The sequence below is a fragment of the Peribacillus sp. NPDC046944 genome, assembly GCF_050272735.1.
GTDB lineage: Bacteria > Bacillota > Bacilli > Bacillales > DSM-1321 > Peribacillus.
The window spans coordinates 57,672-115,342 of sequence record NZ_JBNNML010000007.1 but is presented as its reverse complement, the minus strand read 5'-3'; the positions used below and the strand labels follow the sequence as shown (position 1 = coordinate 115,342).

The following is a 57,671-nucleotide window of genomic DNA, read 5'->3' as shown; positions in this document are numbered from 1 at the left end:
TCTTCTTTTTAGGAAAGAGCTTTTTCCATTATTTTTGGAATTCGCCAGTCGAACGGAGCCGACCGGATCGAGGTTTGATTATGAACAGTACAGAAAGATACCCAGGCTACATGAAACGCCGATGCTGCGTATGGTTTATCCAATCATCAATCATCATCCCATTCTCCCGGAGAAATGGTGTATAAAGAAAAGATTAAAAAAAGAATGGTTTTTCGAACCGCAGTGGAAAGAAAATCCTCTTTTGACCGATTGGTTCGATCGTAAACAAAAACAATTGCATACGGTCATCTTGCTCAAAAAGCTGGTCTTGAAAAAGAAGTAGGGAAGGCGATGTTTCCGCCTTCCCTGATGTGTGGTCATACCCCTATTCGTTTAGGTAGAGGGTTTGTTTTCACCACTAAGTTTTGGATTACCTTTTCCTGCCTTTTCTGCCGGCGGCTTTTGTCGTTTTTCGTTTTTTTGCTGTCTGCTTTCATTCGACTGCAAATAAATCACCTCCTGCTTGTATTCTTGTTTAAAATGGCCAGCTTCATTCGCTCCATATTGTCGAAGGCCCCTATAAATTAAGAAAATTACACTTTCTTTGCCGATTCCCTTCTAGTTTTGTCAACCTAGAAGGGCTTTTTATTTAAAAAAAGAATAGTAACAGGTATAGAATGGGAGGGGTCAGCATGATCAATAAAAGTGTAGCAACAGAAGAAATTTTAAGTATGATAGCTGAAATCAGTACCAGTCTGGATCAATTGGAAAATGCTTATGGTGAGACCATGAATACGGCTCGTTGTAAGCTATGGGCGGAGCAGCACAATTTAGTGGATGACGCACAGGAAGCGATGGAGAAAGCCGGGGATTTCTTGGTTGAGACAGAAGAAATAAGCCGACCTTATCCCGTTAAATCAATAAAATCAATGATGGTACCCAAAATTTTAGCAGAAGTTTAAGTGTATAAGTATGAGTCGCTAGAATTTCATTTTTTCGTCAATTCGATTATACTGTTGGAAACATGCTACGGAGGAATTCATCGTGCAAAAAGAGAAACTTCAAAAATTAACCGAACAATTAATACATTATGTAAGTCAAGCGAATGAAATTTATGAAAGTGTTCGAAAGGAAGGAATAGAAAAAGACTTCTTTACGGAGGTCAAGCCGTTTGCCGATCAAGTCCAAGCAAATTGTGCGGAATGGGAGCATGGTATAAAAGAGTGGATGAAAGAAACGCCATTCAAACATCTATTTCCTGAACAAATCGAACAAACGACCAATAATCTTTCGGATGTCGCGGTTCAGGCATTCTTTCCGAAGACCAGCTATAAACGGTTTAAAAGCCATGTTCAATCCATTGAGTATATCCTTCACAATGTGAAATCAGAAGTGGATAGATTACTATCATGATCTTCCAAACACTAAAATCCTCTTTTTTCATATAATAATGGAACCATGTCAGGAAAAAAGAGGAGACGCATAGAACATGATGAGATCGGATTATAATCCTGTCTTCCCTAATCAAGAGCAGTACCCGCAATCCATGCCTGAATACTGGGGGGGATATCAGCAACCAATGCCGTACCCTCAGCAGTCACCCATTCAGGACCCGAATATGCACCATTACTCTCCCCAGTATAATGGAGGCTTGGTGCCACCCTATCAAGACCCATACCAGCAACCTGCCTTTCCATCCTACCAACCGGTGCCACAACAGGCCATGAATACAGGGACGGCCCCGGGCAGTAGTGTAATGCAGCCGATGCCACCGAATCAGACAATGCCACCCATGTCACCAATGCCACCTATTCAACCTATGTACCCCAATCAACAAATGCCTGTCAATCAATACATGCCAAAACAAACTCAAGGCTTCAACCCTTTTGATAACCCGCTACAGCCGACGAAACGACCTCCGCAAATGCAACAACAAGTTTATAACCCATATCCAAAACAACAATTCATGCAAAAGCAGCAGCCTTCGGGAATTAAGTCTGTCATGAACCAATTTAAAACACAGGACGGATCGATGGATATTACAAAAATGATGAATACAGCTGGACAAATGATGAATACGGTCTCTCAAGTTTCTTCGATGGTCAAGGGAGTAGGGGGGTTCTTCAAAGTTTAGATGGGTAAAATAAAAAAGTAGACGTAAAAGTGACCCAGCCACTTTTTACGTCTACTTAAGTTTGCCCTAATTCAATCGTTGATCTCAATTCGATTCCCTTTCACTTTAGGCAGATTAAGCGTTAGGATGCCATCGCGATGCCTAGCCCTTACATTTTGTTCATCGATTGGTTTTAAAAAAGAAATGGTTTTTGTTAACTGACTAGATGATTGCGTATTTTGAATGAAGCCTGGGGGTTGGCGAAACTTTTCCCCTACTTTGGACTTCGTGGAGATGGTCACGGATTGTGGCAATAAATCGATGGAAATTTGGCTCCTGGGAATACCGGGCAAGCTTGCGGTAAGGATATATTCCGAATTTGTTTCATCAAGGTAGATGGGGAAAGTTTGTTCTTTAGCTGAGCCAAAGAATCCGTCCAGGGACTGTAGCATGCCTCTGGCGGGCCTTTCAGAGAACAAACGATCCATTTTGTTAATGAAGTGGGTAAAAGGTTCTTTTCTTTCTTGGGGTTGATCATTCTTTTCAAAAGGGGTCATCACGGTCCTCCTATCTAAAAAACTCCTTTGCCTATAGGCTATGTAGAGGCTAAAGATGTGTGAATGGACATAAGTGGTTTAGATATAGACCCACGGGGAATAACAATATAAAACATAATCTTGGGGATGGGGGATTGAAGATGACTGGAAGCAGTAATTTATCATACATAGATCGAGGCGAAGGAAAAGATACACTATTGTTTATTCATGGATTTTGCGGGAGCCATGAATATTGGCAGAAGCTAATTCCAAACTTGCAGAAAAAGTATAGAGTCATTGCGGTCGACCTGCGTGGCCATGGAGCAAGCGAATCGAATGTAACATCTTTTTCTATTGAAGATATGGCTGAGGATATTGCACTCTTTTTAGAAGACCAGGATATCGAGCAGGTATATTTATTCGGGCATTCTCTAGGAGGCTATATAACTTTGGCCTTTGCTGAGAAGTTCCCGGAAAAATTGAATGGATTCTCACTTATTCATTCTACTGCTTTTCCGGATGATGAGGGAGGGAAGGAAGGGCGCATGAAGGCAGTTGAAAAAATTGAGGCTGATGGTATGCCGCCTTTCATTGATGGACTCATCCCTAAGTTATTTGCGGATTCCAATGACCCTCAAATCGAGCAGGTTAAGAGGATTGGATATCAAACGAGGGAAACAGCGGCAATTGGATCGTTACATGCTATGAGAAATAGAAAAGATAAAAATTACGTCTTACAGGATACCAAGCTACCAGTGCTTTTGGTCGCAGGTGAAAAGGATAAAGTCATCGCCCCGGAAAAGACCTTTTCCATAAAGGGTAAGAATATAAAAGAGGTAGTCCTAGAAAGATGCGGCCATATGGGAATGCTTGAAGACCCTGAAAGGCTTGCGAGTGAAATTGAACATTTCATTGAAGAAGTCAAATAGTAGAAGGTGAAAATTTTATCAATTGGTGAAAGCTAAAATTACACTAACTATGGACCTAAGCAGTTTTAGGTCTTTTTTTTGTTTGGCAGTATATCCCAACTGGTCAACCAAACGTTTATTCGGTAAACTATTATGTACAAAGAGGTGACTAGTATGATTGGAAAGAAATCACTTTCGGAATTAATAAAAGAATTAAGGGAAAATGAAAATATCATTAATTGGCATGAAATTGAACCGCGGGAAGCGAAGACGAGACCGTTGCCTTCCAGCGTTGACGATAGAATTAAAAATGCTTTGCAAAAAAGAGGGATTGGTGACCTGTATAGCCATCAATACACAGCATATGAAACATTGAGGAAAGGGGAAAATATTGTAGCCGTAACACCTACGGCTTCGGGAAAAACACTATGTTATAACCTTCCAGTGTTACAATCCATTGCAGAAAATGGGGAAAACCGTGCGTTGTATATTTTCCCGACTAAAGCTCTAGCCCAAGATCAGAAAAGCGAACTGAACGAGATAATCAGTGAAATGGGGATAGACATCAAAAGCTACACCTACGATGGGGATACTTCGCCTGCCATTCGCCAGGTGGTGAGAAAGGCTGGTCATATCGTGATTACAAACCCGGATATGTTGCATTCGGCCATTTTACCGCATCATACAAAGTGGGTGAGTCTCTTTGAAAATCTCAAGTATGTCGTCATTGATGAACTCCATACATATAGGGGCGTGTTTGGAAGCCATGTTGCCAATGTCATTAGAAGGTTGAAACGAATCTGTAAATTTTATGGAAGTAATCCGATCTTTATATGTACATCCGCTACAATCGCCAACCCGAAAGAATTGGCGGAGCAGCTAACTGGTAATCCCATGCGCTTAATAGATGATAACGGAGCGCCTAGCGGTAGAAAACACTTCGTTTTTTATAATCCGCCAATTGTTAATAAGCCCTTGAACATCAGGAAAAGTGCAACTGTAGAGGTTAACAACCTAGCAAAGGAATTCTTGAAGAATAAAATCCAGACCATCGTTTTTGCTCGTAGCCGAGTTAGAGTGGAAATCATATTAAGTCATTTGCAGGACCTCGTGAAAGGTCAAATCGGGTCGAAATCCATTAGGGGCTATCGCGGAGGATATCTCCCAAAACAAAGAAGGGAAATAGAACGGGGCTTAAGGGAAGGCGATATTCTAGGTGTTGTCAGTACGAACGCTTTAGAATTGGGAGTGGATATAGGGCAGTTACAGGTATGTGTCATGACAGGATACCCGGGAAGTGTGGCGAGTACATGGCAACAGGCTGGGAGAGCAGGGAGAAGGCATGGGGAAGCTTTGATACTGATGGTGGCAAGTTCTACCCCCATAGATCAGTACATTGTACAAAATCCAGAATACTTTTTTGACCGTTCTCCTGAATCGGCCCGGATTAATCCGGAAAACTTAATTATCCTGGTTGACCATTTAAAGTGTGCCGCTTACGAACTCCCTTTTAAGGAAAATGAAGAATTTGGTCCCTTGGATGTGAAAGAAATTTTGGAGTATCTAGTGGAAGAAAGGGTTATTCACCAAAATGGTGATACATTCTACTGGGCCAATCAATCTTTCCCGGCTGGAAATATCAGTTTACGGTCTGCGTCCCAAGAAAATGTCGTTATAGTCGATCAATCAGAAACGGCAAATGTAAAAATAATCGGGGAAATGGATAGGTTTAGCGCTATGACACTCCTACATGATGAGGCAATTTATTTACATGAAGGAGTCCAGTATCAAGTTGAAAAACTAGATTGGGAACATAAAAAGGCATATGTGCGGGAAGTGGACGTGGAATATTACACAGATGCAAACTTAGCCGTACAGCTAAAAGTACTGGAAATAGATAAAACGGTCAATACGAGGGAATCGTCAATCAATTATGGCGATGTTACCATAAATATCTTACCAAGCATCTTTAAAAAGATAAAACTAACGACATTTGAAAACATAGGGTCAGGTCCCATTTACTTACCAGAGGAAGAACTGCATACTAGCGCAACTTGGTTGGAAATAAAAGAAGTTGATTCCACACTTGGCGAAAAAACACTGGAGCAGCTCCTACAAGGGGTTGCTAATGTTTTGGGACACGTAGTTCCCATTCTTGTTATGTGCGATAGGAATGATATCCATGTCGTTGCCCAAATAAAAGCGGCACATACCCAGCTACCCACTATATTTATGTACGATCATTATCCAGGTGGAATAGGGCTAGCTGAAGATGTTTATAAGCGTTTTGACCAGGTGAAAGAGGCAGCGAAGAATCTTATAAGAAAATGCCCATGCAAAGATGGGTGCCCTTCATGTATAGGGACTGAAATAGAAGGGGTACGTGCCAAAAAGAGAAGTGTGGAGTTGCTAGACCAATTTTAGTTGAAAGAAAGAACGAGTTAATTTTAAAGCTCTCCGGATGTTGAACCTGTATTGTCGGTAAAACCATTCAATGGCCGGATTACATGAATAGAGGTGTAGCTTTTTGTCATTGAAAAATAAACTGAATCGCATGAAGCCCCATATGAACCATGAAACACAAGATAGACAACCACTGATAAAGGAATGCGACGACATGGTGAAAACTGACATTCCATTTCTTGAAAAGTGGCTTGGAAATGACACGAGTGCCTACCATTTTGATGGAGATTATTGCTTCGTCCGTGAAGTTCGTTATCCCTTGGAACATAAACATGGTTTGTATTCGTTCCTGGAGTTGAAGGGGATAGTAAAGGCATGGAATCAATCTTCTGTAGAGCACCCCTTGTCTGCTAAAGGGATTAAGGGCGAAGATCTCTTTTTCTTTGATACGGAAACGACAGGACTAGGTGGTGGGGCAGGCAACACCATCTTTTTACTGGGTTACGCTTATTTTGAAGGGGATGAAGTCGTCGTCAAACAGCATATCCTGCCCCAGCCTGGTAGCGAGGTCCCGCTTTACCAAAGCTTTCTTGAGAACATCAATTATGAAACACTTGTTACGTATAATGGAAAGGCATTTGACTGGCCACAGTTAAAAACAAGGCATACCTTGATAAAGGAACATGTCCCGAAGCTTCCGGAATTCGGTCACTTTGATTTATATCATGCTTCAAGACGGCTCTGGAAAGATAAATTAGAACGAGTGAAATTATCTGCAGTGGAAACGGACATTTTAGGGTTTGAACGCGAAGATGATATCCCAGGGTACTTGGCACCAATGATTTATTTCGATTTTGTTGAACGGAAGAATCCGGACATTCTTTTTGGCATCATGAAACATAATGAATTGGATATTTTATCGCTAATCACCTTGTATATTCACTTGTCCCGAAAAATCCTACAAATGGACGGATATACGGAAGAATCATTGGAGATTGCCCGTTGGTTCGCCTACTTAGGGAAAAAGGAAGACTCTGTGGAGGCGTATGAAAAAATAAGGGAAGTCGGAAATGAGGAAGACCGGATCTCGGCAGGTCATGCAATAGCTTTTCAGAAAAAGAAACAAGGGAAATATGACGAGGCACTTACAATCTGGAAGGAAGTAGCGTTAAATGGGATACCTTGGATGAGGATTCAGGCTCAGATAGAATGCGCAAAAATTTTGGAGCACCAATCCAAGAATCCCGCTGCTGCCCTTACTTGTACCAAGAAGGCATATCAAGAAATGCTGGAAATGGGCAATGGGAATAGGCTGAACTTGGAGAAAAAACTTTTGGAATTAGAAAAAAGGATGTTGCGGCTTGAAAGGAAAAATAGACTCCTACAATAAAAGCTCTAATGATTAATAAGTAACTACCAATTGCCAAATTCTTCTTGTGATAAAAATGTAGTAAACAAGTATTGTAGCCTCAAGTCATAATGTGTAAAATGATAGTCGTCGAGGATGAATGTAGAAACATCCATCCGTTCAATAAATTTAATAGTGAAAGCGGAGCGAAGAAATGTATAAAACCACATTATTTCTATTTTTTGTTGTCCTATGTTTGACGATTGTTTTATTTACATCATTAAAAGATAGTTTTTATTCTTTTTTATAAAAAGCACGAGGTAAAGCTGCCCACATAAGATGAAACGTAGTTTAAATTTTCCTTGATTATTGGATTAATTGATATAAATAGGTTATTTCATCAGTACACGTCTACCCTTTTTTTCATAGTCTGTAATGGTAAGGCAAAACTTATCTTGATGAAAGGGGACGAATTATATATGTATTTTCGTAATTGTGGGGGATATCACTCAAATGTAATGGGAGCACACTCCAATGTAATGGGGGCACAATCCAATGTAATGGGGGCACAATCCAATGTAATGGGAGCACACTCAAATGTAATGGGGGCACAATCCAATGTGATGGGAGCAAAATCCAATGTAATGGGGGCACAATCCAATGTGATGGGAGCGCAACACTATCCGACTGCTGTTTCTCCAGTACATGGTCAAACCCAGGCTCTTCCTACGCAAACGGCACCGGCACAAGTATCTCCTACTCAGCAATACGTAAACACAAATGTATCTAATACAGTGATTCCTGTTATTCACCCATCTCATACAACAACGGTTAATAAACATTGCAACACATATAAACACTATTTCCCGCATACTCAATCTGTAGTGAACGAGTGTTACACTCAAAACTTGATTTGTGGTATGCCGCCAGTCAATCCTTGCTGCCCACCTAGGCAATTTGGATACTGAAAAAATTAAGGGCCTAATAAGCCCTTATTTTTCTTACATAATGTCTGAAAGGGGGAGTGGTCTTTAGATGAAGGTTTTGTATCTAACTGGTTATAAAGCATTCGAATTAGGGATATTTAAAAATGATCATGAAGGCGTACAATACATAAAAAAAGCGATTAGGCAACGGCTCATTCCCTTAGTCGAGGATGGACTTGAATGGGTGATCATTTCCGGTCAGTTAGGATCGGAGCTATGGGGGGCTGAGGTGGTATTCGAGGTGAAAGAGGAGTACCCTTCCTTAAAATTGGGTGTGCTTACTCCTTTTTTGAATCAGGAAGAGTCATGGAATGAGACGAATCAGGATTTCTACCGTTCCATTTTGACACGTGCCGACTTTGTCGAATCAATTTTCAAGAAGCCTTATGAAGGACCACAGCAGTTGAAAGTTAAAAATCGTTACATGGTCAAGAAAAGTGATGCCATGTTGATTGTTTTCGATCCTGAAAAGGAAGGATCTGCAAAATATCCATATTATGAAGCCATGAAAAAAGCGGAATCCCTAGCCTATCCCATTTACCAGATTAGCTTTGACGATTTGCAGCAAGTAGCGGAAGAGGATAACTGGGCTAACGATTAAACCATAAAGCAATAAATCATGGACTAAATGTTGTTTCCAGAGCATAATCATATTATGATGAAAATTAGAAACAAAAGGTAGTCCTGCAAGTCGCAAAAAATTTGTCCTTATTTTAAATAAAAATGTGTTTGTTTGACAAATCCAAGCAGATTTGAAAAAATAAAAAAAAGTCGATTGTATTGGCGAAAGTATTGAGGTGAAGTCTTATGCTATCCGATAAGATAAAATTAACGGCTAAAGATATTCTTGAAAAAGATTTTAAAACGGCTATGCGAGGTTATAAACCTGAAGATGTAGACCAGTTTCTAGATCTTATCATCAAGGATTATGAAGTGTTTCATCAGGAAATTGAAGATCTTAAACAAGAAAATCTTAAATTGAAAAAACAAACCGAAGAGAATCCGAAACGTCCGAGTCAACCTGCTCCAGGAGCAACTCCTGGAACTACAAACTTTGATATTCTAAAACGGTTATCCAACTTAGAAAAGCATGTCTTTGGAAATAAACTGTTCGATTAATTGCTTGGTTTTATTTCTTTTTTGAAATTGTATTGTGTTTTATTTGTTTATGGGTTATAATCATTAATGTTATGTTAACGTTTGGGTAATTGCTGCTGCATTTATGCAGTTGAGGAAAGTCCATGCTCGCACGGGCTGAGATGCCCGTAGTGTTCGTGCCTGGCGAAAAAATAAGCTTGGGCAGCAGTCTTTGACTGTTGACGGCCGGGAAAATGCCTAAGTCCTTTTGGATATGGCATGAATACCTATAAAAGTGCCACAGTGACGGAGCCTTTGCAGAAATGCAAAGGGTGGAACGAGGTAAACCCCACGAGCGAGAAACCCAAATTAATGGTAGGGGCGCTTTCTTCCTTGGAATTGAACGAGGAGAAGGACAGAAGCATTGCTTCTGTAGATAGATGATTACCGCCGAAGTACGAGACGCAAGTCGCTTGCAGTACTGAGGAACAAAACATGGCTTACAGAACGTTACCATATAACAATTAAAGAACAACTCTCCTTGTGAAAGGAGAGTTTTTGTTTTGTTTATGAAATTTTATCTAATCTAAATATGTCAAAACAATGTCGGATTTCCCCTTCTTAACACTACGTGTGTAAAATACTTTATCATGGAAGTATAAACTAGTGTACTATCGGAGGTTTTCAACATGAGGGATATGCAGGTTGGTTTTCCGGAAGTGTTTTCATTGGCTGATACCATGCTGCAGCAAATGCAGGAGGGGGCTTTGGTCTATACTGAAGAAGGATTAATTATCCAATGGAATAAGGCGGCGGAGAAAATTATCGGATACTCTGATTTTAATCAATGTGGCCATTTATTTCCTTCTTTATTTGCCAGTGAGCATGAGGTTGAAATGATGAGTAAGGAATTACGAAGTAGTCAATCCTATACTGGCTCTCCAATTATGATCCGTAAAAATGGAGAGCGATTTAAAAGTAAAATGAAAATTAGTGGAATCTCATTAAAGGGACAAATGTTTTACTCTGTTATTTTTGATCATCATGATTTTCAGGTAAGGGAAGAAACAGAAAGGATCCTTGCTGAAAAAATTTTCATGAATATTGAAGAGAGTGTCTTATATACGGACAAGCATGGTGTCATTCTATCCGTGAACCCAGCCTTTCAAATCGTGACAGGATATACAGAAGAAGAGGCAGTTGGAAAAAAGCCAAATATTCTTCAATCCGGATATCATAAAAAAGATTTTTATGATGCCATGTGGAAAGAGATAGGGGAATGTGGAAGATGGAGCGGAGAAATCTGGAATAGACGAAAAAATGGTGAGGTTTTTCTTGAGTGGTTAACGATTCTTGCCATTACGAATGAATCTGGAGAAGTCACACACTATGTTGCGTTGTTTTCTGATATCACCGATAGGATGCATCAGGAAAATCAACTGCAAAAACTGATTCGGTATGATGCTTTGACGGGAATGGCTAACCGTTCTTTATTGAATGAAGAGCTGTGCCGCTTAATCGAAATGTCTGAAAAATACAATCAAACACTCGCTGTGTTACACTTAGACCTTGCACGATTTAAAGCGATTAATGAAACACTAGGTCATGGATATGGGGATTTATTGCTGAAAAAAGTTGCAGCAAGAATAAAGAGAATGTTGAAAAACGAAAATGTGATTGCACGAATTGGCGGCGACGAGTTTATCATTGTCTTGCCCCATTTAAAGCATGTAAAAGAAGCTGTCCACGTCTCTGAGGATGTCATTTCAACATTCAAACAGCCTTTTTATTTATATGACGAAGAGGTATATACATCAGTTAGTGTAGGAATTAGTTTATATCCCTTTGATGGCTCACAGGTTGAAACATTATTAATAAATGCTGAAAAATCGTTACATAAAGCAAAGGCCAATGGGGTTAATAGCTTTGAATTATATCATGAAGATTTACAAACGGGGAATGATACCCGGAGAAGAACAATAGAAAATAGGCTACATACAGCAATCGAAAACAACGAGCTTCAGGTTCACTATCATCCGCAGGTCCATCTTGAAACAGGGAAAGTGGTGGGTGTGGAAGCACTCCTGCGTTGGAGTGTTCCTGAATTAGGACAGGTTTCTCCTGCCGAGTTCATTCCTATTGCGGAAGAAACGGGACTGATCATCCCAATCAGCCATTGGGTCATTAAACAGGCATGTGAGGAAATTAGAAAATTCCATATTTCTGGGTATCCTGATTTAAAGGTAAGTATCAATATATCAGGATTGCATTTCACCCAGGAAAACTTTGCGAAAGAAGTCATTGGCCTCATACAAGACACTAACATCAATCCCCATCGTGTGGAGTTGGAATTGACCGAAAGCATAATCATGCCTAATGCCCAGAATTCGATAAAAAAATTAGTCGCACTCAAGCAACAAGGATTTAAATTGTCCATTGATGATTTTGGGACTGGTTATTCATCATTGAGTTACTTGCGAAAATTCCCTATTGATACTCTTAAAATCGATCAAAGTTTTATTAAAAACGTAGATAATGACAAAGATGACTCGGCAATAGTGATAGCGATTATTACTATGGCTAAGACGCTTAATCTGGAAATCATAGCAGAAGGCGTGGAACTTAAAAAGCAAGTAGACTTTTTGAAAACGCAAAAGTGTGATATCATTCAAGGGTTTTACTTGTCAAAACCGTTACCCGTTACTGAATTGCATGACTTTTTGGAAATGTGGAAACCGATTTTGATTATAGGAAAGAAGGTGCATGACGAATGAAACAATTCGATATTATTGCAACATCAGCAATGGGATTGGAATCTATTGTTGCAAAGGAAGTCCGTGACTTGGGTTACGACTGTGAAGTTGAAAACGGAAAAATTATGTACAAAGGGGACCAAATGGCCATAGCCCGCTCTAATTTATGGTTACGCAGTGCCGATCGTGTGAAAATTAAGGTCGCTGAATTCAAGGCGTATTCCTTTGATGAGCTGTTTGAAAAAACCAAAGCCTTGAATTGGGAAGATTACCTATCTGTAGATGTTGAGTTTCCAGTCAGCGGTAAATCAGTTAAATCCCAGTTGTATAGTGTTCCTGATTGTCAGGCCATCGTGAAAAAAGCGATTGTCGATCGATTGAAAAGTAAGTATAAGCAAGTTTCCTGGTTTGAAGAGACAGGCCCATTATTTAAAATTGAAGTATCGATTTTAAAAGATTTAGTAACACTTACGATAGATACATCAGGAGCTGGATTACATAAACGTGGCTACCGCACTGGGCAAGGTGAAGCACCTCTTAAAGAAACCTTGGCGGCAGCGTTGGTAATGCTCACGAACTGGAAACCAGATAAACCATTCATCGACCCATTCTGTGGTTCCGGGACGATTCCTATTGAAGCGGCATTGATTGGACAGAATATTGCTCCTGGATTTAACCGTGACTTCATTTCCGAAACCTGGTCTTGGATGGATAGCAAGGTTTGGGATGAAGCGAGAACCGAAGCTGAGGATTTGGCTGATTACGATCAGTATTTGGATATTTCAGGATGTGATATTGATCACCGCATGGTCGAAATCTCAAAAGCCAATAGTTTCGAAGCAGGTCTTGGAGATTTGATTGATTTCAAGCAAATGCAGGTGAGGGATATCTCGACGAGGAAGGAATATGGCGTCATTGTGGGAAACCCACCATATGGGGAACGTCTTGGTGAAAAGAAAGCCGTTGAGCAGATGTATAAAGAGATGGGAGAGGCATTTAAAAAGCTTGATACATGGTCTATTTACATGATTACCTCAAACCCGGACTTTGAACAGTTTTATGGGAAACCAGCTACGAAAAAAAGGAAGCTGTTCAATGGATTCATTAGGACGGACTTTTATCAATATTGGGGAAAAAGGCCGGCAAGACAACCTAGAGGCGAATAAGTAGGTATAATATAATATAAGATTTTGAAAAGTCAGGACATTTTATCTAAAGTGGGTTCTATTCTTGATTATCCCTTCCATTTCTGTTATTCTGATAGTGAATTATTTTTGTTCAGATTTAAGGAATACCTTATTAATCAGTGAGCAAGGATAGTAATATAATGTGTGGCAAACACACTAGGAGGCAACAAAAATGGAACAAGGTAAAGTAAAATGGTTTAACGCAGAAAAAGGTTTTGGATTCATCGAACGCGAAGGTGGAGACGATGTATTCGTACATTTCTCAGCTATCCAAGGAGAAGGTTTCAAAACACTTGAAGAAGGCCAAGATGTTACATTTGATGTAGAACAAGGTCAACGCGGACCGCAAGCATCAAACGTAAACAAAGCTTAATTCAACCTTATAGTATTTACAGACAGGCTCTCTAGGGAGTCTGTCTTTTTGTTTTTTGGCAATCCCTAGCAATATAAACACCCTAGTACATAAAACTTTTTAATAGCCATGACAAAATACCTTGACTATGTGAAGGAATTGAAGGATAATATACTTTTGCCTAGATATATTTTAAAACCTGAATTCATATACTTAAGATAGATAAAAGGGGAGACCAGGATGCTAAAAACACTGCCTTTTTCGGTAACAAAGGAAGATTCTTTTTATGATAAGCTTTCAGAATGGATGGGTGATGTTTTTTACGATATTCTTCCCGAAAAAGGATTCGAGCTACGTGACGAACAAATATTCATGGCTTTTCAACTAGAAAAGGCCTTTAAGGAAAAAAATATAAGTTTCGCAGAAGCTGGTGTAGGGACGGGTAAAACATTGGTTTATCTGTTATATGCAATCTGTTATGCCAGATACACCAATAAACCGGCAATCATTTCCTGCGCTGATGAGACTTTGATTGAACAGCTCGTTAAAGAAGAAGGCGACATACAAAAAATAAAGAGCGCCTTAGGTATTGAAGTGGACGTTAGGCTTGCGAAATACCACGATCAATATGTATGCCTAAAGAAGCTGGATCATGCTGTGAATCATGAGGATTCTGAGGGCATCGATCAGCTATTTGATGAACTCCCTAAATTTGTGCATAACAATTCTTCTATGAATGCTTATACGCCTTATGGGGATCGTAAACAATATCCATACCTCAATGATGAAGATTGGTCTAAAGTAGGCTGGGACCAGTTACAAAATTGCTTTACCTGTGATAAACGTCAGCGTTGTGGACAAACACTTTCCCGTGATCATTACCGGAAATCAAGTGACTTAATCATTTGTTCACATGATTTCTTCATGGAACATGTTTGGACGAAAGATAAGCGCAAGCGTGAAGGACAACTACCGTTATTGCCAGAACATAGTTGTGTAATCTTCGACGAAGGTCATTTACTCGAATTCTCTGCACAAAAGGCACTGACATATAAAGTGGGTGAACAAACCCTCGCTTCAGTTTTAGAGTTGTTAACAGCTAATCAAGTGCGTGAGGAAACGCTGTACATCATAGAAGATTTAATTGATATCAACGAAGAGTTTTTTGATTTGCTCGACGAAAAGGCAATTCATGTAAGTGGTTCAAACCGATATGAAATACCGATGTCGAAAGAAATCACCAATTTTGCTAAAAGACTTCATGAAAAGGTGGAAGAACTAGAAGAAAGCCTTGTTTTTGAATCGGAAATGTATACGATTAACGACTATGATTTGAAAGTCACTGAAGAGTATTTAGAACAGTTGGGATACTCACTTTCTCTCTTCGTGAAAGATGAACAAGCCGTTTCGTGGTTTGAAGAAAATGAAATGACTAAAACGTTGGTCATCATGCCTAGACTTGTCCAGGATATTTTATCTGAACAAGTATTCTCGAAAAAAATTCCATACATTTTTTCATCAGCGACATTATCCGATAATAAATCATTCCAATATATTGCGGATAGCTTGGGGATTAAAAAGTTCGATAGCTTCTCGGTTGAATCTCCATTTGATTATGAAGAAGTGATGAAGATGAACATGCCGACCTTTGAAAAAGGAGATCGGTTAGCTAAGCTCAATTATACAATGGGAACAATCGAGGAAAACAAAGGACGGACACTCGTATTGTTTCAATCAAAAGAAGAGTTGCTTTGGTTCAAGGAGAACTGCAAGAAGGGTGATTATCCTTTCTATTTTGAAGGTGAATCGGAGATTAGCGACCTTGTTAAAAAGTTTCAGGATGAAGAGCATTCCGTTCTGTTCTCCTATCATTTATGGGAAGGCCTGGATGTTCCGGGAGATTCATTGCAGAATGTAGTGATACACTCCCTCCCATTCCCGCCACATGATCCCGTATTCGAAGCTAAGAGGAACTCGGTCACCGATCCATTTGAAGCCGTTGACCTCCCGTATATGCTTCTTCGTTTACGTCAGGGTATTGGACGTTTAATCCGGACCAGCAACGACTCTGGAACTGTACAAATACTGATTGACAATGATTTATCAAATCAAGTTAAAGAAAAAATCATTTCTATCCTTCCGGTATCGCTTTAATAATAAACATGTTAAGGTCCAGGGGAAATCCCCTTGGATCTTTTTTGAATTCAATTCGTTCGTTCTGATGTGATTTTCCCTTGTATAATATGGTAAAGTGTAATGTGAAAGGGGATGTTTTATTTGACAGGTAGCGTGGAGCAAGTAGAAAGAGAATTTAAAGAATACGTCAAGAAAATATCGGCATATAACGAGGCGCTTGCACTCATATTCTGGGACTTGCGTACGGGAGCTCCCAAAAAGGGTGTGGAGCAACGATCTGAAGTGATTGGGGTGCTCTCCTCTGAAGTTTTCAATATGACCACAAGTTCCGAAATGAAGCGGTTTATTGATGGCCTCACAACAGAGAAAGCAGAACCAAAACTTAGTGAAGTAACGATGAAAATGGTACAGGAATGTAAGAAAACCTTTGAGAGAAATAATAAGATTCCAGCAGATGAATATAAGGAATTCGTGATATTACAATCCCGTTCGGAAAGTGCGTGGGAAGAAGCAAGGGAAAAAGCGGACTTTTCTATATTTGAACCTTACCTTGAGAGAGTTGTCGCCTATACTCGTAAATTTGTTGAATATTGGGGATACAAGGACCAGCCATACGATACTTTATTAGATATGTATGAACCGGGTATGACCGTTGAGATCCTAGATCGAGTATTTGGTGAGCTTCAGGCGAGCATCGTTCCCTTGGTCAAGCAAATTGCCGATAGTAAGCATCAACCTGGGACGGATTTCCTTTATAAGGAATTTCCTAAGGGAAAACAACAGCAATTCAACCACGAAGTTTTAAAACAAATCGGGTACGATTTTAAGGCTGGTAGGCTTGATGAAACCGTCCATCCATTTGCAACTGGAATCAATAGAGGCGACGTTCGTGTTACGACCCGTTATGACGAACGTGATTTTAGAGGCGCAATTTTTGGCACCATCCATGAGTGTGGCCACGCTATTTACGAGCAGAATATTGCTGAGGAGTTAACGGGTACACTACTTGATAGTGGGACTTCGATGGGAATCCATGAATCTCAATCTTTATTTTTTGAAAACTTCATTGGCCGAAGCTTAAGTTTCTGGAAAAACCAATATTCGCTTTTAAAGGAGTTTGCTCCCGAGCAGTTCGCGGATGTTATACTTGAAGATTTCTATCGTGGAATTAATGAATCGAAGCCTTCTTTTATCCGTATTGAAGCCGATGAGTTAACATACCCACTACATATCATGATTCGCTATGAATTGGAAAAGGCTCTCTTTAATGGTGAGCTTGAAGTGAAGGACTTACCAAGTGCATGGAACAAAAAATACGAGGAGTATCTGGGTATCATACCTGAAGATGATGCAGTGGGTGTTTTGCAAGACGTCCATTGGTCTGACGGAAGTTTTGGGTATTTTCCATCCTATGCACTTGGCTATATGTATGCCGCTCAATTTAAACATGCGATGCTGCAGGATTTACCACAATTTAATGAACTTTTGGAAGCAGGTAACATTGAACCTATCAGGAATTGGCTTAACGAAAAGGTCCATAAATTCGGTAAGTTGAAAAAACCCTTAGAGATTTTGAAAGAAACAACGGGGGAAGGTTTGAATGTGCAATATTTAATCGAGTATCTAGAAGAAAAGTATAAAGCGGTTTATAAAGTTAAATAACATGGATAAAGTGAAGCCTTGGCAACTTGCCAAGGCTTTCTTTAATCACCATAATTTAAAACCCTTTGAACCTGGTGGGGCATTTTGAATGATATCAATAAATGGAATGGTATAGGCGAAAAGAATAAGTGCTGCGGTTATTCCAAGCCATAATTTCCAGTTTTCAAAAACGAGAGAAATCGTTGCATCCTCATTTGATTCACCTACTGGGAATTCTTCATTTCCCTTTGGAGCAAAGAAAGCCAATTGGATGAAAATAATAATATATAAAACGATTCCAATAAATAGTATGGTTCCACCGATTGCCTGGGCGATTTGATAAGGAATCCACTCAAGTGCCTGTGCTGACTCCCCATAAGTAGAAAAAGATGAGCGACGAGGTGCACCCAGTAGTCCGGCAATATGCATAGCCCCAGACATGATGGACATTCCGATTGCCCAGAAGATACCTTGAATGATGGCTAATTTATTAAGTTTTTTAGTCAATATCCGTCCAGTCAAATGAGGAACCAGCCAATAAGAAATGCCGAAAAAAGTTAGAATTACTGAAGTGGCCAATGTTAAATGAAAATGTCCCGTTACCCATATGGTATTATGAACAACCTGGTTCAATTGGTTCGATGCATTGACAAGTCCCCCGGCTCCAGCTGGGACGAAAGCCACCATCCCGATAAAAGGAACGGTAAAACGGGCATCGCCCCAAGGGAGTTTTAGGAACCATCCGAATAAACCTGTAGCATTTTGTGAACGTCCGTATTTTTCAAAAGTGCCGAATAAAGAAAAAGCAGTCATTAAAGAAGGGATTACGACCAAGAAAGTTAATGCAACTTGTATATATTTCCAAACAGGGTCGATTCCTGGCTCAAGCAATTGATGATGAAGCCCGACGGGAATGGAGAACAACAGAAATAAAATAAAAGACATCCTCGCTAATGAATCCGAAAATATTTTACCGCCAATGATCTTAGGAATCACTACATACCAGCACATATAGGCTGGTAGCAACCAGAAATAAACAAGTGGATGACCAAAATACCAGAACAAAGTCCTGCTTGCTAAAATGTTAATCGAATCAACCCATCCTAAAGACCAAGGAAGAAGCTGGAACAAGACGGTGATAGCGACCCCTAACGTGGCTACGAACCATAATAAAGTATTGACCACAGCCATGAAACTTAATAAGGGGCTGGATTTTCCCTTGTTATTTTTCCGCCATTTATGGTATGTCACCAATAGGGAGCCACCGCTAAACCAACTGCCAACGATGACAAGTGTCAATCCCCCATAGAAAATAGGATGGGCTTGAAGAGGGGCATAAAAAGTATAAAGGACGGAAGCTTCGTTTAATAACACCATAAGAGCCGCCATTGCCGTTCCAACTGTCATTGTCCAAAAACCAACCCAGCCTGAGAATCTTGCCCATTTGGTTAAAGGTCCTATGGTTTTACTGACTGCTGAAAGATGAAACCCCAAAATGAAGAAGATCGTAAGAATTAGTGCGAGTAAAACGCCATGGACAGTAAGTAGTTGATAATAGGTTATTCCTGCAGGCAATTCGACTTTGCTTGAACGTACAAGTGTTTGAAGGAGTCCCGCAAAGCCCCCTAGTCCCAAGGCAATGATGGCAACATAGAAATGTGCCATGGAAAGCTTCGCATCAAGTGGGTGAATTTTTTCGTTATCAATAGCTTTTGTCATTTTGAAACCACCTCAATTTGAGAGCTCATCATATGGTGACCAACTCCGCAGTATTCATTGCATATAATTAGGTTTTCCCCCACTTTATTGAAAGTAGCGGTATATTCACTGACATAACCAGGTTCAAGCATCATATTGACATTTGTCCCGGCTACTTCAAATCCGTGGATGACATCCTTGGTTGTCGCAATGATTTTGACAGTCGCCCCCTTTGGAATCTCCACCTTTGCTGGGCTGTACGAAAAAGCCGAAGCCACAAATACTAATTCATAATCCCAATCCTTTCCGTCTACTTTATGTAATCCGGGATCATTGAAGGGGGCAGTGGTATCAACCTTTTCAGGGTCGATGGTTACTAAACAGCTTGGTGGCTGGTTCCCTAAATAGAAAGCACTTACCCCTAGAACTGTTAAGAAAATGAGTAGGGCGACCGTTCCTAAAATGAGCCAAATCTTTTCAAACTTATGCATATGCATCATTTATCCTCCTCACTTAACCTAAACGACCCGTAAATAAAAAATAAATGCTGACCCAAATCACTATTAGAAAAATCCCAAGTAGTAAAACCGAAGCGAGTGTGCCTTTCAAATCAGTATCTTGTTTTATTTGTGTTTTGTTCTTGCCAGTAGGTTCGGACATTTTTTCACACCTTTCCCATTAGAAAAAAATAGAGTAACTAAGCTACTTAATCATACAAAAGTACCAGATGAATAGTAGGTGTTTTTTCTCATTTCACAAATTGTTCAATCATTGTCTTAACAAGTTGGAAATAGGGGAATATTGAAACGTTAAGGAAAGTGTCGGTTTGAAAGGAAGGTGTATTGTGAAAGTATTGTGAAGTTTATGAACTTGCCATTTATATTCCATACGAAAGGATATCTCCAAGATGTATTTTTTGAATTTTCAAATAACACGAATGATAAACTAACATTTTAATTTAAAGTTCGTTTTTTTATCAAGTTTTTCTTTTCAAATTGTGAAGGCATTGTTATAATTCTTGTATTATTAAAAATAAATTTTTTCACTCGTATAATCGCAGGAATATGGCCTGCAAGTTTCTACCGGATTACCGTAAATAATCTGACTATGAGTGAGTAATAGATCTTGTCGCGACTTGAAGGGACTTTATATATCCTTTTTCATGAATGCCCAAGAAATATTGCTTCACTCTACTATGTGATGCAATGTTTCTTGGGCATTTTTCATTTACCAGGAAACAATGACATGACTTAAAATAATCAATCATCTTAGATTGGGAGGAATCTTCATGCAACTATTAAAAGAAAAAATCTTGTCAGAGGGGCAAGCGTTATCTAAAGACATTTTAAAAGTGGATTCATTCTTGAACCACCAAATGGATCCTGTGCTAATGAAAGAAATCGGTAAAGAATTTGTAAAACGATTTGCACATAAAGAGATAACAAAGGTGCTTACGATTGAATCTTCGGGGATTGGACCAGGTCTTATGGCAGCTTTGGAATTGGATGTTCCATTAATTTTTGCTCGTAAACGTAAATCCCTTACATTGACTGAGGGGCTAGTGACCGCATCGGTTCATTCCTTTACTAAAAAAGAAACGAATACTATCTCCGTATCGGATAAGTATATTAAAGCCGGTGATAAAGTCTTGATAATCGATGACTTTTTAGCTGTTGGACAGGCTGCTCGGGGGTTGGCGGATATTTGTAAACAGGTAGGCGCTGAAGTGGTCGGTATGGGAATTGTTATAGAGAAAGCTTTCCAAAGTGGTGGAAAAGATCTTAGGGATCAAGGTTTCCAAGTTGAATCCTTAGCAAGGATCAAGGAGTTGAACGTAGGCCAGATAACATTCGTTGAGGAGCGGGAAGGAGCTATCGTTCATGTCTAAAAATCAATCCCCATTGAAAGTTGCATCGTTAGGGTTACAACACGTTCTTGCAATGTATGCTGGTGCCATTGTTATCCCCCTTATTGTAGGTGGTGCGATGGGATTGAACTCAACACAGTTGACCTATTTAGTTTCAATCGACATTTTAATGTGTGGTATTGCGACTTTATTGCAAGTCGTAAAAATGAAATATTTTGGGATTGGCCTTCCTGTAGTACTTGGTTGTACGTTCACCGCAGTAAGTCCGATGATTGCAATTGGTACTCAGTATGGGATGAATAGCATTTATGGGGCCATTCTGGTCTCAGGTTTGATTGTGGTTTTGATCAGTAAGTTTTTTGGGAAGCTATCGAGGTTCTTCCCGCCTGTTGTAACAGGATCGGTAGTCACAATCATTGGAATTACGCTCATTCCAGTGGCCATTAATAATCTGGGGGGCGGACAAGGAGCGGTTGATTTTGGTTCCTTGAATAATGTAGCCCTTGGTTTTGGAACGTTGCTATTCATCATTTTGATGTATAAGTTCTCAACGGGCTTTGCCAGGTCCATTGCTATTTTACTTGGATTATTCTTTGGGACATTTGTGGCTTTCTTCATGGGTAAAGTAGAATTCAGTGCCGTAGAGGGCGCTTCATGGCTTCATATGCCACATTTTTTCTATTTCGGTTTTCCTGAGTTTAATATCACGGCCATCATAACCATGACCCTGGTTGCTGTAGTAAGTTTAGTGGAATCAACAGGTGTTTACTATGCTTTGGGGGAAATCACAGATAAAGAAATTTCTGAAGATGACTTGGCGCGGGGGTATCGTTCGGAAGGATTGGCCAGTATAATCGGTGGTCTGTTTAATGCATTTCCATATACGGCTTTTTCGCAAAATGTGGGCCTGATTCAATTATCGGGCATCAAAACAAGAAATGTCATTTATGTAGCTGCGAGCATGCTCATATTAATTGGTTTCGTACCTAAAATAGGTGCGTTCACAACGATCATTCCTCCATCCGTTTTAGGAGGCGCGATGGTAGCCATGTTCGGGATGGTGATTGCAGCGGGAATTAAAATGCTGAGCAGGGTGGATTTTTCCTCCCAGGAAAATTTATTGATCATTGCCTGTTCAGTAGGTATGGGAATAGGGGTGACGGTTGTTCCCGAGGTGTTCGCAAATATTCCTGGCGGCATCCAGATTCTAACCGAAAATGGTATCGTTGCTGGAAGTTTAACTGCGATCTTCTTGAATATCATTTTCAATGTTATCCCGACAAAAGGGAGAGTAAAGAAAGTGCGTATCGAAGGACAAAAAGTAGCCTGATTATTTTCACATGATCAAAAAATGAGACTGTCTTCCTTATCCGATTCGGTGGGGAGGCAGTTTTTATTTGTCCCCTAGGCAACTGAATTAAAATGGTTGGTTTAAAAAATAAAAAGGAAACTCTCTTCACTTTCTGAATATATTGTTAGTATCTGTTTAAGAAAGAAAGTGATAGGAATGGAAAAAAAATATTGTATGCATTGTCGGACCATTTTGAATCAGGAATGTAGATGTTTTGTCTGTGGGAAAGAGGAATTTCAAAACATCATCATCCAAGTACAAAATCAATCTTCCGTGGAGAAAGAAGAATGAAAGAACCCCCTTACCAGATATGAAGGTAAGGGGGTTCTTTCATGTTGAAACTAGCTTTCAATCATCAGGATAAAATGAAGGGTTCCCGCCCCTTCGAGGACGACAGGCAAATTGATGGCTTGATTGAAGCCGTACATTTTCGTTTGACCGACAAGGACGGTTGGTGGTGTTATATCCATTAAGGTATCATCATTTGCTAAGGAAGTTGCGAGATTACCTGCAAGCATATTACCAAGCTCTGCGGCGAACGATTCTAGCATTTCGCCATTTAGAGGCATTCCAAACATGACTTCGCCTATTTTACTTACACAGTCACTTGTTCCTTCGATAATTAATCTACCCCGAACGGCACCCGTCATTCCAATAAGTACAGAGATAGATTCCTGTTCAAAAGGTTGCATAATGAGGGAAGGCTTCTGGACATCCGAAGAAAAAGGAAGAACGGACTTCACTGCTGAAATCGTACCGTTTAAAACTTTCGTAATGCTAGCGCTGATTTCCATTTAAATTCCTCCGATTGTATGGTTAATCCTATAATATCAAATTTATAGGGTGAAATACCTATTTTATTGAAAAAAATAATGAAAAAATATGTATTTAAGACTACGTGGTTTTTTTAGAATCAAATTCAAAGGGAATGGGAAGCTTAACCATATATTGCTTAATAAGGAGTGAATTCATGTCATATCTTTTATCTGCTTCCCACATAAAACTCCCTTATCAACTTTCACAGGAAAAAATCATGGAGTTTTCCCGCGAAATTTTCGGTGCATCTTTTAAGAATATAGAACGATTATTGCAGGCGTTCAAAAACGGCCAAGTTGAAAATAGGTATTTTTCCAATGACCTGGATTGGTTTAGGGAAGATCATACTTTTCAAGAAAAAAATGAAGTATATGTTAAACAGGCTGTCGAATTCGGAAAAGAGGCCGTAGAAAAGTGTTTGGCTAATACTGATTTCTTGAAAAATGGGATTCATCCTAATGAAATTGACGCCTTTTTTTATATTTCAAGTACTGGAATAGCCACCCCAACCATAGATGCGAGAATCATGAATGAACTTCCTTTTAATTCTCATATGAAAAGGATACCGATATGGGGGCTGGGTTGTGCCGGGGGGGCAAGTGGCCTATCACGCGCATTTGAATATTGTAAAGCGTTTCCGAAAGCAAAGGTTATCGTATTGTGTGTAGAACTGTGTAGCTTAACCTTTCAGAAAAATGATATTTCCAAAAGTAATTTAATTGGGACCTCTTTATTTTCCGATGGAATTAGCTGTGTCTTGATCTGCGGTGATGATGCTAAGGTTGAAGGAAAATCAAATAAAGACCACCATCTGCATTTCTTGAATTCACAATCCACCCTTATGCCCAATTCATTGGATGTGATGGGGTGGGATTTGAAAGACCAGGGCCTCCATGTCATCTTCTCAAAAGACATACCTACTATCATCAAGGAATGGCTTAAACCGAACGTGGAAGACTTTTTAAAGGAGGAAGGACTTAGACTTGGGGATATTAAGGATTTTATAGCCCACCCTGGCGGAAAGAAGGTTATTGATGCCTATCATGAATCGTTAGGTTTCAACGAAGGGATGACGGCGGAATCAATGGCGGTTTTAAGAGAGTTTGGTAATATGTCATCGGCTACGATTTTGTATGTACTGGAGAGATTCATGAAGCGTAGTGGTCAAACTGGTCAATATGGTCTTGCTGCTGCATTGGGGCCAGGATTTTCATCTGAATTAGTATTAATGAGGTGGAACTGATGCTATTTGGGATTTTTATAGGCTTGATTGCCTTACAGCGCCTTGCTGAATTATACATCGCCAAGCAAAATGAAAAGCAGATGAAGAGAATTGGGGGAGTCGAGTATGGAGTGGACCATTATCGGTGGATGGTCCTCTTGCACTTGAGTTTCTTTTTAGCACTCATATTTGAGGTAGTTGGATTTACTAGAGCTTTTTCTCCCCTTTGGCCGATTTGGTTATCGTTGTTTTTATTGGCCCAAGTAGGCCGGGTTTGGGTGATCATGTCTCTTGGTAAGCATTGGAATACAAAAATCATAGTCGTTCCTGACGCGGAAGTAATCATCAAAGGCCCCTATAGGTATGTTAAACATCCGAATTACCTCATCGTGGCCACTGAAATAATCGTTATTTCACTGTTATTCAATGCTTATTATACAGCAATGATATTCAGCCTTTTAAATGTCTGGATGATGTCAGTGAGGATACCACTAGAAGAAAGGGCTTTAAAAGAACATACGGAATATTCTACAGCTTTTAAGCAAAAATAATAAAAAGTTTGGTTTTCTTATTGAAAATGATTATCGTTCGTGATAAGATTCTAAATGAAGATGAAAATTATTCTCAATGGTTGTATTGAAAAGAAAAACTATGACAATTAAAACTAAAAATGTACGAATATAAAAGAGGATGGTGTTTTGTAATGATTTGGTTATTCATTTTATTGACAGTCGCTACATATACATTTGTGATGAAACATGTGTTGAATAATATCCAAAAACCGGCTAAGGTGAATCGTTCTTTAACCCAGTCAAATAACGAAAATCAAGCTAGTTACCACCCAACACCCTCACCTCGGTAAGAATCTGCATTCAGTAAAGCAATAAGCCTTATGAAAGCCCACAAAATTGTGGGCTTTTTTGAGTTTTCCAATGCATTACGGCGTCTTTTACTAGTAAAACATCAAGCAAACGGTATGAATAACAAACGAAATCGTTTACAATAGGAGTATCAAAATGACGATAGAATAAGGGGTATGGAAAGATGATTTCTGAAGTAACCAAGCAACAGTCTAAATTGGGGATTTTGACTGCCATGTATGAAAAATTCCAATTGGCAGGTGATACGGGTAATGCCGATAAACTGAAACAGTTAATCATGAAAGTGAATAAAGAAGAATTTATCATTGCTTTTTGTGGTCATTTTTCCGCAGGGAAATCAAGCATGATCAATTACTTTTTGGGTGATCAAGTATTGCCTTCGAGTCCGATTCCTACGAGTGCCAATACAGTTAAAGTTCAAAAAGGAGATGACTATGCCAAGGTCTTTTATCATCATCAGCCACCGGTAGTATTTCCTGCACCATATGATTTTAAAGAGGTAAAGAAATTCGCCAAGGACGGCGATTCCGTATCGGCCATTACCATTAGCTCCAATCAGTTTCAATTGCCAGATTCTTGTGCAATCATGGATACGCCGGGAATTGACTCGACCGATGATGCTCACAGGGTATCGACTGAATCAGCCTTGCATCTAGCAGATGTCGTTTTTTATGTTATGGATTATAACCATGTCCAATCTGAAGTGAATTTCCTTTTCACGAAAGAATTAGTAGAAGCGGAAAAACCGACGTACTTAATTATCAATATGATTGATAAGCATGATGAAAATGAGCTGAGCTTCCAGAATTTTAAATTATCGGTTTCAGAAGCTTTTGCGAATTGGAATGTATATCCTGATGGAATCTTTTTTACGTCTGTTAGAGATTTGGACAATAGCGAGAATGAAATTGAAACTGTGCGGAATTTTCTGTATGAAATGGCGGAAAATGGTTTGTCGAATGGCAAGGACGCCATTATGCAATCTGCGAATGCTCTTGTTGAAAGACATCTTATCTGGTTAAAAGAGCAGTATGAAGAAGAACATGCCAGTGAATTTGAAGTACTGTCGGAGCTTCCTAATGAAGAGCGGATAAAGTTGACAGACCAAGTGGATAAACTAATCAAGGAAAAGGGATCTTTAACGGATCGCTTGGAGAAGATAAAAGCCCAGTTTGCCGAGGATTTGGAAGTCATTTTGAAAAGCGCGTATATCATGCCGGCAACTACTCGCGATTTGGGAAAATCATTCTTGGAATCCGTCCAGCCCGATTTTAAAATGGGATTATTATTTGCAAAGAAAAAAACGGAAGCTGAACGTGCGGAGCGCCTTCAATCCTTCTTAGCTGATTTGCAAGAAAAGGTTAAGACTCAACTTGAATGGCACCTTAAAGAGTTGGCGGTAAAGACTCTTACTGAGGCAGAAGTACATGATGCAACGCTAGAAAGTGATGCCCAGACATTACATATCGAGATTACAGAAGAGTATATCCGGAAATCTCTGAAACCACAGGTCAATGTTACAGGGGAATATGTATTGAACTATACCAATGACCTAGCTTCCACGATTAAAAAGAAGTCCCGTGATGAAGCGGATGTATTTTTCAATAAAGTGATTGTCGCCCTGGAAGAAAGAATTGGTTTACAATCAGAATCCATTGATAAAGAGCTGGAAGGTTTTGCTGATTTTGCAGAAGCCCTTAAGGTTACAGCAGCAATGAACGGTGAAATAGCCGCTCATAAGGAACAGTTGGATGCCATTGCCAATCAGACTGTACAGTCAGCCAAGGAAAGTGATATCGAGGCACTTCTGACTCAATGGGATGAAGAAGATAAAAATATCAAGGTTAAAATAATGAATACGAGTGAAACCGAAGCGGTAAATCAGGAAAAGAAACAGAAGCCATCCCAAACGTCCATGGAAGAAAAAAAGGTGCAAATCGAATCGGTCACCCCTTCTATGAGTAAAGGGGACTTACGTGGTAAGGAAAAATTGATGGATACGGCAAGAAACTTACAAAGTGCAGCCAAACTGATTCAACCTTTGAAAGGTTTCCAATCGCTCTATAAAGAATTAACAGAGAAGGCGAGTAGACTCGAAAAGCAGACATTCACTGTTGCATTATTCGGTGCTTTCAGTGCCGGCAAGTCATCTTTCGCCAATGCATTGATGGGGGAAACCGTTTTACCGGTATCACCGAACCCTACCACTGCCGCAATCAATAAAATCTTGGCTTCGGACAGTGAACATCCACATGGTACAGCGACTGTTAAATTAAAAACCGAAGAAATGCTCCTAGAGGATGTGAAATTGGCTTTAAGTGCGTTTGGTCAAACTGCCAAGTCACTGAGTGAGGCACATCAACTAGCTTTGGAGATTATCGAAAAAGCGGGTGAAGTGGATAAAGGGAAAACTCATCTATCCTTCCTTCGTGCGTTCCATCAAGGAATGCCGCCATACCAAAAAGATTTAGGGTCAGTCATAACGGTGGATTTGGAAGGATTCAAGAGTTTTGCAGCAGAGGAATCGAAGTCATGTCTCGTGGATTTGATTGAATTACGTTACGACTGTGAAATGACAAAGCAGGGCATGGTGCTTGTCGATACCCCTGGAGCGGATTCCATTAATGCCAGGCATACTGGAGCTGCCTTCGAGTATATTAAAAACTCGGATGCGATTCTCTTCGTGACCTATTACAACCATCCCTTTTCAAAGGCTGATCGAGAATTCCTGATCCAACTTGGTCGCGTTAAGGATTCTTTTGCAATGGATAAAATGTTCTTTATCGTCAATGCAGTCGATCTTGCCCAGAATACCGACGAGTTGGAAGAAGTGATGGAGTATGTTACGGATCAATTGAATGGCTTCGGTATCCGTTTTCCAAAGCTATTCCCGCTTACTAGTAAAGGTGCTTTGGCAGAAAAGAAACTTCCTGGTTCATTCAAGCACTCTTTCCTTCAGGATAGTGGCATAACGGAATTTCAATTGCAATTCGATTCGTTCATCGAACATGACTTAACGGGGCTTGCAATCGAATCGGCGCAGGCGGCTGTACGAAGGACCGAAGAATTAATGCGTGATGTTATTACGGCCTCTAAGCAAGATGAGAAAGCCAAGCAAAAGGCCCTTGAGACATTGGCGCAAGAGGCTCAGACCATAACAGGCATTTTGGAAGTCATTAAAGGGGATGCCGAAAAACTACGGTTGAAAAAAGAGATTGATGAATTGACTTTCTATAGTAAACAACGGGTGTTTTTCCGGTTCAATGACTTTTTCAAGGAATCATTCAACCCTGCTGTCATAAAGGACGATGGACAGGACTTGAAACAGGTCCTTAAGTTAGCCTTAAAGGACCTACTCGAATCATTAGGATTTGACCTATCACAGGAAATGCGTGCCACAGCATTGAGGACTGAGATGTTCGTCAATAAATTGTTGAATGAAAAACAAGTCGGTTTGCTCCAACAGATCCAGAATGTCCGAAAAACAATTTCGTTACAACCATATGAACCAAGTGAGAAAGAGTCCCTTGAGTTCACAAGTGCTTTTAACCAAATGGATGCGGGTGAATTCAAAAAAGAGTTAGCTCAGTTCAAGAATCCAAAAAGCTTCTTCGAAAAAAATGAAAAGGTAAAAATGAGTGAGGATATCCAATTGCGCTTGGATGAGCCTGCCTTAATTTACGTGAAAGAACAGGGTGCCCGTCTTTTTGAATTATATACAACGATTCTGGATCAGGAATTGCTATCGATTCAAAAGAAATTCCAAGCGGAAATAGCCGATGTGTTTGCTGGGTTACGTGCTGCTTTAGAGGAAAAGGTAGATTTACCTTACTATGAGGCTGCTGTAGAAAAATTGGTAAAAATGAATTCTTAGAATAATAATGGAAACGAGGTTACTTTATGAAAGAAAACCTTATTTCACTTTTGTCCGAACTTGAAAAGCGTGAACATATTAAAATCATGATGGCTGCTGTAACAGGCAGCCATTCTTTTGGTCTATCATCATCAAGTTCGGATTTCGATGTCAGATTTATTTATGTCCAAAATGAAGTCAAAACCTATTTATCGATAAGCAAGCCTGTCGACTCCATCCAGTTGGTTGAGGGCTCTTTAGACCTCGTAGGATGGGATTTGTTCAAGGCCTCCCGGCTCATGTTAAAGAGTAACCCTTCTGTTTATGAGTTAGTTACGTCTCCCATTCAACTTATCGACGAGCCAACCTATCGCAGAAATATGCTAAGTTTAATGAATGTAGCTTATTCCAAAAAGGTTTTAGGGCATCATTACCTCCGCATGATTAAGAGCAATATTCAACGATTGGCTGAAGAAAAGGATACGGAAATTAAAACGTTTAAAACTTGGGTACAAGTTTATCGATCGTATTTGACGTTACACTATCTAATCCAAAAAAAATCGCTACCACCCATAGATGTGTGGGAATTGCTGGAGTCCGTGGTGCTTGAAGAAGATATGAAAAAGAGGATGACTACAATATTCATGGCTAAAAAAAACGAAGATTTTCCGAAACTTGCAAGTGAAGAAAATCTTAAGGTCTTGAAAGGAACATTCCCCTTCTTGGAAGAGAATGTAACAAAGCTTCCGGTGGGAAGGGACATGGAGAAGGAACTCAATCATATAAATTGGTCCATTCTAAAGGGGGAGATAGTAAAATGGGATATATAATAGAGGTAGAAGAGTTAATATCCATGAGCAAATTAGAGGATGTCAGAATTTGTGATTGCCGATATAAGCTTGGGTCACCAGAAGTGGGCGGTAAAGAATACGAAAAAGAACATATTACAGGTGCCGTATATTTTGATTTAGAAAAAGACTTATCTGGACAGGTTGAAGAACATGGAGGGAGACATCCGCTTCCGAATTTGGTTCAGTTTAAAAATAAGCTAGAATCATATGGAATAACCAACGATACAATTTTAGTTGCCTATGATGGTGGGGAGGGTAGCTTCGCTTCAAGATTCGTTTGGCTGCTTTCCTATATTGGGCACCAGAATGTCTACATCCTGAATGGTGGATATCAGGCATGGAAGGATGGAGGGTACCCTTCGGATTCCAGTATACCAGAATATAAACAGGCAGAATATCGACTACACATACATGAACCCATTTTGGCTTCTTACGAAAAGGTGAAGGAGTTTAGCGAAAAGAGACCGGATGACGTGGTGTTGATAGACTCAAGGGAAACTAAACGGTTCTTAGGAATTGTAGAGCCTATCGATAAAAAGGCAGGGCACATACCGGGGGCAATCAATAAGGTATGGACGAATGTTCTTGACGGGGGATATTTCTTGAAAAGGGATGAACTGAAGAAAACATTCGAGGGTATTAGCGGTGATAAGGAAATCATCGTTTATTGTGGTTCAGGTGTGACGGCTTCTCCCAATTATATTGCACTGAAGGAAGCCGGTTTCACTAATGTCAAGGTATATGTAGGAAGCTTCAGTGACTGGATTTCCTACCCGGATAATCCTATAGGATGATTAAGTTATTTCCAATTAACAATCCTCAAAAAGGTGTACAGCTATGGTAAAATAGATATACATCATGATAGAGGTGATAAAGTGTTAACGAATGAAAAAGAACAGCAGCCTTCCTTTATGCTTGTCGATGGAATGGCACTTTTATTTAGAGCCTTTTATGCAACGGCTGTCACAGGCCAGTTTATGATTAATTCTAAAGGGGCCCCCACAAATGCTGTACAGGGTTTCTTAAAGCATATGCTCACAGCGGTAAATCATTTCTCCCCTAGTCATATTGCAGTTTGCTGGGATATGGGTAGTAAAACTTTCCGTAATGAATTATTTGATGGGTATAAGGCTAACAGAACGTCTGCCCCAGTTGAAATGATTCCACAATTCGAATTAGCGAAACAAGCGGTCGAGGCTTTTGATATTCCTAATATAGGGCTTCCGGGGTATGAGGCGGATGACTGTATCGGTACCATTGCAAAAGCTTCAGCCAATCATAGTCGCGTCGGAATCCTAACGGGTGACCAAGACATGCTTCAGCTGATTGAAGATAACATTTCCGTCCTCTTACTAAAAAAGGGTTACGGCAATTATGAAGTGCATAATCCCACTAGTTTCTTTGAATGGAAAGGGATTACCCCTAGACAGATGATCGACCTTAAAGCATTGATGGGTGATACTGCAGACAATTATCCAGGTGTAAAAGGGATTGGGGAAAAAACAGCGTTGAAGTTATTGATACAATATCAAAATATTGAGGGTATCCTGGAAAATGTTGCTTCATTGACGAAGGGACAGCGGACAAAGATTGAATCAGCCCTTGATATGCTTCATTTATCAAGGCAGCTGGCGGAAATCAAATGTGATGTTCCGATATCATGTACCTTAGATCAGGCGATCTATCAATTCGATCGTGAAAAAGTCCAAAATCTTGCCAGGGATCATGAATATAAAACACTATTGCGGATGCTATAAAATGAATGAGCGAATTCCTTATGATGGGGAATTCGTTTTTTATTTAAATAGGGGTTTTTGTCGAAAAATGGATAGGCAAAACCCCTAATTTACGGTAAGATGTAAAAAGTATGAATGATGGAGTGGATGCAGTAGTGGGGCAATCAACTGAAGAATATGTGAGATTTCTTGAAGGAAAAGGTTTCTCTTTCGGAGATGATGCCATAGGCTTTATTTATTTTGGCAAACGGTACACGGAAGCGAGTGATACTTTAGTCAATACGGCAATCGAATTGACCTTGAAAATCCAAAAAAAGTTTGATGGCAGTTTTTATATCTCTTTCCTTGAAAACCTAAAGCAAAATGGCATTGAAACGCGCTTTGCAGCGGTAGCGTTCGCTAAAGAACAAGGTTTACTTAAATAGGCTGGACTTCGTAAGTAGAAGTCCAGCCTATTTACGTTACTTCCCTCGGTATAGATTTTCTTTGTGGAAGTTCAGCAAGAATCATGCCGGCAAAAATGAATCCACAACCGGTTAAAGAAGCGACTGTCAATTTTTCATCAATCCATATGTATGAGGTCAATGCAGCAAATACAGGTTCCATAGAAAAAATCAAGGCAACCCTAGTGGGCGTCGTATACGCCTGAAAATAGGTTTGTGCAAAAAAAGCAAATGAGGTGGCCAAGACTGAAGTTACTAATAGGGCCGTCCAAACCTCTGGCTGTAGCATGACCTCAGCCTTGAAGACTACTGAATAATTCTCACCAAAAAGCAAGGCGGAGAGAAAGGATAAAAGGGATACCGTTCCTATTTGTATTAGCGTCAATGGAAGCGCCGGAAGGGTTTTTGCATATTTTGCGGTCGTGATGATTTGCATGGCAAAGCTTAGGGCACACAGAAACACTAAGAAATCCCCGACATTCACAGATGAATGGTCAACGAATGCCATTAAGTAAAGGCCAAAAGTTGCAGCAACGACTCCCAAAACCGTATTGCGTGACAGCTTCAATTTGAGGAGCACCAAAGAAAAAACGGGGACCATCACCACACTTAATCCAGTAATGAAGCCTGTCTTTGCAGGAGTCGTTAACTCTAGCCCTTTTGTTTGAAAGGCATAACCCAAGAAAAGCCAAACCCCGATATGAAGTCCTGCCAACATTGTTTCTTTATGGTATCTATTCCCTTTTTTATGTAAAGTCAAAAAATATGGTACAAGCAAAAACAGAAAGGCAATGAGAAAGCGGACAGCATTAAAGCTAAAGGGTTCGAGAAAAGAGATGGCATTTTGAACCATTACAAATGTGACACCCCAAATAAATACCACGAATAGTAAAGTTGCATCAGCAGTCTTTTTCATGTTGATCCTTATTCAGACGTATGGCCCGTCGAGCTAACTCATCCGCCGATTTATTCTCTATACTTGGTATCCATTTCACGAAAAACAACTCTAGTTGGTCGGTTAGTTTAAGTGCTTCATAAAGTAAGGGCCCGTATTTCTTTTTAGCAAATTTCTTTTCAATAGCCTGGTTAATTGCCTGGGAATCCGTACGGAATGAGACGACTTGATAATTACTGGCAACACAAATCTCTAAAGCCTTAATTAATGCATGGTATTCCGCCTCGTGGTTTTCCATACAGCCAAGTGGAATTGAATGACGCTCTACCACACCGTTATTATTTATGAAAATGCCTGCGCCACTTGGTCCAGGGTTTCCGGCACTTGCACCATCTATATACACTTCAATCATGATGTTCCTCCTCGAGTACACAATATTAATATGATATGATTAAAACTTGTTTCCTATATCATTCTCACTTTGGAAACGAAAAATATTTCATTTCCAAAGTGAGAAATTCGTGTTGTTTAGGGAACTACTATAAAGGAATATTATAAGAATATTTATTAGTATATTTTATATTATAGATGGTATTACGGAAAATAGGTATGAAAATTGTCGAACTTAATCGTATGAAATAGAGCGATTTTAAGGAGCTGAAAATCATTGAAAGTAATCATGCATTGGAAATATAAAACCTCCAGGAAACCTTCAGCGGATTTCACTTCAGATTGGCTTGATGCCGGAAGTGCTTTAATCATAGCTGACGACCTTGAAAAAACGGGCCGACTGAAGGACGTAGAATTCAAGGATGATTTCGATACAACATGGACGAAGAAAGAATTAAAGAAACTTTTGACAGTGGTTGAAGAGGAGCCGCAGGATGTGACGGTCTTTTTTGATGGGGGCTACCAAAAAGATCAAAAAACTGCTGGAATAGGCGTAGCCATTTATTATCGGCAGGGAAAAAAACACTTCCGCAATCGCTCGAATGTAAAGCTTGAACAATTGGAATCCAACAATGAAGCGGAGTATGCTGCATTTTATGAGGCGTTGAATCGGATGGAAGACTTGGGTGTGCATCATCAAAGCTGTTCCTTTAAAGGAGATTCCCTTGTTGTATTGAATCAATTGTCGGGAGATTGGCCATGCATGGAAGAGACCCTAAATAAATGGTTGGATCGCATAGAAGCGAAACTGGAAAAGATGAAAATCATTCCGGTCTATAAGCCAATTTCGCGGAAGGAGAATCAGGAAGCGGATCGTTTGGCAACACTCGCTCTTCAAGGTGAATCCATTTTTAGTAATTTGGAAATTATTGATCAAAGGAGTCGTAATAGCGATGAATCGGAAAAAAATATATGAAGAAGTAGAAGAGGTGATTGTATCTTACTGCCAGGATTGCTTTCTGCAAAAACAATTCCGAAAAGATAAAGGTCGTTCATATGCTCATAAGTTCTGTATATCACAGTGTACTGTGGGAGAAAAATTAAGAGAGCTGGGAAACAAACTGGTTGATGATACACAGGTATAAGAAGTGGGTCCTACTTTTTTCACAATAACATAGAATAATATGGTATTATGGGGAAAAAGAAGGAAAAGTGTGGAGCTATGAATAAAAGAAAAGGAAAGTTAAATAAAGAGTGGAAAGTACCGCTTACCATTCCCGAAATCGATTCTTTGTTGGAAGAACTGAATAAAAAGACAAAAGAAAACCAAGAGTCGTCAGTTAGTGACCTTTATGATAAACAAAAAATGGGGGATCACCTACACCACCAAATAAACGATATTACGGTACAAATAAAGAATATATTTGATGACATACGCAAAGAAGAGAAAATTCAACGCAGGACAATTGACGGAATTCAAGCGGAAATTGTCCCAGTCATTCAAGAGGCAGCCAGGATTCCGGATATTTACTACTTATTCGAAGAAATGCAGTCCAAAAACGAATATACGTATAAGCATAATATAGGGGTCGGGATCATAGCGACCTATTTAGGGAAGAAGCTCGGATTGTCGAGTGAAAGTCTCTCCAATCTTACATTAGCGGCAACCCTTCATGATGTTGGTAAAACTAGGATACCTGAGAGTTTATTAGACAAGCCGGGGAAACTAACCTTAGCAGAATATGAAGAAATGAAACGGCATACGATTTATGGATACGAGCTACTTAAGAACATACCAGGGCTCCATCCTTCTATAGCATTGACGGCACTTCAGCACCATGAGCGTGAGGATGGGCATGGATATCCATTAAACCTGAACGGGAATAATATTTACTATCTTTCCAAAATCGTAGCAATAGCTGATGTGTTTCATGCCATGTCCTCAAATCGGGTTTATCATCAGGCCATGCCATTTTATATGGTCATCGAACAAATGAACCGAGATGTATTCGGAAAATTCAATCCTGAAATTTTGTTGGTATTCATTAATTCCTTGATGGAAACGCTAGTGGGAAAAGAAGTCATGCTGACGAATCAGCAGATTGGGACGATTATCATGATAAACCCATATGACCCTCTTAAAGTACTGATGAAAACCGATGCAGGTTTCGTGGATTTAAGAATGGAAAAGGAATTACAAATTGAGCGGATCATGAGTTAATGAGACAAAGAGCCGGATTTAAATATCGGGCTCTTTGTCCTTTGGCTTTACCGAATCGAAATAGGCTTTTAACATTACTCTATTTTCAACGAAATCGGCAATTGTATATTGATCAAGAACCTTAAGAAAAGCGTCTAAGGCATTATTAAGTACAAATTTTAAAGAACATACGGGAGAAATCACACAGTTATCATCATCTTTGAAGCATTCTACTAAGTAAAAATCTTCCTCCGTTTTACGGACCAATTCTCCAACATTTATCTCATCAGGTTTTTTTGCCAGCCGTAACCCACCATTTCGTCCGCGTACTGTCTCAATATAACCCAATTTACCAAGGTTATAGACAATTTTCATCAGGTGGTTTTTCGATATATGATAGACTTCAGAAATCTCTTTTATATTTGTCAACGTGCTTTGTTCCTGGGAAGCTAGGTAAATCAAAACTCTTAGTGAATAATCTGAATAACTCGTTAGCCTCATGTTTTTCGCCTCACATTCTATCCCTTTGACTATATCATAAATGTGAACATTTTTTAACATCAATGCTAAAGTGCTAAAAAGAAGTATTCTAGATATTGCTTTTATCGATATTTGGTTTTAAGATAAACATGTATTTAAAATACTTGTTTTTTTAAAAAGAGGAGCCTAAACATGTTATCTCAAAAAACCATTGATATCATAAAATCCACCGTGCCTGTATTAGAAGTGCATGGTACTACCATTACAACTGTTTTTTATAAAAATCTTTTTGAAGCCCATCCAGAGCTATTGAATATTTTTAATCACACTAACCAGAAAAAGGGGCGTCAACAAAACGCATTAGCGAACACGGTGCTAGCTGCCGCTAAATATATCGACCAGCTTGAAACGATTTTACCGGCAGTTAAACAAATTGCTCAAAAACATAGGAGCCTTATTGTGAAACCTGAGCATTATCCTATTGTCGGAGAATACTTATTGGCTGCTATCAAGGAAGTGTTGGGAGATGCAGCTACCGAGGAAATCCTTCAAGCATGGGGAGATGCATACGGTGTCATAGCTGATGTTTTCATTAACATGGAGAAGGAAATGTATGACCAGGCATCTAACCAGAATGGGGGATGGACTGATTTCAAACCGTTTACTGTTATTAAGAAGGTACGGGAAAGTGAAGTCATAACTTCTTTCTATTTAAAACCTGCCGATGGAGAAGCTGTCCCATCATATTTACCTGGGCAATATTTAACAGTACGCATCGAAATCCAGGGTGAACAGTATTTATTCAACCGTCAATATAGTTTATCGGATGCACCAGGAAAAGAATATTTCCGTATCTCCGTCAAAAAAGAAAAAACACAAGTCTCTCCTGATGGAAGGGTCTCGAACCACCTGCACGATGCCATTCAAGTTGGGGATAGTATTGAGGCGACGGTTCCTGCAGGAGACTTTACCCTGGACTTAAAAAAACAATCACCAATTGTCTTTCTTAGCGGAGGTGTTGGAATCACGCCTTTCTTGAGTATGATGCATTCCCTTGCTGACCTACAGTCTGAACGTGATGTACAATTGGTCCATGCTTGTGAGAATGGGGCAGTTCAGCCGTTTAGAGAAGAATTGGCAGGACTTTCACAAAAGCTAGTAAACTATCAATTATCGTATGTTTTCAAGAACCCTAGTAAAGAAGATCAAGATCTTCCAAATTATGAAAAAAAAGGATACATGGATGTTGAGCTTTTAAGCAATCATATTAAAGCGGATGCAGATTATTATGTATGTGGTCCTGTACCATTTATGAAAACGATCATCACTCACTTGAAGGAGCTAGGGGTCGATTCCGAAAAAATTCATTATGAGTTTTTCGGTCCAGCAATGGCCCTTTAAGATTTAGTAAGGCACCTGGAATGTTGTTGACATCACGACGATAATTTTGCATACTATATTAAAACAATGAACGTTGAGAGAAGATTAGTATGCGAAATATTACTGTGACAGAGAGCGGAGTTTATAGCTGGAAGACCCGCGACAGAAAAGCGCAGAACCTGCTTCTTGAGTCCTATGCAAAACATAGGCGCGAACCCTGGCGTTATTAGGTAAAGTGGGATGTATACATGTGCATCCAATGAAGGTGGTACCACGGAGAGAGCTCTTTTCGTCCTTATTTCGAGGATGAAAAGGGCTTTTTTTCATTTTTAAGATAGTTATTGGAGGAAAAAATCGATGGAAAAGAAGCGCATCGTTGTAAAGATAGGAAGTAGTTCTTTAACAAACAACCAAGGTGAAATCGACCAAAAGAAATTTTCCGATCATATTCACGCAGTAGCGGCCTTACGTTCAGCTGGACATGAAGTGGTTTTAGTTTCATCCGGAGCGGTAGCAACTGGCTTTCGTAAATTAGGTTATCCGACAAGACCTGTTACATTAAAAGGAAAACAAGCGGCAGCCGCCGTCGGTCAAAGTCTATTGATTCAGTCCTATATGGAGCAACTGGGCCAATTCGGGATCGTCCCGGCGCAAATTTTGTTAACAAGAAATGATTTTTCGAATAAAGAACGCTATCAAAATGCCTATGCTACATTGATGGAATTGCTTGAGCGGGGGATTCTTCCGATAATTAATGAAAATGATACCGTATCCATTGCGGAACTGACATTCGGGGATAATGATATGTTATCTGCCCTTGTTAGCGGCCTTGTCCATGCGAACCAGTTAATCATCCTAACCGATATAAACGGGCTTTATGATTCTAATCCGCAGACTAATCCCATGGCTAGCAGATTCGGCCAGCTTTCTGAAATTACCGAAGAATTGCTGCAAATGGCTGAAGGTGCGGGGTCAAGTGTGGGTACAGGTGGTATGAAATCTAAGCTGATTGCAGCTCAGACAGCCCTTTCCCTGGGAGTTAAGGTGTTTATTGGATCCGGAGAGGGGAGAGAGAAACTCCTTACCATCCTAGAAGGAAACGGTGATGGCACATATATCGGCAATGAGGTCCTAACGACTGTTACCAAAAATAAGCAGTGGATTTCCCTTCATTCAAAAGTATCAGGGGCGATTTACATCGATGAAGGTGCTGAAAAGGCTTTAGTTTCGAAAGGGTGCAGCTTATTACCTGCAGGGATATATGAGATCAAAGGGAACTTCACCAAGGGGGATGTCGTCGAAGTGTTCGGTGCCAGCGGTGTTTTGGGACGTGGAGAAGTACTATATTCATCCTCCGAATTGAAGCAGGCGATGGGAAAGCGCACGACTGAGCTTGTCCTTTCTTCGATAGAAGTCATCCATCGTGATAAATGGGTGAAAGCTTAATCAAAAAAATATTTAAGGGGGTTTATGCATATGAGTGAAGTGTTAGCAAAAGGAAAAGCGGCCAAGAGCGCAAGTTATCAGCTGATCGGCCTGTCTACTGAAGTGAAAAATGAGGCACTTGAAAAAGTAGCTCAACGCCTGGTCTTAGATAAGGAATACATTTTGGCCGAAAACAAAAAGGATCTAGATATGGGCCGCCAAAAAGGAATGAATGAATCGGTATTGGACCGCATCATGCTGAATGGAAAACGGATTGAAGATATGGCGGCGGCCATTCGCCTTTTAGTTGACTTAAAAGATCCAGTTGGCGAAGAACTAGAAACGATTGAAAAGGATAATGGCTTATTGATTAAAAAGCTACGAGTTCCGATTGGGGTCATTGGCATGATTTATGAAGCAAGGCCGAATGTGACCATAGATGCTGCGACTTTATCTTTGAAAACGGGTAATGCAGTCATCTTACGTGGTAGTTCATCCGCCAAATCTTCTAATAAGGCCTTGGTTTCGTCTATCCACAAGGCATTAGAGGGTACAGCCATCCCCGTGGATGCCGTTCAACTAATTGAAGACACCAGTCGTGAAACGGCTAAAGAGCTATTCCATCTTAACGATTATTTAGATGTCTTGATTCCTCGGGGAGGAAAGAATTTAATTGAAACCGTCATGAAAGAGTCAAGTGTTCCGGTTCTTGAAACCGGGGCAGGCAATTGTCATATTTTCATTGATGAAACGGCTGATCCGGCTATGGCGGAGAAGGTAGTCTTGAACGGAAAAACTCAGCGCCCTTCCGTGTGCAATGCCATTGAAAGTTTGCTAGTTCATGAAAATTGGTTTGAAAGCCATGGACATCGTTTATTAGAAGCCTTGGATGAAAGAGGTATAGAGATATTTGGGGATGATACGGTCTGTGCCGCTTTTTCACCAGCCAAAATGGCGACGGAAGAAGATTGGTCCGCTGAATATTTAGCACTGAAAATCAGTGTGAAAATTATCAAGGATGTATCTGATGCCATCGAACATATTAATCGTTATGGTACGAAGCATTCCGAAGCGATCCTTACCAACGACGATTCAAATGCGGCGACCTTCTTGAAAAAGGTAGATGCAGCCGCTGTTTATCATAATGCTTCGACACGCTTTACAGACGGTTTCGAATTCGGATACGGTGCCGAAATTGGCATTTCCACGCAAAAACTTCATGCTCGTGGACCTATGGGGTTACCTGCCTTGACCTCAAGCAAGTATTTTATATATGGTCAAGGTCAAATAAGAGAGTAGAAGCATTCTAGTTCATGATGATTAGTAAAGCATTTTAACGGGTAATGGTATAGTACATTACTTTTTAAAGGAGCAGATACCATGGACAAGAGATTTATAGAAATTTTTAATAATGAAAATGAAGCAATGGTAGCAGTTGAACAGTTAAAGAAAGAAGGATATACATCAGATCAGATTTCAGTTGTGGCAAAAGATAGTAAGAATTTGTCTAATGAAATTGAAGAAGTGAGTCCTACTAAAACGGATGGATTTATAGCGGGTGCAACGGCGGGAGGGGCAGTTGGTTTAACTGGTCTACTTATTGGAATGAGTGCACTTGCAGTACCTGGCATCGGACCAATTTTGGCCGCAGGCCCGTTATTTGCCACATTTGGTGGAGCTGCTGCAGGTGCAGCATCAGGTGCAGGTGGATTGGAAAAACCATTAATGGATTTTGGATTGGATAAGGCTGAAGCAAAACAGTATGTAGAGGATATCAAGGCTGGGAAAATCTTGGTCGTTGCAGATACTCATTTAGATAAATGACAGATAGATTAACTATTGAGAAATACATACCAGAACGTTTCTGTTTCTATGTTAGGAATGTTAGTACTTAGAGGATGCTTAGGCATTCTCTTTTTTTTGTGCGTACAGGTTGTTTCGGGCACTTGAGTGAAACAAAATGTCAGGCTATACCTAGACCTGACATGGAGTAGCACTCTCTTATATTATATTATCAATGTTTACGAGAGGTAATGACTCTTATGTAAATAAAAGCTTTGCTGCTTGAATGGAAAAGTATATACCGATTCCTATTAAAGAAACTCCCGATATTATCGAAATGCCTGTGAGTATAGGTTTCGATAAAAATCGTCTAAGGGAACTGGAGACGATAGCCATCGTGAAATCCCATAATAAAAGTCCAAGAAGAATTCCCAAGCTATAAATGAGTAAATGAGACATATCATATTTTGAAACGGAGTTTGCAAGTACCGAACCATAAATACCTAACCAAAACAAAATGGATAAAGGGTTCGAAAGCGACATAATGAACCCAGATAAGAATGAAGAAGCAAGTCGGTCATTGGACTTTTGATTATTCACTTCAAACTTTCCAGCGCTTAGGAGGCTTTCAATCCCTGTATAAGTCAGAACGAAAAATCCAAAAATCCATAAAAACGTCTTCAGGAAGGAGTTGTCCATAAAATGGATAAAACCAAAAAAGACAAGGGCTATAAAGACAGTATCCGCTAAAATGGCGCCCCAGCCGAAAATCCAGGCATGGAAAAACCCTTTCTTAATTCCAATGTCCAATTGAGCAGCATTAATAGGACCGATAGGAACCGCTATTGACAAGCCTAAGAATACGTAGCTTAAAAAAACAACTAAATCCAAAGTATCACCTCTTCGTCGATATGTCTTAATTGAATGTATTCAAACGGGTTGACTCTCAAACCCATTTTTTTATAATCCTAAAAAGATTGTTCAAAAGAGGGGGGAATCTATTAGATGTCGTGTGCTTGATTTATGTATTCATATTAAATATGGGGTGATTCAGACTTAGATTGTGCACAGAACCTTCCAGGTAAAAGTAATAGGTTGGGGATTTTCTCATAGAATGTACAAGTTATTACCTAAACGAATGGAGGGATGCTTTTGAGTGTACATTTACTTTTAAGTTACTTCTTTTTAGGAATAACCCTTGCTGCTCCGATTGGGCCGGTAAATTCCGCTCGAATAGATAAAGGAATCAAGAATGGATTTTGGCATGCGTGGATTGTGGGGGCAGGATCCATGATAGCAGATGCCATTTTCATGATTTTAGTTTATATTGGCATGGTAAGGTTCTTAGAGATACCAGTCGTTCAAATTTTCTTTTGGCTCTTTGGTGGATTCGTTCTCATTTATACGGGGTTCGAAAGCGTTGTTCAGTCCAACAAAATAACCTTAAATCAATATAGAAATAGGGATTCCTTACTTTCCTGTTTTTTAACCGGGTTCATTATGTCGGTAACCAGTCCATTATCCATTTTGTTTTGGTTAGGGATATACGGGTCGATTTTAGCTAAAACCGCATCCAGTTATGGTACGTCACAAGTATTCATTTATAGTGGGATGATATTTCTGGGCCTCACTTGCTGGGATTTTTTTGTAGCCTTATTGACGAATGGGTTTAGGAGATTTTTAACAGAAAGAAGCTTAAGGGTCATATCCATCACCTCGGGTGCATCACTTTTAGGCTTTGGTGGTTATTTTGCTTATCAAGGCATTAAAGCCATCGTTTCATAAGGTTCTAAATCCCTTTAACACATTTCTATTTCATTATGGAACTTCTTTCTAACATAATTCATTGAAGGTTTATTCATACTATGGATGATGGAAGGGGGAATTCTTATGAAAAAAAAGCCAATTGCAGCTCAGCAAAAGGGAATGCCGCTAAAAACACTGCATCAAGTGAACAACAAGGTGACATGCAATGGTGGCAGCTATCTTTAGTCGGTGTCGGATGCACGATTGGGACAGGGTATTTTCTAGGTTCGACAATAGGAATTAAAACAACTGGGCCATCCATTGTGTTTTCCTTTGTATTGGCTGCGTTAGGTACATATATCGTATATAATCTGCTTGCTAAAATGACAGCTGCAGACCCTCAAAAGGGTTCATTTTGTTATTATGCTAATAAAGCATTCGGAAGATGGGCTGGCTTTAGCAGTGGCTGGAATTATTGGTCCTCTAATATTTTGATAATGGGTAGCCAGCTAACAGCACTTTCTCTCCTCTCTCAATTTTGGTTTCCAAAGGTGCCATTATGGCTATTTGCCTCTGGATTCGCGCTTGTTTCAATAGTGGTCGTTTTGCTGGGAACAAAGGGTTTTGACAGAGTTGAAAACATCCTTGCAGTTATCAAGACAGCGGCTATCTTCATGTTTATCATCATTGCCATATGTGCGGTAGTTGGTTGGTTTGGATTAGATGGTGGAAAGCCGCCTTCATTTCCGAATACGTACCATGAATTATTTCCAAAAAGGATGAAAGGTTTTTGGACATCGCTCATTTATGCTTTTTATGCATTTGGCGGCATTGAAGTGATAGGGCTGATGGCAATGCAATTGAAAAAGAAAGAAGATGCGCAAAAGGCAGGAACCATCATGCTTTTAGTTCTGACCATCATCTATGTAATATCTTTAGGATTAGCCGTGACAATGGTTTCGATGGAAGCATTCAGTGAAAAGGAAAGTCCCTTTGTAACAGCCATTGATAGTTATCATCTTACATTCTTTCCACATGTTTTTAATGGAGCCATCATCATAGCGGGCTTTTCAACGATGACCGCTTCATTATTTGGGGTAACCAATTTGTTGGTGACACTTGCGGATGATGGAAATGCCCCTTCATTTTTCATGAAGAAGATAAAGAAGTTTAAAGACCTTCCGTTACCTTCTCTCGTTCTGGCAGCCATAGGGCTCCTGGGGTCCATTATTACAGCTTTACTACTGCCAGGAAAGATTTATGAATACATTACAACATCAGCTGGTATCTTACTTTTGTATAATTGGGGTTTCATCATACTTTCTTCGCTTAAAATTCTCGAACATAAATTGTGGAGTAAAGTCATTGCTATTTTCGGGATTGTTTTAATACTTATAACAGTTAGTGGAACCCTTCTTGAAAAGGATATACGTCCTGGATTCTTCATCAGTTTATTATTCATCATAATCATCGGGCTTGCTACCATTTATATGAAGTTAAAGGTTTGGAATAAGGACAAGGCGATGACGGCGAGGACAAAAAGATCGGAACTAGATTAAAAAATGGAACCAGACTTATCGTGTCGGGTTCCATTTTTTGTTTAGATTTTGTTAACGGATTTAACTATGGGAGGAGTTGTTCTTTCTTTGTTCTTCTTCGGCCAGAAACTCAATGAAAACATTCATCGCTAAAAAAGGGTGCTCATTCACTTTTTGATAATAATTATTTTTCCTTGCATCCGTTAGATAGGTACTTTTTTTCATTCTCTCAAGGACAAACTTTTGGCTCATTTTCACTATTTCTTTTTGGTTATGTTTATTTTCTTTCATTAAAGCAAATCCTATTGCACCTATTAGTGCATAAATACATAGTGCTATTTTAGAAATAGGAAAAGAATCATTCATAAACAAGAGGAAAAAAAGATTTATGACGGAAAATCCTATCATTACGGTGGAGAAGAAACCATACTTCATATTTTTCTTCAATAAGGGATTTAATTTCATTTGGATTTTCTTCAATTCACTTTGCATTGAGTGTGGAATATTCTTGACCTTTATATTCATCGTATCCTCCTTCAGTATATATCGCTTCTGTAGTTTTTCTTTCTATATAAAAAAACATCCATTAATATAATCATTTTAAATTTGCTTCGTATTACATAGTAATTTGTTATTACATACATTCTAACGTGTAAAAAATTATTTGTCATTTATTATACGTTAAAGCGGGTACACGAGAAATGGCTAGTAAGAGTGAGAAAGAGTAGAAGAATTTTAGGGATAGGAAAATGGGGGATTATACATGAAAATCTTTAATAATTTAGTAATCACGTATTTTTTTGTCATAAATGCATGACTTTTGTTCTGTTTTATCAAGGTTCGGCTAATTAAAATCGAGTTTTCAGCTAAATCCAGCTATAATGAGTAAGCTAGAAGGATTTATAAGGTTAAGGAGGAAATAGAATGATGTCATGGACGTTAGCCATTTTGTTTGGTGTGGCAGTTTTACTCTTCATTTTTTCGTTTATAAAGACGGATTCGATGAAAGTAGAACAGCAAATTGAACAGGTTACAAGTACTTTTGGAGACGAAGTAAGCCAATTACAAATGCAAATAAGAAGTCTTGAGATAGATGCTGAAATAATGGCACAAGAAGCAGGTTTGCTGTCTGGACCCCCTGAGAAGTGGATTTTGTTGCACGATGTACTAGATTTATATAAACGTGGATATTCAATCGATAGCATAGCAGCAAAAAAAGAACGATCTATTGAAGACATAGAAAACCTACTTGCTCCTTACATAAAAGCAAAGAACGAAAGGAGAAAAGTTGTCAATGACATCTAAATCGATGCGTAGCTTTGCCGGTGGCATTCTTGTTGCAGCAGGTATATGCGGAGCAGTATATTTCTTCGATTCTGAAGAAACGGCTAGCACAAAAACAGTAGAAAAATTATCTGATGATGAGATGAAAAACAAGTTAACTTCTGAAGGGTATGTCATTCATACCGAAAAAGAATATCAAGAGCAACTTGATGAATTGAAAGCCAACCAGGAGGTAGCTGAAAAAGGGACGAGCGAAAAGATTATTTATCGGACGGTCCTGAAAGTTACCAAAGGCATGACCAGCATTGATGTTGGTAAACATCTTAAACGGTCGAAAATCATCCCGAATGCCCAAGATTTCTTTAATGAAGTCGAAAAGAAGGGCAAGGCGAACAATTTACGTCCGGGTTCTTATGTGATAGATAGTGAAATGGAGACTGAGGAAATAATCTCTATTATCTTTAAGTAAGCATATTAATGAAGCAACTCATATGAAAAGCCGACTATCAAATGGATAGTCGGCCTTTTATGTCGTCTACAAACGCCATATCATTTTCGAACTGACTACCTGACTGCAGCAGGATAGTTCAATGTTTTCAAATGGGGACCTGGGACAAAAGCGACCCCCTATCTTTCCGATTTTCATAATTAAGGTATAATATAAGTGTGAAAGTATTTTGTAACGGATTAGGTGAAGAGAATATGAAGCTGATCATTGCCGAGAAACCTGATCAAGGTTCAACATTGGCAGCTCAATTTAAATCGAAGAAACAGCAAGGATATATAGAAATCATGCCAAACGAGCTTTTCCCCGATGGCGCTTATGTAACGTGGGCAGTCGGTCATTTATGTCAACTAGTATCACCGGAAACCTATCATTCTAACTGGAAAAAATGGTCGATTGATACCCTGCCGATGATACCGGAAAAATTTCAATACGAAGTGACCCGCCAAAAGGCCAAACAGTTCAATGTGGTCAAGACTTTGCTGAGAAAACCGAATGTTGATGAAATCATTCATGCTGGGGATGCTGGTCGCGAAGGGGAATTGATTGTACGTAATATCATTCAACTATGCCATGTCAAAAAGCCGATGAAACGTTTGTGGATTTCCTCACTGACTCAAAAGGCCATATATGAAGGGTTTCAAAATCTGATCAGTGAAGAGAAAACTAGGCCGCTTTATCACGAAGCGTATACGCGTGCTTGTGCGGATTGGGTAGTAGGCATGAACGCATCAAGGGTATATAGCATTCTCTTGAAAAAAAAGGGCGTATCGGATGTATTTTCAGCAGGTCGCGTTCAGACCCCAACCCTTGCTTTGATAGTCAAAAGGGAATTAGAAATTGAACGGTTTAAATCAGAACCGTTTTGGGAAGTATTTGCAGACTTCAAGATGGATGGAAAGAAATATCAGGGAAAATGGCAACAAAACAATGATTCGAGAATCCAGACTAAAGAGATGGCAGAGAAAATAGCTGCATTTTGTAAGGGGAAAGAAGCTGAAATTGCCGATATGACAACGGAAAGAAAAGAGTTTCAGCCTCCGCTCCTATTTAATCTGTCGTCACTGCAAGCAACTGTGAATAAGCTCTATAAGTACTCACCTAAAAAAACTCTGGATATCGTTCAAAGTTTATACCAAAAAGGAATTGTATCCTATCCACGGTCGGATTCCAACTATGTCACAAAAGGCGAAGCTGAAACATTTCCGGACATTATGCAAAAATTAAGTGGATTTTCAGAATATCAACCCTTTTTCCCGTTACCTATCTCCAGTATCAGCGACAATAAACGATTTGTTAACGAAAAAAAAGTTACTGATCACTATGCCATCATTCCGACAGAACAGGTTGTAGATCCAAAACGACTTTCCGTTGAGGAACGTAATATATATGATTTAGTGGTACGTAGACTGATTGCGGCACATTATGAAAAAGCCATTTTTGATTACACGACGATCAAGACAAAGGTCGAGAAGAGGGCCGAGTTCATTTCAAAGGGTAAACAACAGATTCAAGAAGGGTGGCGTAAGGTCATTTTTCAAGATGAGAAAGATGATGATGTTCTTTTACCCATCCTTAAACAAGGCGATTCTGGGCCAGTGTCCAAGGTAAAAGTGAAAGAAGGAAAAACCCAGCCACCGAAGCGTTATACAGAGGGTCAGCTAATAACCTTGATGAAAACGGCGGGAAAGCATCTGGAAAATGAAGAGCTTGAAAAGGTCCTGATGAAAACAGAAGGCTTAGGAACCGAAGCGACACGTGCGGGGATCATTACCATGCTGAAAGATCGAAAATATATTGATGTTAAGAAAAACCAGGTATTTGCAACCGATAAAGGGAAGGTTCTCATTACAGCAATTGGCGAGAAAATCCTTGCTTCTCCAGAAATGACGGCTAAATGGGAGCAGCGCCTAAGGGAAATCGGGGAAGGTAAGGCTTCCGCGGGTGCTTTCATGGAAGCCGTTAAAAAGATGTCCACAAAGATTATTAGCGATGCCGTTGAGTCTTGTGAAACCTGGGACTTTCAAGGTTTAGATATCGATTCGATTCAAAGACCGGGTTTTAAGAAAAAAAGTGTGACATCAGTAGGAAGTTGCAAGAAATGTGGTGCTAAAGTTGTCGATAAAGGGGAATTCTATGGATGTGCAAGTTATCAGAAAACCAAATGTAACTTTACCGTCTCAAAAAAAATCCTTAATAAAAAAATCAGTCAGGTCAATGTTAAAAAGCTTTTATCCCATGGAGAAACCGATGTGATCAGTGGTTTCAAAAAAGGGGACAAGACGTTTGATGCTGCTTTAATTTGGTCTGATACCGAGAAGAAGGTAATTTTTAAATTTATATCGGATCAACCAGTTAAGCAAAATTAAGCGTTTCTACCATGCCCTGAGACGATATAATCTTGTTTCAGGGTCGTTTTTATAGTAAGATTTTTAGATATGCGTTTGAATGGGAGGATTCCTGATGCCTACACCGAGCATGGAGGATTACATAGAACAGATATATTTACTTATAGAAGAAAAAGGATATGCAAGGGTTTCGGATATTGCTGAAAACCTTTCTGTACATCCTTCTTCAGTGACGAAGATGGTACAAAAGTTAGACCACGAAAAGTATTTAATCTATGAGAAGTATCGTGGTTTGGTTTTGACAGCAAATGGTAAAAAAGTGGGTAAACGACTTGTTTACCGTCATGAATTATTGGAGCAGATGCTACGATTGATAGGGGTCAAGGAAGAAAATATCTACCATGATGTTGAAGGAATCGAGCATCACCTGAGCTGGAATGCGATAGACCGAATTGGTGACCTTGTAGAATTCTTTGAGGAATCACCTAGCCGGGTTGAGGATTTAAGAAATATACAAAAGAAAAATGAAGAAAATGCAAAATAAGCTGCCATGGGCAGTTTTTTTTTGCTCTAAAACCATCATTCGTTTCTTAAATAAGCAACCACATGACGGGGAAAAGAGGATTTTTAGTCTTAAAACAGAATAGCTATTATAAAGGGATATTTTGAAATACCATAAAATATATCCATTTAAATCATGAAAAAGTGCGATCAGTAAATCTGAAAAACTATGTGAAATGGGGGAATAACATTTGAATTTAAAAACTTGGCATAAAGAAGCAGAAAAGAAATGGGATGTTTTTGCCCCTACATGGGCGAAGAATTCACAGGAAATGTGGGAGACCGGTAGTCGTAAAAAGATCATTCCTTTCTTTTCTGAGTATGTGGAGGCGGCATCGAAGGTTGTGGATATAGGTTGCGGAGACGGAGTCGGTTCTTCAAAACTCGCCCAAGCCGGTTACATTGTTACAGGTGTGGACCTTTCAAACGTCATGGTTGAATTGGCTAAGGAAAATGCCGACCAACAACCCGGCCTTTCTTTTACTCAAGGAGATTTTTACAGTCTCCCATTTAAGGATGATGAAATGGATGCCGCTTTGGTGATCAATTCACTTGAATATACTGGTGAGCCACTGACGGTGATGAAGGAAATACATCGAATTATAAAGCCCGGGGGATATGTATGTTTTGGAATACTAGGACCTACGGCGGAGCCTCGTAAAAAATTTAGTTACCAACGGTTATTTGGTGAAGATGTGATCATGAATACGATGCAGGCCTGGGAATTTGAAAAGCTTGCACTATCTACTGGTTGGAAGCTAGTCGCTGAGACTGGTGTTGAAAAAAGAGGGGTGGACTACTCCAAGCTAGGTCACTTTTCAAAAGAATTGAAACAATCCGTTTCATTTATGTGGCTCTTCCTCTTTCAAAAAGAAGGTATTCAATGATGGAAAAATATCATATCAATCAATTTGTCGAAAAAACGAAACAGCAGGATAAGGGCCAGGGATTATTTGAACTGGAGACGGAACGAATTCTTGAAATCAATCTCGAACAACAAATCTGGGCCAAAATGGGGACGATGATTTCATACCGGGGCAGTATTAAGTTCGAACGAGAAGGCATGCTGGAGCATGGGATTGGAAAATTATTTAAGAAAGCCTTTACTGGTGAAGGTACCTCTTTAATGAAAGCGACAGGGAAAGGGAAGCTATATGTGGCCGACCAAGGAAAGAAGATTTCGATTATACAATTGAATGGAGAGGCCATTTGTATAAACGGCAATGATTTACTTGCCTTTGAATCAAGTGTGAAATGGGACATTAAAATGATGAGACGCATTGCCGGATTGTTGGCTGGTGGATTGTTCAATGTCAGGCTTGAAGGAAATGGGATGGTTGCGTTCACATCACACTACGAACCCCTCACTTTACTTGTTGAAGAGGGAAAGCCAGTCTATACAGATCCAAATGCGACCGTCGCCTGGTCAGGGAACTTACAGCCAGACTTCGTAACGGATGTATCCTTGAAATCATTTTTTGGGAGAGGAAGCGGAGAGTCAGTTCAGATGAAATTCGAAGGACAGGGGTTTATTGTTGTCCAGCCCTATGAAGAAGTATATTTTGGCGATAAAGAGTCTTAAAAAGTAAAATTAGATTCCTTTTTTTATGATAATAGAAGAGTAGTAAATGAATTATTTGAGAATGAAGAAAAAGGATGAGTAGATACACGTTTGCATTTAACAGACATAGGTATTCAATATCATTTCATTCTAGTGCGAAATAAAAAAATCCTGAGTTTCTCATCAGGATTTTTCCTTAGACAGATGTGTGGCAGGTTCCCCCAAAAAGGGCAATCAACGGACAAAGACCCTTTTTTTCTTTCGCTTTCAATCCCAATCATATGGCGTGGATTGATAGACGTAATAATTGAGCCAGTTGGAAAACATGAGGCTACAGTGACTTTTCCAACGATGCAACGGAGTTTTAGATGGGTCATTATCCGGAAAGTAGTTTTCGGGGAGCTGGGTTTCGATTCCGCGTTCAATATCGCGTTTATATTCGTCACCGAGCGTTCCCGCATCATACTCGAAATGACCAGTCACCATAATTCTCTTTGAATCGGTGGAAGCGGCTATTAACACACCAGCTTGATCTGATTGTGCTAAGATTTTCAGTTCGGGATGATTCACTAACTTTTGATAATCTATGTCAGTATAGCGAGAATGAGGAGCCAAGAAATAATCGTCGAAGCCACGGACGAGGTCTTCATTCGGTTCAAGAACCTCATGTTTATAGATGCCAAAGCATTTTTCCGGAAGCTCATATTTGCCTATACCATAATGGTGGTATAGAGCTGCTTGAGCCCCCCAACAAATATGTAGGGTGGATGTGACATTTTTGCTTGACCAGTTCATGATATCTTTTAATTCTTCCCAATAATTAACTTCTTGAAAGTCCATCTTTTCGACAGGTGCTCCCGTGATGATCATCCCATCATATTTTTTTGAACGAATGTCTTCAAAAGAATTATAAAATTGATTTAAATGAAATTTACTTGTGTTTTTGGATTCATGGGTACTCAAACCCAGAAATGATATATTTACTTGAATAGGCGTGTTGCCAAGAAAACGCAGTAACTGTGCCTCTGTTTTTTCTTTTTCAGGCATAAGGTTTAAAATCAATATATTTAATGGCCGGATTTCCTGGCTGATTGCCCGTTCCTCATCCATTACAAAGATGTTCTCTTCTTCTAAAATCTCTTTAGCTGGCAGGTGTCTTGGTATTTTGATTGGCATAGTTAGCTTTGCCTCCTTTGTGAAATCATAATATTTCAATTATATAGAAAATTTAAAAATAGAAAAGCAATTTTTTTATTTTTTTAGATCCTCATAAGAATTTTGTAGAATGGTAAAATGATGATGAGTTATATAAAACTTGTTTATGACAGTTAAGAATCTAGAAGAGGGGTATATGGATATTGTTTGATCCTACAGCATATGAGAATATGAAAGTGGTATTGGAAGGAGCGGTATATGATCGCGACCTCATTGGGGATATATTGGTTATTGGTCGTGATGATATCGTCAATCTCTCAACACTTGCAAGGAAATATAAAATTGAGTTAGAAATGAAAGAATCAGAGCATACTGATTCTGTGACCGGCGGCTTTGAGGTATACGCTTCACTGGAGAATTTAAGTTCCGAGCTGCTGCAGTCGAACCTGAATGATACGCATTCCGGTTGTGCCGTGAATTTATTCATTTCCATACCGAGAAAGCTCAACAGCTTGGAAGTTAGAAATATATTAATTGAACTCGAGACCCTTTGGGGGAGTGAGAGAATCATTAAATTGACTACTTCTGAAACGGTTAGTGAAAAAGAACCATCCTCATCATGCCATTCAACATTTGGTATTTCTTTCGGAAGACTTATAAAGGAAGAGCAAATGGAAGATTTAGAAGATATGGTAGAGTATCTGATACAATCCATACAAATTGTTGAAGGTTCTTTAAATAACTAATCAAGAACACTCAAACTGGAAAAGTTTCCTTCACTTAAGGTAAAATAACCTCATCAGGGCTAAAGGGAGAGATCATATATGTCCATTTATGAATTTGAAGTGAAAAAGATCAATGGTGATGTCATTTCGCTTGAGGAATACAAGGGAAAAGTATTGATTATAGTTAACACGGCTAGTAAATGTGGATTTTCACCACAGTATGATGACCTGCAGAGCCTATATGTGCAATACAAAGAGGACGGTCTGGAAGTTCTAGGGTTTCCTTGCAATCAGTTCCTCAACCAAGAGCCTGGCGACGAGCTTGAAATCGATTCCTATTGTAAGCTCAATCACGGTGTAACCTTTCCAATGTTTGCGAAAGTGAATGTGAATGGAAAGGACGCTCACCCGCTATTTAGCTATATAACGGAGAATGCACCAGGAATGATGGGATCGAAGTCAATAAAATGGAACTTCACCAAATTCTTGATCGACCGTGAAGGGAATATTGTGAACCGCTATGCTCCCAAAACAAAACCGCTTGAAATGGAAGAAGATATAAAAAAATTGCTATCATGATTCAATGGCCCACCGTGTTCTTATCGGTGGGCTTTTTATTTAAGGAATAAAAGGGTCCGTAATTTAAAGGGGGAAAAATGGGGATAAAGTGGAATATAATAGGTAACAACTATTTTACCCAGGAGGGAAACAATGGAACGGATTGCATGGGTTACGGACAGTACGGCTTTATTGGACGAGGAACTATCTCAAAATGAACATGTATATGTCGTTCCTATGATTGTCATCATGGATGGTGAGGAATACGAAGATGGTGTCGACCTACTACCTGAAGAACTGTATCGCAAAATGAAGGAGGAAAATAAGGTCCCGACCACCTCCCAGCCATCCGTGGGCACCTTTTACGAGTTGTATAGGAAACTTGAAAAAGAATATGATCGGGTGGTTTCCATCCATCTCTCAAGTAAATTGAGTGGGACGGTCTCCTCAAGCCGTCAGGCAGCACAACTTGTCACGATACCTGTGGATGTTTTTGACACCTTGCTTATATCGTATCCGATGATTCTGTTATTAAAAAGGCTCATGCACTATATAAACAGCGGGTTCTCAATGGAAGAAGCTTTCACCCTTACACGGAAGTATGCAGATAGCCATGAGACATATGTCTTGATTGGCTCATTAGACCAACTACACCGGAGTGGGCGGTTAACGGGGACTCAGTATTACCTTGGAAGTCTATTGAGCTTAAAACCGATCATAACCATAGAGAATGGGTTGCTGCAAACCAAAACGAAAACTCGAAATCTTAAGAAAGCGGAAAATCAAATATTCCATGAATTACGCAAATCCATTTCATTGGGCAAGGTAAAAGAATGCAGTATCTTGTACGGAGGTTCACCCGTTCAGGCCGAACCATGGGAAAAGAGGATTACAGAAGAGTTTCCAGAAGTGAAAATACATATATCACCACTAGGTAGTGCAATAGGGGTGCATACAGGTGAACAGACAATCGGGATCAGTTGGTTCAAGGAAGTTTAGGGCAATTTCCCTTTCTAAAAATTAGAACCATGGTAAAATAGAAAGGACATGGAGTGGTGAAATGCAAAAAACAATAATTGAACAAACGGAATCATTTGTCTACGAACAATTAAAATCTGATGTCAGTGGCCATGATTGGTATCATATCAATCGGGTTCGGAAGCTGGCCTTACATATTGCACGTGAAGAAAAAAAGGGTAATGAATTCATAATCGAGATGGCAGCCCTCCTTCATGATATTCCAGATGATAAATTGAATGATGATATGGAAGCAGGTTGGAATAAGCTCGATGATTGGTTGAAGATGACCGGGGTGGACCTGAATACGGTTAAGGAGATAAAGGAGATTATTTCTACCATTTCCTACAGTGCTGGAGAAGTGAATCTGACGTCCGTCGAAGCTGAAATTGTTCAGGATGCCGATCGTTTGGATGCTCTCGGGGCGATTGGAATTGCAAGAACATTTGCGTATGGGGGTAAAAAGGGACAACCTATGTATGATCCATCTCTCTCGGTCCGTGAAGAGATGACCAAGCAGGAATATCGAATGGGTAAAAGCTCTTCCGTCCACCATTTTTATGAAAAATTATTACGTTTACAAGACTTGCTTAACACAGATACAGCGAAGAATATCGCGAGTGAACGCCATGAATACATGGTTCGTTTTCTAGAAGAATTCTATAAGGAATGGGATGTACGTTTATGAAAGTTTTTAGCATGGAACATGTAATGAAAACCCAAGGAGAGAAGCTTCTTTTTAAAGATGTTTCTTTATCCATCAGTGAAGGTGAAAAGATCGGGATCGTCGGTATAAATGGGACCGGTAAATCCACGCTGTTGAATATTATAGCTGGATTGGAAGAAAGTGACCTGGGTACGAAGGATCATCCGAATGACTATACAATTTCTTATTTATCACAAGATCCTGACTTTGATGAACAATTGACCATTATGGAGTATATGTATGAAAGTTCGACACCCGTATTCTCCTTGATAAAAGAATATGAAAAAACATTGGTGCAATTGCAAATCGATCCCCAAAATAGTGAAGTGCAAAATCGATTATTGAAGCAACAACAATCTATGGATGCTCTTAATGCCTGGGATACTAGCGCCAATGCCCGGACAATCTTGACTAAGCTAGGCCTTCCTGATCATTCTCGGAAATTGGGTGAGCTTTCAGGTGGACAAAAGAAACGGGCAGCATTGGCAAAGACATTGATAGAAACTCCTGATTTGCTCATTTTGGATGAGCCAACCAACCATCTGGATTTTGAAAGTATCACCTGGTTGGAAGAATACTTATCAAAGTATCAGAAATCCGTCTTATTTGTGACCCATGATCGATATTTTCTTGATCGTGTGTCCAATAAAATATGGGAAATAGCTCAAGCTCAGCTTTTTGAATACAAGGGGAATTATGCAGACTACCTTGAATCAAAAGCCATAAGGGAAGAAAATGAATCAACTGAACGTTCAAAAAAAGAGAGTCTCTTCAAAAAAGAATTGGCCTGGATCCGCAAAGGGGCCAAGGCGCGCTCAACGAAGCAAAAGGCTAGGATTCAACGTTTTGAAACGTTAGAAACCGGTGTTAAGGATAAGCAGAAAAACGAAAGCCTTGAAATGGAATTAAGCGGCGCCCGTCTAGGGAAAAAAGTGTTGGAACTGCAAGGCGTCTCCAAATCATTCGGTAATCAGACAATTATCAAAGATTTATCTTTCCTTTTCAAGCCAGGCGATCGTATTGGGATTGTCGGTAATAACGGAAGTGGAAAATCCACACTATTGAATATCTTGGCCGGACGCGAACCGTTGGATGGTGGAAATCTTGAAATCGGGCAAACCGTCAAAATCGGCTACTATACACAAGAAAGCATCGATATGGATGAAAATCTCCGAATGATCGAATATATCCGGCAAACGGCTGATTCAATTGCTCTTAAAGATGGTAGCTTCATATCCGCTGCACAAATGCTTGAGAGGTTCTTATTCCCCATGGGTTCGCATGGCACTCCGATACGGAAACTTTCAGGAGGAGAAAAAAGACGACTTTATTTATTGAACATCTTGATGGGTTCACCCAATGTCCTTTTATTGGATGAACCGACAAATGACCTGGATACACAAACCTTGACAGTCCTTGAAGACTATTTAGAAACGTTTTCGGGAGTCGTCATCACCGTTTCGCATGATCGGTACTTTCTTGATAAAACTTGTCACCAACTACTCGTCTTCAAAGATAAAGGTAATATAGATTTTTATTACGGAAACTACTCTGAGTTTTTAGAGGAAAAGACAGAAGAAACGGTTCCTCAAAAAACTATCGGGCCACAGCCTAATCGGACGGAAAAGAAGAAGAAAAAGCTTACTTATGCGGAAAGTAAGGAATGGGAAGAAATCGAAGGGAAAATGGAGCAAGTCGAAGGTCGCCTGAAGGATATCACAGCCGAAATGTCAGCAGCCGGCAGTGATTTTGAAAAGGTCCGCCTGCTTCTAGAAGAAGAAAAAGAGCTTAACGAAAAGTTAGAGTATACAATGGAGAGATGGACATATCTCGCTGAAAAACTTGAAGGGGAATAAGCTGAAGACTGGGCCAGGATGCGTTAGCTTGGCCCGGTCTTTTTTTCGGTGAATCTCAATTGCATGAGAATCTCTTGCCAGTGTGATAAAATCTAGGACACGAGGAAACGTATTGATAAAGGAGAGAAAAGCATTGAATATTAAATCGATAGAACCTACGCCAAGTCCAAATACAATGAAAATTAATCTTACGGAAGAATTGCCAGCAGGCAAGAGCAATAATTATAAAAAAGATCAAGCGGAACTTGCGCCGCAAATGATAAAAGACATGTTACAAATTGACGGTGTCAAGGGTGTATACCATGTGGCTGACTTTTTAGCAGTCGAACGTAATGCGAAATTTGATTGGAAAGATATTTTGGTCCAAGTTCGCCAAGTTTTCGGTGAGGATACTGGAAAACAAAATCAACAAGCGCAAATAAATGAGCATTATGGAGAAGTTTCCGTTTCCATCCAACAATTTAAAGGTATTCCCATGCAGATTAAAGCAAATGATAGCACACACGAAAAACGTTTTGCGTTACCGGAGTATTTCATTAAGGGCATATCAGCTTCGCAAAAAGAAGATGATAATGTCGTCCTACTTCGTAAATGGAAGGATTACGGCATTCGCTACGGAGAAATGGAAGACATCGTCAAGGAAGTAGCGGCAGAATTGGTTGCAGCTTATCCGGAGGAAAGAATTAATAAATTAGTTGATGCCGCCCAAGAAACCGTGGATAAAAAAGAACCGGTCATCAATCGCCCCAAAATAAAATTGACCGTTGACATGTTAGACGATGAAAGTTGGGAAAAGAGATATCAATTATTGGATCAGATGAGCGATCCGACGGTTGAAGATATTCCGGTACTGGAAAAAGCCCTTGCCGATAGCAAAGTTTCCATTCGTCGACTTGCTGCTGTATATTTAGGGATGATTGAAGACCCAAAAGTCCTTCCTAGCTTATATAAAGCATTGAGGGATTCAAGTGCCGCTGTAAGAAGGACGGCCGGGGACTGTTTATCTGATCTTGGGTTTGAGGAAGCAATGGGTGAAATGGCATTATCTCTATCGGATAAAAATAAACTAGTGAGATGGAGGGCAGCCATGTTTTTATACGAAGTTGGTGATGAATCCATCCTACCTTTTTTAAAGAAAGCTGAACAAGACCCCGAATTTGAAGTCGCACTCCAAGTGAAAATGGCCCTTGATAGAATCGAGAATGGGGAAGAAGCGAAAGGTTCTGTATGGAAACAAATGACGGAATCAAGAAAGTAAAAAATAAGTAAGTTTAAAGACCGAAAGAGGATAATCACAGACCGTGTAAGGACGTGTTTGTTGGTCATCCTCTTTTTTTTATAAAAAAGGGATGAAAGATTAGGTGAAAAATGGATAAAATCATCCGTTTATATGAATAAATCCCTTTTCTACTATTTTAGAAA

Annotated in this window: 57 protein-coding genes, 1 other RNA gene, 1 riboswitch and 1 other annotated feature (1 of these 60 only partly in view); of the genes, 47 read left to right on the top strand and 11 right to left on the bottom strand. The window is 39.6% G+C overall.

Annotation, left to right across the window (positions count from 1 at the left end; all coding sequences use genetic code 11):
- From ACQKIC_RS14485 to ACQKIC_RS14470, 4 genes are all read left to right on the top strand, one after another.
- Positions 1-322: the end of a DUF2515 family protein gene (locus ACQKIC_RS14485; protein ID WP_427668669.1), read on the top strand. 617 nt of this gene lie to the left of the window's left edge; only the last 322 of its 939 coding nucleotides appear in the window; its start codon lies beyond the left edge, outside the window; it ends in the stop codon at positions 320-322.
- Positions 323-671: 349 nt separating this feature from the next.
- Entirely contained in the window at positions 672-941 is a 270-nt protein-coding gene (locus tag ACQKIC_RS14480; RefSeq protein WP_402869107.1) for a hypothetical protein, read from the top strand.
- 82 nt (positions 942-1,023) lie between these two features.
- Positions 1,024-1,392 carry a YppE family protein gene (locus ACQKIC_RS14475; RefSeq protein ID WP_427591755.1) on the top strand — a complete coding sequence of 123 codons (369 nt, stop codon included), beginning with the start codon at positions 1,024-1,026 and terminating at the stop codon, positions 1,390-1,392.
- Between the two features lie 76 nt (positions 1,393-1,468).
- On the top strand, positions 1,469-2,113 hold the full coding sequence (locus ACQKIC_RS14470) for a YppG family protein (protein WP_427591756.1): 645 nt from the start codon (positions 1,469-1,471) through the stop codon (positions 2,111-2,113).
- A gap of 71 nt (positions 2,114-2,184) precedes the next feature.
- Here the strand turns inward: ACQKIC_RS14470 and ACQKIC_RS14465 are convergent, their stop codons facing one another.
- Entirely contained in the window at positions 2,185-2,649 is a 465-nt protein-coding gene (locus tag ACQKIC_RS14465; protein WP_402869100.1) for an Hsp20/alpha crystallin family protein, read from the bottom strand.
- A gap of 140 nt (positions 2,650-2,789) precedes the next feature.
- Here ACQKIC_RS14465 and ACQKIC_RS14460 point away from each other — a divergent pair, with 140 nt between their 5' ends.
- The 12 genes from ACQKIC_RS14460 (at position 2,790) to ACQKIC_RS14405 (ending at position 17,440) form a co-directional block, all read left to right on the top strand.
- A complete protein-coding gene (locus ACQKIC_RS14460) occupies positions 2,790-3,557 on the top strand; it encodes an alpha/beta fold hydrolase (RefSeq protein WP_427591757.1) in 768 nt (255 codons plus the stop codon).
- Positions 3,558-3,713: 156 nt separating this feature from the next.
- Positions 3,714-5,960 carry a DEAD/DEAH box helicase gene (locus ACQKIC_RS14455; RefSeq protein WP_402869871.1) on the top strand — a complete coding sequence of 749 codons (2,247 nt, stop codon included), beginning with the start codon at positions 3,714-3,716 and terminating at the stop codon, positions 5,958-5,960.
- 142 nt (positions 5,961-6,102) lie between these two features.
- Entirely contained in the window at positions 6,103-7,329 is a 1,227-nt protein-coding gene (locus tag ACQKIC_RS14450) for a ribonuclease H-like domain-containing protein (RefSeq protein ID WP_427668667.1), read from the top strand.
- Positions 7,330-7,766: 437 nt separating this feature from the next.
- Positions 7,767-8,255, top strand: coding sequence for a CotD family spore coat protein (locus ACQKIC_RS14445; RefSeq protein ID WP_427591759.1), 489 nt, complete (start codon positions 7,767-7,769; stop codon positions 8,253-8,255).
- 67 nt (positions 8,256-8,322) lie between these two features.
- Entirely contained in the window at positions 8,323-8,874 is a 552-nt protein-coding gene (locus tag ACQKIC_RS14440; protein WP_402869092.1) for a DUF1273 domain-containing protein, read from the top strand.
- Positions 8,875-9,080: 206 nt separating this feature from the next.
- Entirely contained in the window at positions 9,081-9,392 is a 312-nt protein-coding gene (gene gpsB / locus ACQKIC_RS14435) for a cell division regulator GpsB (RefSeq protein ID WP_402869090.1), read from the top strand.
- A 77-nt stretch (positions 9,393-9,469) separates the two neighbouring features.
- Positions 9,470-9,858: RNase P RNA component class B (gene rnpB, locus ACQKIC_RS14430), an RNA gene on the top strand.
- 181 nt (positions 9,859-10,039) lie between these two features.
- Complete coding sequence (locus ACQKIC_RS14425) at positions 10,040-12,124, top strand: sensor domain-containing protein (protein WP_427591760.1); 2,085 nt, start codon at positions 10,040-10,042, stop codon at positions 12,122-12,124.
- Positions 12,121-13,269: a THUMP domain-containing class I SAM-dependent RNA methyltransferase gene (locus ACQKIC_RS14420; RefSeq protein ID WP_402869085.1), complete on the top strand. Its 1,149-nt coding sequence runs from the start codon at positions 12,121-12,123 to the stop codon at positions 13,267-13,269. The genes ACQKIC_RS14425 and ACQKIC_RS14420 overlap by 4 nt, the downstream gene beginning before the upstream one ends.
- Positions 13,270-13,462: 193 nt before the next feature.
- On the top strand, positions 13,463-13,663 hold the full coding sequence (locus tag ACQKIC_RS14415; protein WP_034307871.1) for a cold-shock protein: 201 nt from the start codon (positions 13,463-13,465) through the stop codon (positions 13,661-13,663).
- A 219-nt stretch (positions 13,664-13,882) separates the two neighbouring features.
- A complete protein-coding gene (locus ACQKIC_RS14410) occupies positions 13,883-15,796 on the top strand; it encodes an ATP-dependent DNA helicase (protein WP_427591761.1) in 1,914 nt (637 codons plus the stop codon).
- 123 nt (positions 15,797-15,919) lie between these two features.
- Entirely contained in the window at positions 15,920-17,440 is a 1,521-nt protein-coding gene (locus ACQKIC_RS14405) for a carboxypeptidase M32 (RefSeq protein ID WP_427591762.1), read from the top strand.
- 45 nt (positions 17,441-17,485) lie between these two features.
- Here ACQKIC_RS14405 and ACQKIC_RS14400 read toward each other — a convergent pair whose 3' ends face one another.
- Genes ACQKIC_RS14400 through ACQKIC_RS14390 form a run of 3 tightly spaced genes read right to left on the bottom strand, consistent with a single transcriptional unit; the run spans position 17,486 to position 19,777 of the window.
- On the bottom strand, positions 17,486-19,138 hold the full coding sequence (locus ACQKIC_RS14400) for a b(o/a)3-type cytochrome-c oxidase subunit 1 (RefSeq protein WP_427591763.1): 1,653 nt from the start codon (positions 19,136-19,138) through the stop codon (positions 17,486-17,488).
- On the bottom strand, positions 19,135-19,614 hold the full coding sequence (locus ACQKIC_RS14395) for a cytochrome c oxidase subunit II (RefSeq protein WP_402869078.1): 480 nt from the start codon (positions 19,612-19,614) through the stop codon (positions 19,135-19,137). The genes ACQKIC_RS14400 and ACQKIC_RS14395 overlap by 4 nt, the downstream gene beginning before the upstream one ends.
- 16 nt (positions 19,615-19,630) lie before the next feature.
- On the bottom strand, positions 19,631-19,777 hold the full coding sequence (locus ACQKIC_RS14390; RefSeq protein WP_427668665.1) for a cytochrome c oxidase subunit 2A: 147 nt from the start codon (positions 19,775-19,777) through the stop codon (positions 19,631-19,633).
- A gap of 366 nt (positions 19,778-20,143) precedes the next feature.
- A riboswitch (purine riboswitch) is annotated at positions 20,144-20,245 on the top strand.
- A 160-nt stretch (positions 20,246-20,405) separates the two neighbouring features.
- Between ACQKIC_RS14390 and ACQKIC_RS14385 the strand changes: the two genes are divergently transcribed.
- Complete coding sequence (locus ACQKIC_RS14385; protein ID WP_427591764.1) at positions 20,406-21,005, top strand: xanthine phosphoribosyltransferase; 600 nt, start codon at positions 20,406-20,408, stop codon at positions 21,003-21,005.
- Positions 20,998-22,314: a nucleobase:cation symporter-2 family protein gene (locus ACQKIC_RS14380; RefSeq protein WP_427591765.1), complete on the top strand. Its 1,317-nt coding sequence runs from the start codon at positions 20,998-21,000 to the stop codon at positions 22,312-22,314. The genes ACQKIC_RS14385 and ACQKIC_RS14380 overlap by 8 nt, the downstream gene beginning before the upstream one ends.
- Before the next feature lie 362 nt (positions 22,315-22,676).
- Here the strand turns inward: ACQKIC_RS14380 and ACQKIC_RS14375 are convergent, their stop codons facing one another.
- Positions 22,677-23,129: a chemotaxis protein CheX gene (locus ACQKIC_RS14375; RefSeq protein ID WP_427591766.1), complete on the bottom strand. Its 453-nt coding sequence runs from the start codon at positions 23,127-23,129 to the stop codon at positions 22,677-22,679.
- A gap of 176 nt (positions 23,130-23,305) precedes the next feature.
- Between ACQKIC_RS14375 and ACQKIC_RS14370 the strand changes: the two genes are divergently transcribed.
- From ACQKIC_RS14370 to ACQKIC_RS14335, 8 genes are all read left to right on the top strand, one after another.
- Positions 23,306-24,394, top strand: a complete 1,089-nt coding sequence (locus ACQKIC_RS14370) for a type III polyketide synthase (protein ID WP_402869071.1) — start codon at positions 23,306-23,308, stop codon at positions 24,392-24,394.
- Complete coding sequence (locus tag ACQKIC_RS14365; RefSeq protein WP_402869069.1) at positions 24,394-24,924, top strand: isoprenylcysteine carboxyl methyltransferase family protein; 531 nt, start codon at positions 24,394-24,396, stop codon at positions 24,922-24,924. Before ACQKIC_RS14370 ends, ACQKIC_RS14365 begins: the two co-directional genes overlap by 1 nt.
- Positions 24,925-25,076: 152 nt before the next feature.
- A complete protein-coding gene (locus ACQKIC_RS14360) occupies positions 25,077-25,235 on the top strand; it encodes a hypothetical protein (RefSeq protein WP_402988084.1) in 159 nt (52 codons plus the stop codon).
- Positions 25,236-25,417: 182 nt separating this feature from the next.
- Positions 25,418-29,128 (top strand): dynamin family protein, encoded by a 3,711-nt coding sequence (locus ACQKIC_RS14355; RefSeq protein WP_427591767.1) that lies wholly within the window; start codon positions 25,418-25,420, stop codon positions 29,126-29,128.
- A 26-nt stretch (positions 29,129-29,154) separates the two neighbouring features.
- A complete protein-coding gene (locus ACQKIC_RS14350) occupies positions 29,155-29,937 on the top strand; it encodes a DNA polymerase beta superfamily protein (RefSeq protein ID WP_427591768.1) in 783 nt (260 codons plus the stop codon).
- Positions 29,925-30,752 carry a sulfurtransferase gene (locus tag ACQKIC_RS14345; RefSeq protein WP_403079409.1) on the top strand — a complete coding sequence of 276 codons (828 nt, stop codon included), beginning with the start codon at positions 29,925-29,927 and terminating at the stop codon, positions 30,750-30,752. The genes ACQKIC_RS14350 and ACQKIC_RS14345 overlap by 13 nt, the downstream gene beginning before the upstream one ends.
- 117 nt (positions 30,753-30,869) lie before the next feature.
- Positions 30,870-31,715 (top strand): 5'-3' exonuclease, encoded by an 846-nt coding sequence (locus tag ACQKIC_RS14340; RefSeq protein ID WP_402869869.1) that lies wholly within the window; start codon positions 30,870-30,872, stop codon positions 31,713-31,715.
- A 110-nt stretch (positions 31,716-31,825) separates the two neighbouring features.
- Positions 31,826-32,119, top strand: coding sequence for a DUF6123 family protein (locus tag ACQKIC_RS14335; RefSeq protein ID WP_402869063.1), 294 nt, complete (start codon positions 31,826-31,828; stop codon positions 32,117-32,119).
- A 31-nt stretch (positions 32,120-32,150) separates the two neighbouring features.
- On the opposite strand, the gene ACQKIC_RS14330 is transcribed toward ACQKIC_RS14335, so the two are convergent.
- Positions 32,151-33,053 (bottom strand): DMT family transporter, encoded by a 903-nt coding sequence (locus ACQKIC_RS14330; RefSeq protein WP_427591769.1) that lies wholly within the window; start codon positions 33,051-33,053, stop codon positions 32,151-32,153.
- Positions 33,037-33,444, bottom strand: a complete 408-nt coding sequence (locus ACQKIC_RS14325) for a reverse transcriptase-like protein (protein WP_402869059.1) — start codon at positions 33,442-33,444, stop codon at positions 33,037-33,039. Before ACQKIC_RS14325 ends, ACQKIC_RS14330 begins: the two co-directional genes overlap by 17 nt.
- Before the next feature lie 255 nt (positions 33,445-33,699).
- Between ACQKIC_RS14325 and ACQKIC_RS14320 the strand changes: the two genes are divergently transcribed.
- The 3 genes from ACQKIC_RS14320 (at position 33,700) to ACQKIC_RS14310 (ending at position 35,643) form a co-directional block, all read left to right on the top strand.
- Entirely contained in the window at positions 33,700-34,398 is a 699-nt protein-coding gene (locus tag ACQKIC_RS14320) for a ribonuclease H family protein (RefSeq protein ID WP_402869057.1), read from the top strand.
- Positions 34,376-34,567: a zinc-finger domain-containing protein gene (locus tag ACQKIC_RS14315; protein WP_402869055.1), complete on the top strand. Its 192-nt coding sequence runs from the start codon at positions 34,376-34,378 to the stop codon at positions 34,565-34,567. Before ACQKIC_RS14320 ends, ACQKIC_RS14315 begins: the two co-directional genes overlap by 23 nt.
- Before the next feature lie 77 nt (positions 34,568-34,644).
- On the top strand, positions 34,645-35,643 hold the full coding sequence (locus tag ACQKIC_RS14310; protein WP_402988097.1) for an HD-GYP domain-containing protein: 999 nt from the start codon (positions 34,645-34,647) through the stop codon (positions 35,641-35,643).
- Between the two features lie 18 nt (positions 35,644-35,661).
- Here the strand turns inward: ACQKIC_RS14310 and ACQKIC_RS14305 are convergent, their stop codons facing one another.
- Positions 35,662-36,123, bottom strand: coding sequence for an RrF2 family transcriptional regulator (locus ACQKIC_RS14305; protein WP_402869867.1), 462 nt, complete (start codon positions 36,121-36,123; stop codon positions 35,662-35,664).
- A gap of 171 nt (positions 36,124-36,294) precedes the next feature.
- On the opposite strand from ACQKIC_RS14305, the gene hmpA reads away from it, so the two are divergent.
- From hmpA to ACQKIC_RS14285, 4 genes are all read left to right on the top strand, one after another.
- Positions 36,295-37,503 (top strand): NO-inducible flavohemoprotein, encoded by a 1,209-nt coding sequence (gene hmpA / locus ACQKIC_RS14300; protein WP_427591770.1) that lies wholly within the window; start codon positions 36,295-36,297, stop codon positions 37,501-37,503.
- A gap of 64 nt (positions 37,504-37,567) precedes the next feature.
- Positions 37,568-37,782: a binding site (T-box leader), on the top strand.
- A 57-nt stretch (positions 37,783-37,839) separates the two neighbouring features.
- Entirely contained in the window at positions 37,840-38,928 is a 1,089-nt protein-coding gene (gene proB / locus ACQKIC_RS14295) for a glutamate 5-kinase (protein ID WP_402869051.1), read from the top strand.
- A 30-nt stretch (positions 38,929-38,958) separates the two neighbouring features.
- Positions 38,959-40,206 (top strand): glutamate-5-semialdehyde dehydrogenase, encoded by a 1,248-nt coding sequence (locus ACQKIC_RS14290; protein ID WP_402869049.1) that lies wholly within the window; start codon positions 38,959-38,961, stop codon positions 40,204-40,206.
- A gap of 81 nt (positions 40,207-40,287) precedes the next feature.
- Positions 40,288-40,731: a general stress protein gene (locus ACQKIC_RS14285; RefSeq protein WP_402869047.1), complete on the top strand. Its 444-nt coding sequence runs from the start codon at positions 40,288-40,290 to the stop codon at positions 40,729-40,731.
- Positions 40,732-40,947: 216 nt separating this feature from the next.
- On the opposite strand, the gene ACQKIC_RS14280 is transcribed toward ACQKIC_RS14285, so the two are convergent.
- Entirely contained in the window at positions 40,948-41,580 is a 633-nt protein-coding gene (locus ACQKIC_RS14280; RefSeq protein ID WP_427591771.1) for a LysE family translocator, read from the bottom strand.
- Between the two features lie 261 nt (positions 41,581-41,841).
- On the opposite strand from ACQKIC_RS14280, the gene ACQKIC_RS14275 reads away from it, so the two are divergent.
- Positions 41,842-42,474, top strand: a complete 633-nt coding sequence (locus ACQKIC_RS14275) for a LysE family transporter (RefSeq protein WP_427591772.1) — start codon at positions 41,842-41,844, stop codon at positions 42,472-42,474.
- A gap of 182 nt (positions 42,475-42,656) precedes the next feature.
- A complete protein-coding gene (locus tag ACQKIC_RS14270; protein ID WP_427591790.1) occupies positions 42,657-43,994 on the top strand; it encodes an amino acid permease in 1,338 nt (445 codons plus the stop codon).
- Positions 43,995-44,054: 60 nt separating this feature from the next.
- Here the strand turns inward: ACQKIC_RS14270 and ACQKIC_RS14265 are convergent, their stop codons facing one another.
- Complete coding sequence (locus ACQKIC_RS14265; protein ID WP_402988112.1) at positions 44,055-44,498, bottom strand: DUF5392 family protein; 444 nt, start codon at positions 44,496-44,498, stop codon at positions 44,055-44,057.
- 399 nt (positions 44,499-44,897) lie between these two features.
- Between ACQKIC_RS14265 and ACQKIC_RS14260 the strand changes: the two genes are divergently transcribed.
- From ACQKIC_RS14260 to ACQKIC_RS14235, 6 genes are all read left to right on the top strand, one after another.
- On the top strand, positions 44,898-45,278 hold the full coding sequence (locus ACQKIC_RS14260; RefSeq protein ID WP_402869039.1) for a hypothetical protein: 381 nt from the start codon (positions 44,898-44,900) through the stop codon (positions 45,276-45,278).
- On the top strand, positions 45,268-45,726 hold the full coding sequence (locus ACQKIC_RS14255) for an aminodeoxychorismate lyase (protein WP_402956778.1): 459 nt from the start codon (positions 45,268-45,270) through the stop codon (positions 45,724-45,726). The genes ACQKIC_RS14260 and ACQKIC_RS14255 overlap by 11 nt, the downstream gene beginning before the upstream one ends.
- A gap of 233 nt (positions 45,727-45,959) precedes the next feature.
- The gene (locus tag ACQKIC_RS14250) at positions 45,960-48,131 is read left to right on the top strand and encodes a DNA topoisomerase III (RefSeq protein WP_427591773.1); all 2,172 of its coding nucleotides are present in this window, start codon (positions 45,960-45,962) and stop codon (positions 48,129-48,131) included.
- Between the two features lie 94 nt (positions 48,132-48,225).
- Positions 48,226-48,654 carry a transcriptional regulator MntR gene (gene mntR, locus ACQKIC_RS14245; protein ID WP_402869035.1) on the top strand — a complete coding sequence of 143 codons (429 nt, stop codon included), beginning with the start codon at positions 48,226-48,228 and terminating at the stop codon, positions 48,652-48,654.
- Positions 48,655-48,862: 208 nt separating this feature from the next.
- Positions 48,863-49,558, top strand: a complete 696-nt coding sequence (locus ACQKIC_RS14240) for a class I SAM-dependent methyltransferase (protein ID WP_427591774.1) — start codon at positions 48,863-48,865, stop codon at positions 49,556-49,558.
- A complete protein-coding gene (locus ACQKIC_RS14235) occupies positions 49,558-50,253 on the top strand; it encodes an AIM24 family protein (protein WP_402988802.1) in 696 nt (231 codons plus the stop codon). The genes ACQKIC_RS14240 and ACQKIC_RS14235 overlap by 1 nt, the downstream gene beginning before the upstream one ends.
- Before the next feature lie 246 nt (positions 50,254-50,499).
- Here the strand turns inward: ACQKIC_RS14235 and metA are convergent, their stop codons facing one another.
- Positions 50,500-51,408 carry a homoserine O-acetyltransferase MetA gene (metA, locus tag ACQKIC_RS14230; protein WP_402869030.1) on the bottom strand — a complete coding sequence of 303 codons (909 nt, stop codon included), beginning with the start codon at positions 51,406-51,408 and terminating at the stop codon, positions 50,500-50,502.
- A 182-nt stretch (positions 51,409-51,590) separates the two neighbouring features.
- Here metA and ACQKIC_RS14225 point away from each other — a divergent pair, with 182 nt between their 5' ends.
- The 6 genes from ACQKIC_RS14225 to ACQKIC_RS14200 all read left to right on the top strand — a co-directional run bounded on the left by ACQKIC_RS14225 (position 51,591) and on the right by ACQKIC_RS14200 (position 57,507).
- The gene (locus tag ACQKIC_RS14225; protein ID WP_402869028.1) at positions 51,591-52,133 is read left to right on the top strand and encodes a hypothetical protein; all 543 of its coding nucleotides are present in this window, start codon (positions 51,591-51,593) and stop codon (positions 52,131-52,133) included.
- A gap of 78 nt (positions 52,134-52,211) precedes the next feature.
- Positions 52,212-52,691: a glutathione peroxidase gene (locus ACQKIC_RS14220; RefSeq protein WP_402869026.1), complete on the top strand. Its 480-nt coding sequence runs from the start codon at positions 52,212-52,214 to the stop codon at positions 52,689-52,691.
- Positions 52,692-52,823: 132 nt separating this feature from the next.
- On the top strand, positions 52,824-53,669 hold the full coding sequence (locus tag ACQKIC_RS14215) for a DegV family protein (protein ID WP_402988125.1): 846 nt from the start codon (positions 52,824-52,826) through the stop codon (positions 53,667-53,669).
- Positions 53,670-53,730: 61 nt separating this feature from the next.
- Entirely contained in the window at positions 53,731-54,375 is a 645-nt protein-coding gene (locus tag ACQKIC_RS14210; RefSeq protein ID WP_402869022.1) for an HD domain-containing protein, read from the top strand.
- Positions 54,372-56,249, top strand: a complete 1,878-nt coding sequence (locus ACQKIC_RS14205; RefSeq protein WP_427591775.1) for an ABC-F family ATP-binding cassette domain-containing protein — start codon at positions 54,372-54,374, stop codon at positions 56,247-56,249. Before ACQKIC_RS14210 ends, ACQKIC_RS14205 begins: the two co-directional genes overlap by 4 nt.
- Before the next feature lie 133 nt (positions 56,250-56,382).
- On the top strand, positions 56,383-57,507 hold the full coding sequence (locus tag ACQKIC_RS14200) for a conserved virulence factor C family protein (protein ID WP_402869018.1): 1,125 nt from the start codon (positions 56,383-56,385) through the stop codon (positions 57,505-57,507).
- The last annotated feature ends 164 nt before the right edge of the window (positions 57,508-57,671 follow it).

Bases quoted from the DNA above. Each gene is read 5' to 3' on its own strand.
- ACQKIC_RS14480 (WP_402869107.1), top strand. From the start codon at position 672: ATGATCAATAAAAGTGTAGCAACAGAAGAAATTTTAAGTATGATAGCT.
- ACQKIC_RS14470 (WP_427591756.1), top strand. From the start codon at position 1,469: ATGATGAGATCGGATTATAATCCTGTCTTCCCTAATCAAGAGCAGTAC.
- ACQKIC_RS14465 (WP_402869100.1), bottom strand. From the start codon at position 2,649: ATGACCCCTTTTGAAAAGAATGATCAACCCCAAGAAAGAAAAGAACCT.
- ACQKIC_RS14460 (WP_427591757.1), top strand. From the start codon at position 2,790: ATGACTGGAAGCAGTAATTTATCATACATAGATCGAGGCGAAGGAAAA.
- ACQKIC_RS14450 (WP_427668667.1), top strand. From the start codon at position 6,103: ATGAACCATGAAACACAAGATAGACAACCACTGATAAAGGAATGCGAC.
- ACQKIC_RS14445 (WP_427591759.1), top strand. From the start codon at position 7,767: ATGTATTTTCGTAATTGTGGGGGATATCACTCAAATGTAATGGGAGCA.
- ACQKIC_RS14440 (WP_402869092.1), top strand. From the start codon at position 8,323: ATGAAGGTTTTGTATCTAACTGGTTATAAAGCATTCGAATTAGGGATA.
- gpsB (WP_402869090.1), top strand. From the start codon at position 9,081: ATGCTATCCGATAAGATAAAATTAACGGCTAAAGATATTCTTGAAAAA.
- ACQKIC_RS14425 (WP_427591760.1), top strand. From the start codon at position 10,040: ATGAGGGATATGCAGGTTGGTTTTCCGGAAGTGTTTTCATTGGCTGAT.
- ACQKIC_RS14420 (WP_402869085.1), top strand. From the start codon at position 12,121: ATGAAACAATTCGATATTATTGCAACATCAGCAATGGGATTGGAATCT.
- ACQKIC_RS14415 (WP_034307871.1), top strand. From the start codon at position 13,463: ATGGAACAAGGTAAAGTAAAATGGTTTAACGCAGAAAAAGGTTTTGGA.
- ACQKIC_RS14410 (WP_427591761.1), top strand. From the start codon at position 13,883: ATGCTAAAAACACTGCCTTTTTCGGTAACAAAGGAAGATTCTTTTTAT.
- ACQKIC_RS14400 (WP_427591763.1), bottom strand. From the start codon at position 19,138: ATGACAAAAGCTATTGATAACGAAAAAATTCACCCACTTGATGCGAAG.
- ACQKIC_RS14395 (WP_402869078.1), bottom strand. From the start codon at position 19,614: ATGCATATGCATAAGTTTGAAAAGATTTGGCTCATTTTAGGAACGGTC.
- ACQKIC_RS14390 (WP_427668665.1), bottom strand. From the start codon at position 19,777: ATGTCCGAACCTACTGGCAAGAACAAAACACAAATAAAACAAGATACT.
- ACQKIC_RS14385 (WP_427591764.1), top strand. From the start codon at position 20,406: ATGCAACTATTAAAAGAAAAAATCTTGTCAGAGGGGCAAGCGTTATCT.
- ACQKIC_RS14380 (WP_427591765.1), top strand. From the start codon at position 20,998: ATGTCTAAAAATCAATCCCCATTGAAAGTTGCATCGTTAGGGTTACAA.
- ACQKIC_RS14375 (WP_427591766.1), bottom strand. From the start codon at position 23,129: ATGGAAATCAGCGCTAGCATTACGAAAGTTTTAAACGGTACGATTTCA.
- ACQKIC_RS14370 (WP_402869071.1), top strand. From the start codon at position 23,306: ATGTCATATCTTTTATCTGCTTCCCACATAAAACTCCCTTATCAACTT.
- ACQKIC_RS14365 (WP_402869069.1), top strand. From the start codon at position 24,394: ATGCTATTTGGGATTTTTATAGGCTTGATTGCCTTACAGCGCCTTGCT.
- ACQKIC_RS14360 (WP_402988084.1), top strand. From the start codon at position 25,077: ATGATTTGGTTATTCATTTTATTGACAGTCGCTACATATACATTTGTG.
- ACQKIC_RS14355 (WP_427591767.1), top strand. From the start codon at position 25,418: ATGATTTCTGAAGTAACCAAGCAACAGTCTAAATTGGGGATTTTGACT.
- ACQKIC_RS14350 (WP_427591768.1), top strand. From the start codon at position 29,155: ATGAAAGAAAACCTTATTTCACTTTTGTCCGAACTTGAAAAGCGTGAA.
- ACQKIC_RS14345 (WP_403079409.1), top strand. From the start codon at position 29,925: ATGGGATATATAATAGAGGTAGAAGAGTTAATATCCATGAGCAAATTA.
- ACQKIC_RS14340 (WP_402869869.1), top strand. From the start codon at position 30,870: ATGCTTGTCGATGGAATGGCACTTTTATTTAGAGCCTTTTATGCAACG.
- ACQKIC_RS14335 (WP_402869063.1), top strand. From the start codon at position 31,826: ATGAATGATGGAGTGGATGCAGTAGTGGGGCAATCAACTGAAGAATAT.
- ACQKIC_RS14330 (WP_427591769.1), bottom strand. From the start codon at position 33,053: ATGAAAAAGACTGCTGATGCAACTTTACTATTCGTGGTATTTATTTGG.
- ACQKIC_RS14325 (WP_402869059.1), bottom strand. From the start codon at position 33,444: ATGATTGAAGTGTATATAGATGGTGCAAGTGCCGGAAACCCTGGACCA.
- ACQKIC_RS14315 (WP_402869055.1), top strand. From the start codon at position 34,376: ATGAATCGGAAAAAAATATATGAAGAAGTAGAAGAGGTGATTGTATCT.
- ACQKIC_RS14310 (WP_402988097.1), top strand. From the start codon at position 34,645: ATGAATAAAAGAAAAGGAAAGTTAAATAAAGAGTGGAAAGTACCGCTT.
- ACQKIC_RS14305 (WP_402869867.1), bottom strand. From the start codon at position 36,123: ATGAGGCTAACGAGTTATTCAGATTATTCACTAAGAGTTTTGATTTAC.
- hmpA (WP_427591770.1), top strand. From the start codon at position 36,295: ATGTTATCTCAAAAAACCATTGATATCATAAAATCCACCGTGCCTGTA.
- proB (WP_402869051.1), top strand. From the start codon at position 37,840: ATGGAAAAGAAGCGCATCGTTGTAAAGATAGGAAGTAGTTCTTTAACA.
- ACQKIC_RS14290 (WP_402869049.1), top strand. From the start codon at position 38,959: ATGAGTGAAGTGTTAGCAAAAGGAAAAGCGGCCAAGAGCGCAAGTTAT.
- ACQKIC_RS14285 (WP_402869047.1), top strand. From the start codon at position 40,288: ATGGACAAGAGATTTATAGAAATTTTTAATAATGAAAATGAAGCAATG.
- ACQKIC_RS14270 (WP_427591790.1), top strand. From the start codon at position 42,657: ATGCAATGGTGGCAGCTATCTTTAGTCGGTGTCGGATGCACGATTGGG.
- ACQKIC_RS14265 (WP_402988112.1), bottom strand. From the start codon at position 44,498: ATGAATATAAAGGTCAAGAATATTCCACACTCAATGCAAAGTGAATTG.
- ACQKIC_RS14260 (WP_402869039.1), top strand. From the start codon at position 44,898: ATGATGTCATGGACGTTAGCCATTTTGTTTGGTGTGGCAGTTTTACTC.
- ACQKIC_RS14255 (WP_402956778.1), top strand. From the start codon at position 45,268: ATGACATCTAAATCGATGCGTAGCTTTGCCGGTGGCATTCTTGTTGCA.
- ACQKIC_RS14250 (WP_427591773.1), top strand. From the start codon at position 45,960: ATGAAGCTGATCATTGCCGAGAAACCTGATCAAGGTTCAACATTGGCA.
- mntR (WP_402869035.1), top strand. From the start codon at position 48,226: ATGCCTACACCGAGCATGGAGGATTACATAGAACAGATATATTTACTT.
- ACQKIC_RS14235 (WP_402988802.1), top strand. From the start codon at position 49,558: ATGGAAAAATATCATATCAATCAATTTGTCGAAAAAACGAAACAGCAG.
- metA (WP_402869030.1), bottom strand. From the start codon at position 51,408: ATGCCAATCAAAATACCAAGACACCTGCCAGCTAAAGAGATTTTAGAA.
- ACQKIC_RS14220 (WP_402869026.1), top strand. From the start codon at position 52,212: ATGTCCATTTATGAATTTGAAGTGAAAAAGATCAATGGTGATGTCATT.
- ACQKIC_RS14215 (WP_402988125.1), top strand. From the start codon at position 52,824: ATGGAACGGATTGCATGGGTTACGGACAGTACGGCTTTATTGGACGAG.
- ACQKIC_RS14210 (WP_402869022.1), top strand. From the start codon at position 53,731: ATGCAAAAAACAATAATTGAACAAACGGAATCATTTGTCTACGAACAA.
- ACQKIC_RS14205 (WP_427591775.1), top strand. From the start codon at position 54,372: ATGAAAGTTTTTAGCATGGAACATGTAATGAAAACCCAAGGAGAGAAG.